The organism is Aquabacterium sp. A08 (assembly GCF_011742065.1).
This window is the reverse complement of sequence record NZ_JAAQQT010000594.1, coordinates 1-56782: the sequence shown is the minus strand read 5'-3', so window position 1 is coordinate 56782 and position 56782 is coordinate 1. Positions and strand designations below refer to the sequence as shown.

General features: G+C 63.8%; 56 protein-coding genes (1 of these 56 cut by a window edge). 16 read left to right on the top strand and 40 right to left on the bottom strand.

All coding sequences use genetic code 11. From position 1 onward, the window contains the following. The 10 genes in view from glnT to folD are tightly spaced (at most 44 nt apart) and all read left to right on the top strand, a layout consistent with a single transcriptional unit that may run on beyond the window. Positions 1-431, top strand: the 3' portion of a protein-coding gene (glnT, locus tag HA630_RS08360) for a type III glutamate--ammonia ligase (protein WP_166834080.1). 916 nt of this gene lie to the left of the window's left edge; only the last 431 of its 1347 coding nucleotides appear in the window; the start codon falls outside the window, past its left edge; its stop codon occupies positions 429-431. An 11-nt stretch (positions 432-442) separates the two neighbouring features. Next, complete coding sequence (locus HA630_RS08355; protein WP_166834059.1) at positions 443-1351, top strand: class II glutamine amidotransferase; 909 nt, start codon at positions 443-445, stop codon at positions 1349-1351. Continuing rightward, entirely contained in the window at positions 1339-2028 is a 690-nt protein-coding gene (locus HA630_RS08350; protein ID WP_166834057.1) for a protein glxC, read from the top strand. The genes HA630_RS08355 and HA630_RS08350 overlap by 13 nt, the downstream gene beginning before the upstream one ends. A gap of 9 nt (positions 2029-2037) precedes the next feature. Beyond that, positions 2038-3402, top strand: coding sequence for an FMN-binding glutamate synthase family protein (locus tag HA630_RS08345; RefSeq protein WP_166834056.1), 1365 nt, complete (start codon positions 2038-2040; stop codon positions 3400-3402). Between the two features lie 13 nt (positions 3403-3415). Beyond that, on the top strand, positions 3416-3994 hold the full coding sequence (locus HA630_RS08340; RefSeq protein WP_166834054.1) for a dimethylamine monooxygenase subunit DmmA family protein: 579 nt from the start codon (positions 3416-3418) through the stop codon (positions 3992-3994). Continuing rightward, entirely contained in the window at positions 3991-4941 is a 951-nt protein-coding gene (locus tag HA630_RS08335) for a PDR/VanB family oxidoreductase (RefSeq protein ID WP_208300033.1), read from the top strand. The genes HA630_RS08340 and HA630_RS08335 overlap by 4 nt, the downstream gene beginning before the upstream one ends. A 25-nt stretch (positions 4942-4966) precedes the next feature. After that, the gene (locus HA630_RS08330) at positions 4967-6046 is read left to right on the top strand and encodes a DUF3445 domain-containing protein (RefSeq protein ID WP_166834052.1); all 1080 of its coding nucleotides are present in this window, start codon (positions 4967-4969) and stop codon (positions 6044-6046) included. A gap of 44 nt (positions 6047-6090) precedes the next feature. Next, entirely contained in the window at positions 6091-7221 is a 1131-nt protein-coding gene (locus HA630_RS08325) for an aminomethyltransferase family protein (RefSeq protein ID WP_166834050.1), read from the top strand. Between the two features lie 13 nt (positions 7222-7234). Further along, a complete protein-coding gene (gene purU / locus HA630_RS08320; RefSeq protein ID WP_166834048.1) occupies positions 7235-8098 on the top strand; it encodes a formyltetrahydrofolate deformylase in 864 nt (287 codons plus the stop codon). Positions 8099-8107: 9 nt separating this feature from the next. Further along, on the top strand, positions 8108-9013 hold the full coding sequence (folD, locus tag HA630_RS08315; RefSeq protein WP_166834046.1) for a bifunctional methylenetetrahydrofolate dehydrogenase/methenyltetrahydrofolate cyclohydrolase FolD: 906 nt from the start codon (positions 8108-8110) through the stop codon (positions 9011-9013). Positions 9014-9052: 39 nt separating this feature from the next. On the opposite strand, the gene pgi is transcribed toward folD, so the two are convergent. The 3 genes from pgi to HA630_RS08300 all read right to left on the bottom strand — a co-directional run bounded on the left by pgi (position 9053) and on the right by HA630_RS08300 (position 12473). After that, positions 9053-10630 carry a glucose-6-phosphate isomerase gene (gene pgi, locus HA630_RS08310; RefSeq protein ID WP_166834044.1) on the bottom strand — a complete coding sequence of 526 codons (1578 nt, stop codon included), beginning with the start codon at positions 10628-10630 and terminating at the stop codon, positions 9053-9055. Between the two features lie 41 nt (positions 10631-10671). Continuing rightward, positions 10672-11775, bottom strand: coding sequence for a sugar phosphate nucleotidyltransferase (locus tag HA630_RS08305; protein ID WP_166834042.1), 1104 nt, complete (start codon positions 11773-11775; stop codon positions 10672-10674). A gap of 137 nt (positions 11776-11912) precedes the next feature. Then, positions 11913-12473 carry a Crp/Fnr family transcriptional regulator gene (locus HA630_RS08300; protein WP_166834040.1) on the bottom strand — a complete coding sequence of 187 codons (561 nt, stop codon included), beginning with the start codon at positions 12471-12473 and terminating at the stop codon, positions 11913-11915. A gap of 157 nt (positions 12474-12630) precedes the next feature. Here HA630_RS08300 and epsA point away from each other — a divergent pair, with 157 nt between their 5' ends. After that, positions 12631-13422, top strand: a complete 792-nt coding sequence (epsA, locus tag HA630_RS08295) for an XrtB/PEP-CTERM-associated transcriptional regulator EpsA (protein ID WP_208300032.1) — start codon at positions 12631-12633, stop codon at positions 13420-13422. Between the two features lie 3 nt (positions 13423-13425). Here epsA and HA630_RS08290 read toward each other — a convergent pair whose 3' ends face one another. The 6 genes from HA630_RS08290 to xrtD all read right to left on the bottom strand — a co-directional run bounded on the left by HA630_RS08290 (position 13426) and on the right by xrtD (position 21122). Further along, a complete protein-coding gene (locus HA630_RS08290; RefSeq protein WP_166834038.1) occupies positions 13426-14850 on the bottom strand; it encodes a mannose-1-phosphate guanylyltransferase/mannose-6-phosphate isomerase in 1425 nt (474 codons plus the stop codon). A 91-nt stretch (positions 14851-14941) separates the two neighbouring features. Further along, on the bottom strand, positions 14942-15136 hold the full coding sequence (locus HA630_RS08285) for a hypothetical protein (protein ID WP_166834036.1): 195 nt from the start codon (positions 15134-15136) through the stop codon (positions 14942-14944). 111 nt (positions 15137-15247) lie between these two features. Beyond that, a complete protein-coding gene (galE, locus tag HA630_RS08280; protein WP_166834034.1) occupies positions 15248-16294 on the bottom strand; it encodes a UDP-glucose 4-epimerase GalE in 1047 nt (348 codons plus the stop codon). Then, the gene (locus tag HA630_RS08275; RefSeq protein WP_166834032.1) at positions 16294-17133 is read right to left on the bottom strand and encodes an ExeA family protein; all 840 of its coding nucleotides are present in this window, start codon (positions 17131-17133) and stop codon (positions 16294-16296) included. Before HA630_RS08275 ends, galE begins: the two co-directional genes overlap by 1 nt. A gap of 6 nt (positions 17134-17139) precedes the next feature. After that, complete coding sequence (locus HA630_RS08270) at positions 17140-19557, bottom strand: tetratricopeptide repeat protein (RefSeq protein WP_166834030.1); 2418 nt, start codon at positions 19555-19557, stop codon at positions 17140-17142. A gap of 14 nt (positions 19558-19571) precedes the next feature. Then, positions 19572-21122 (bottom strand): VPLPA-CTERM-specific exosortase XrtD, encoded by a 1551-nt coding sequence (xrtD, locus tag HA630_RS08265; RefSeq protein ID WP_166834028.1) that lies wholly within the window; start codon positions 21120-21122, stop codon positions 19572-19574. Positions 21123-21335: 213 nt separating this feature from the next. On the opposite strand from xrtD, the gene HA630_RS08260 reads away from it, so the two are divergent. Together HA630_RS08260 and HA630_RS08255 are read left to right on the top strand one after the other, a co-directional pair. After that, on the top strand, positions 21336-21923 hold the full coding sequence (locus tag HA630_RS08260) for a hypothetical protein (protein WP_166834026.1): 588 nt from the start codon (positions 21336-21338) through the stop codon (positions 21921-21923). Positions 21924-22080: 157 nt separating this feature from the next. After that, positions 22081-22653: a hypothetical protein gene (locus HA630_RS08255; RefSeq protein ID WP_166834024.1), complete on the top strand. Its 573-nt coding sequence runs from the start codon at positions 22081-22083 to the stop codon at positions 22651-22653. 91 nt (positions 22654-22744) lie between these two features. Here HA630_RS08255 and HA630_RS08250 read toward each other — a convergent pair whose 3' ends face one another. The 16 genes from HA630_RS08250 to HA630_RS08175 form a co-directional block, all read right to left on the bottom strand. After that, positions 22745-23503 carry a WecB/TagA/CpsF family glycosyltransferase gene (locus tag HA630_RS08250; protein WP_166834022.1) on the bottom strand — a complete coding sequence of 253 codons (759 nt, stop codon included), beginning with the start codon at positions 23501-23503 and terminating at the stop codon, positions 22745-22747. A 156-nt stretch (positions 23504-23659) separates the two neighbouring features. Next, the gene (locus tag HA630_RS08245; RefSeq protein ID WP_166834021.1) at positions 23660-24706 is read right to left on the bottom strand and encodes an acyltransferase; all 1047 of its coding nucleotides are present in this window, start codon (positions 24704-24706) and stop codon (positions 23660-23662) included. Between the two features lie 59 nt (positions 24707-24765). After that, complete coding sequence (locus HA630_RS08240; RefSeq protein WP_208300031.1) at positions 24766-25347, bottom strand: hypothetical protein; 582 nt, start codon at positions 25345-25347, stop codon at positions 24766-24768. Next, the gene (locus tag HA630_RS08235; protein ID WP_166834017.1) at positions 25344-26534 is read right to left on the bottom strand and encodes a glycosyltransferase family 2 protein; all 1191 of its coding nucleotides are present in this window, start codon (positions 26532-26534) and stop codon (positions 25344-25346) included. Before HA630_RS08235 ends, HA630_RS08240 begins: the two co-directional genes overlap by 4 nt. Then, the gene (locus tag HA630_RS08230) at positions 26528-27751 is read right to left on the bottom strand and encodes a glycosyltransferase (protein ID WP_166834015.1); all 1224 of its coding nucleotides are present in this window, start codon (positions 27749-27751) and stop codon (positions 26528-26530) included. The genes HA630_RS08235 and HA630_RS08230 overlap by 7 nt, the downstream gene beginning before the upstream one ends. A gap of 205 nt (positions 27752-27956) precedes the next feature. Further along, the gene (locus HA630_RS08225) at positions 27957-29186 is read right to left on the bottom strand and encodes a glycosyltransferase (RefSeq protein WP_166834013.1); all 1230 of its coding nucleotides are present in this window, start codon (positions 29184-29186) and stop codon (positions 27957-27959) included. Positions 29187-29223: 37 nt separating this feature from the next. After that, entirely contained in the window at positions 29224-29820 is a 597-nt protein-coding gene (locus tag HA630_RS08220) for a hypothetical protein (protein WP_166833962.1), read from the bottom strand. Beyond that, positions 29817-30545, bottom strand: coding sequence for a glycosyltransferase family 25 protein (locus HA630_RS08215; protein WP_166834011.1), 729 nt, complete (start codon positions 30543-30545; stop codon positions 29817-29819). The genes HA630_RS08220 and HA630_RS08215 overlap by 4 nt, the downstream gene beginning before the upstream one ends. A gap of 8 nt (positions 30546-30553) precedes the next feature. Next, complete coding sequence (locus HA630_RS08210; RefSeq protein ID WP_166834009.1) at positions 30554-31528, bottom strand: glycosyltransferase family 2 protein; 975 nt, start codon at positions 31526-31528, stop codon at positions 30554-30556. Next, positions 31525-31713, bottom strand: a complete 189-nt coding sequence (locus HA630_RS23560) for a hypothetical protein (protein ID WP_243855414.1) — start codon at positions 31711-31713, stop codon at positions 31525-31527. Before HA630_RS23560 ends, HA630_RS08210 begins: the two co-directional genes overlap by 4 nt. A gap of 317 nt (positions 31714-32030) precedes the next feature. Continuing rightward, positions 32031-32540, bottom strand: coding sequence for a serine O-acetyltransferase (locus tag HA630_RS08200; protein ID WP_166834005.1), 510 nt, complete (start codon positions 32538-32540; stop codon positions 32031-32033). Between the two features lies 1 nt (position 32541). Continuing rightward, complete coding sequence (locus HA630_RS08195) at positions 32542-33489, bottom strand: glycosyltransferase family 2 protein (protein WP_256368623.1); 948 nt, start codon at positions 33487-33489, stop codon at positions 32542-32544. Beyond that, complete coding sequence (locus HA630_RS08190; RefSeq protein WP_166834001.1) at positions 33489-34619, bottom strand: glycosyltransferase family 4 protein; 1131 nt, start codon at positions 34617-34619, stop codon at positions 33489-33491. The genes HA630_RS08195 and HA630_RS08190 overlap by 1 nt, the downstream gene beginning before the upstream one ends. Next, positions 34616-35566 (bottom strand): glycosyltransferase, encoded by a 951-nt coding sequence (locus HA630_RS08185; protein WP_256368622.1) that lies wholly within the window; start codon positions 35564-35566, stop codon positions 34616-34618. Before HA630_RS08185 ends, HA630_RS08190 begins: the two co-directional genes overlap by 4 nt. Before the next feature lie 21 nt (positions 35567-35587). Beyond that, positions 35588-36538, bottom strand: a complete 951-nt coding sequence (locus tag HA630_RS08180) for a glycosyltransferase (protein ID WP_166833997.1) — start codon at positions 36536-36538, stop codon at positions 35588-35590. Further along, on the bottom strand, positions 36535-37863 hold the full coding sequence (locus HA630_RS08175) for an oligosaccharide flippase family protein (RefSeq protein WP_166833996.1): 1329 nt from the start codon (positions 37861-37863) through the stop codon (positions 36535-36537). Before HA630_RS08175 ends, HA630_RS08180 begins: the two co-directional genes overlap by 4 nt. A gap of 93 nt (positions 37864-37956) precedes the next feature. Here HA630_RS08175 and HA630_RS08170 point away from each other — a divergent pair, with 93 nt between their 5' ends. The 3 genes from HA630_RS08170 (at position 37957) to HA630_RS08160 (ending at position 43313) form a co-directional block, all read left to right on the top strand. After that, complete coding sequence (locus HA630_RS08170; protein WP_208300028.1) at positions 37957-39006, top strand: polysaccharide pyruvyl transferase family protein; 1050 nt, start codon at positions 37957-37959, stop codon at positions 39004-39006. Positions 39007-39364: 358 nt separating this feature from the next. Continuing rightward, complete coding sequence (locus tag HA630_RS08165) at positions 39365-40729, top strand: O-antigen ligase family protein (RefSeq protein WP_371809229.1); 1365 nt, start codon at positions 39365-39367, stop codon at positions 40727-40729. Continuing rightward, complete coding sequence (locus tag HA630_RS08160) at positions 40713-43313, top strand: cellulase family glycosylhydrolase (RefSeq protein WP_166833989.1); 2601 nt, start codon at positions 40713-40715, stop codon at positions 43311-43313. Before HA630_RS08165 ends, HA630_RS08160 begins: the two co-directional genes overlap by 17 nt. A gap of 4 nt (positions 43314-43317) precedes the next feature. Here HA630_RS08160 and HA630_RS08155 read toward each other — a convergent pair whose 3' ends face one another. The 15 genes from HA630_RS08155 to HA630_RS22495 form a co-directional block, all read right to left on the bottom strand. Then, positions 43318-44145: a CpsD/CapB family tyrosine-protein kinase gene (locus tag HA630_RS08155; RefSeq protein ID WP_166833987.1), complete on the bottom strand. Its 828-nt coding sequence runs from the start codon at positions 44143-44145 to the stop codon at positions 43318-43320. Positions 44146-44160: 15 nt separating this feature from the next. Further along, positions 44161-45774 (bottom strand): Wzz/FepE/Etk N-terminal domain-containing protein, encoded by a 1614-nt coding sequence (locus HA630_RS08150; protein ID WP_208300026.1) that lies wholly within the window; start codon positions 45772-45774, stop codon positions 44161-44163. Next, the gene (locus tag HA630_RS08145; RefSeq protein ID WP_166833985.1) at positions 45771-46907 is read right to left on the bottom strand and encodes a hypothetical protein; all 1137 of its coding nucleotides are present in this window, start codon (positions 46905-46907) and stop codon (positions 45771-45773) included. Before HA630_RS08145 ends, HA630_RS08150 begins: the two co-directional genes overlap by 4 nt. A gap of 3 nt (positions 46908-46910) precedes the next feature. Beyond that, positions 46911-47480, bottom strand: coding sequence for a polysaccharide biosynthesis/export family protein (locus HA630_RS08140; RefSeq protein ID WP_166833983.1), 570 nt, complete (start codon positions 47478-47480; stop codon positions 46911-46913). 107 nt (positions 47481-47587) lie between these two features. Further along, the gene (locus HA630_RS08135; RefSeq protein ID WP_166833981.1) at positions 47588-48079 is read right to left on the bottom strand and encodes a hypothetical protein; all 492 of its coding nucleotides are present in this window, start codon (positions 48077-48079) and stop codon (positions 47588-47590) included. Between the two features lie 97 nt (positions 48080-48176). Beyond that, positions 48177-49583 carry an undecaprenyl-phosphate glucose phosphotransferase gene (locus HA630_RS08130; protein WP_166833979.1) on the bottom strand — a complete coding sequence of 469 codons (1407 nt, stop codon included), beginning with the start codon at positions 49581-49583 and terminating at the stop codon, positions 48177-48179. Positions 49584-50495: 912 nt separating this feature from the next. Next, the gene (locus HA630_RS08125) at positions 50496-51554 is read right to left on the bottom strand and encodes a type II toxin-antitoxin system HipA family toxin (protein ID WP_166833977.1); all 1059 of its coding nucleotides are present in this window, start codon (positions 51552-51554) and stop codon (positions 50496-50498) included. A 284-nt stretch (positions 51555-51838) separates the two neighbouring features. After that, entirely contained in the window at positions 51839-52162 is a 324-nt protein-coding gene (locus tag HA630_RS08120; protein WP_166833975.1) for a helix-turn-helix domain-containing protein, read from the bottom strand. 415 nt (positions 52163-52577) lie between these two features. Then, positions 52578-52919 carry a DNA-binding transcriptional regulator gene (locus HA630_RS08115; RefSeq protein WP_166833973.1) on the bottom strand — a complete coding sequence of 114 codons (342 nt, stop codon included), beginning with the start codon at positions 52917-52919 and terminating at the stop codon, positions 52578-52580. Then, positions 52909-53286, bottom strand: a complete 378-nt coding sequence (locus tag HA630_RS08110) for a type II toxin-antitoxin system RelE/ParE family toxin (protein ID WP_166833971.1) — start codon at positions 53284-53286, stop codon at positions 52909-52911. Before HA630_RS08110 ends, HA630_RS08115 begins: the two co-directional genes overlap by 11 nt. A 187-nt stretch (positions 53287-53473) precedes the next feature. After that, positions 53474-54139, bottom strand: a complete 666-nt coding sequence (locus tag HA630_RS08105) for a nucleotidyl transferase AbiEii/AbiGii toxin family protein (protein WP_166833969.1) — start codon at positions 54137-54139, stop codon at positions 53474-53476. Further along, entirely contained in the window at positions 54136-54618 is a 483-nt protein-coding gene (locus tag HA630_RS08100; protein WP_166833967.1) for a helix-turn-helix transcriptional regulator, read from the bottom strand. Before HA630_RS08100 ends, HA630_RS08105 begins: the two co-directional genes overlap by 4 nt. A gap of 160 nt (positions 54619-54778) precedes the next feature. Next, positions 54779-56098: a type II toxin-antitoxin system HipA family toxin gene (locus tag HA630_RS08095; protein WP_166833965.1), complete on the bottom strand. Its 1320-nt coding sequence runs from the start codon at positions 56096-56098 to the stop codon at positions 54779-54781. Beyond that, positions 56095-56436, bottom strand: coding sequence for a helix-turn-helix domain-containing protein (locus HA630_RS08090; protein ID WP_166833964.1), 342 nt, complete (start codon positions 56434-56436; stop codon positions 56095-56097). The genes HA630_RS08095 and HA630_RS08090 overlap by 4 nt, the downstream gene beginning before the upstream one ends. Before the next feature lie 93 nt (positions 56437-56529). Continuing rightward, on the bottom strand, positions 56530-56782 hold a 253-nt coding region (locus HA630_RS22495; protein ID WP_208300025.1), incomplete at its 5' end, for a hypothetical protein.

The following is a 56782-nucleotide window of genomic DNA, read 5'->3' as shown; positions in this document are numbered from 1 at the left end:
GCCGTTCGCTGACCGGCGCCACCTGGGCCCCGGCCTACATCAGCTACGGCGACAACAACCGCTCGACCATGGTGCGCATCCCCAAGGGCCGGCTGGAACTGCGCCTGCCCGACGGCGCCTGCAACCCCTACCTGGCCACGGCCGCCGTCATCGCCGCGGGCATGGACGGCATCGCCAAGGGCATGGACCCGGGCGTGCCGCGCAACGTCAACCTGTACGAGTGGAGCGAGGCGCAACTGGCCGAAGCCGGCATCGGCCTGCTGCCGCAGAACCTGAACGCCGCGCTCGACGCGCTGGAGGCCGACACCGTCATCCGCGAGGCGCTTGGGCCGGTCACGGGCGAGTTCCTCAAACACAAGCGCATGGAGTGGATCGAGTACATGCGCCACGTCTCCGAGTGGGAAGTCAAGCAATACCTGGAATTTTTCTGAAGGAAGCAACCATGTGTGGAATTGTGGGTTTGTTGTTGAAAAAGCCGGCGCTGTACAGCCGCCTGGGCGAATTGATGGTGCCGATGCTGATCGGCATGACCGAGCGCGGCCCGGACTCGGCCGGCATGGCCGTGTTCGGCCAGCCCTTGCCGGAAGGCCAGCGCAAGATCAGCGTCTATTCGGGCCTGACCGAAGCCGGCGCCGCCTACGACTGGATAGGCCTGGCCGATGCCCTGAACGCGGCCCTGGGCGTGCACGCCCACGTCGTGGCCAAGGGCAACCACGCCGTGTTCACTTTTGACGGCCCGGCCGAACCGGTCCAGGCCTTTGTGCAAGCGCAGGACGCCAAGCTGCACCTGCTGTCCACCGGCCGCGGCATCGAGCTGTACAAGGACATCGGCACCCCGGCCGAGGTGGCGCAGCGCTACGACTTCGGCGCGCTCACCGGCAGCCACCTGGTGGGCCACACCCGCATGGCCACCGAATCGGCCGTCACGCCCGACCGCGCCCACCCCTTCACCGCCGGCGAGGACTTCTGCCTGGTGCACAACGGCTCGCTGTCCAACCCCAACGGCATCCGCCGCATGCTGGAGCCGCGCGGCATCCGCTTCGAGACCGACAACGACACCGAGGCCGCCTGCCGCTTCCTGGAGTGGCGCCTGCGCGAGGGCGACACCCTGCACGCGGCGCTGCAAAAGGGCTTCGAGGCGCTGGACGGCTTCTTCACCTTCCTCATGGGCACGCCGACCGAGCTGGCCCTGATCCGCGACCCCTTCGCCTGCAAGCCGGCGGTGGTGGCCGAAACCGACGACTACGTCGCCATCGCCTCCGAATTCCGCTCGCTCGCGCACCTGCCGGACGTCAAGCACGCCACGGTTTTTGAACCCGCACCCGAGGAGATGTACGTATGGAAAATCTGACCTTTGACCTGAGCGCGCGCACCGTCCGCGAGCTCAACCAGCACCTGCACGGCACGCCCGAATCGCTGGCCGGCCAGCACATCACCGTGCTCAACCCGGACGGCGCGCACAACATCGCGGTCGGCATCAACGCCCCGGTGCAGGTCACCGTGGTGGGCCATGCCGGCTACTACGCCGCGGGCATGAACAAGTTCGCCGACGTCACCATCGAAGGCAGCGCCGGCACCGGCGTGGCCGAGAACATGATGAGCGGCAAAGTCCACGTCAAGGGCTTCGCCTCCAACGGCGCCGGCGCCTCGGCGCACGGCGGCCTGCTGGTGATCGACGGCGACGCCGGCCTGCGCTGCGGCATTTCGCTCAAGGGCGCCGACATCGTGGTCGGCGGTTCCGTGGGCAGCTTCTCGGGCTTCATGGCCCAGGCCGGGCGCATGGTGGTCTGCGGCAACGCCGGCGACGCGCTCGGCGACTCGCTCTACGAGGCGGTGATCTACGTCAAGGGCGAGATCAAGAGCCTGGGCGCCGACGCCCAGCTCGAGCCCCTGGGCGAGGCCGACATCGCCGCGCTGACCGAACTGCTGGCCGCCGCCGGCCTGCACCACGCCCCCCAGGATTTCAAGCGTGTGGCCTCGGCCCGCAGCCTGTACCACTGGAACGCCGACGCCGATCAGACCTATTGAGGAGCCCCCATGAGCACCGAACACCCCATCGCCTTCAAACGCCTGCAGCGCGAAGAGTCCGCCAGTTTCGACCGCAGCACGCTGGACTACATCCACCGCGCCGCCGGCACCGGCCTGTACGAAATCCGCGGCCTGGGCGCCAAGCGCAAGCTGCCGCACTTCGACGACCTGGTCTTCCTCACCGCCTCGCTCTCGCGCTACCCGCTGGAGGGCTACCGCGAAAAGTGCTCCACCAAGACCGTGCTGGGCACCCGCTTCGCCAAAAAGCCCATCGTGCTGGACACCCCGATCACCGTGGCCGGCATGAGCTTCGGCGCGCTGTCGGCCAACGTCAAGGAAGCGCTGGGCAAGGCCGCCACCGCCATGGGCACCAGCACCACCACCGGTGACGGCGGCATGACGTCCGAGGAACGCCAGTCGTCCAAGACGCTGGTGTACCAGTGCCTGCCCTCGCGCTACGGCTTCAACCCCGACGACGTGCGCCGCGCCGACGCCATCGAGGTGGTGCTGGGCCAGGGCGCCAAGCCGGGCGGCGGCGGCATGCTGCTGGGCCAGAAGGTGAACCCGCGCGTGGCCAAGATGCGCACCCTGCCCCAGGGCGTGGACCAGCGCTCGGCCAGCCGCCACCCGGACTGGACCGGCCCGGACGACCTGACCATCAAGATCCAGGAACTGCGCGAACTGACCGACTGGGAAAAGCCCATCTACGTCAAGGTGGGCGCCACCCGCGTTTACAACGACGTCAAGCTGGCGGTCCACGCCGGCGCCGACGTGGTGGTGGTGGACGGCATGCAAGGCGGCACCGCGGCCACCCAGACCTGCTTCATCGAACACGCTGGCATCCCCACGCTGGCGGCGGTGCGCCAGGCCGTGGCCGCGCTGCGCGACCTGGACATGATCGACACGGTGCAGCTCATCGTCTCGGGCGGCATCCGCACCGGGGCCGACGTGGCCAAGGCGCTGGCGCTGGGCGCCGACGCGGTGGCCATCGGCCAGGGCGTGCTGATGGCCCTGGGCTGCAACCGCGACACCTACCAGCAGGGCGGCCAGAACCACAGCGCCGAGGCCGACTACGCCGCGCTGGGCACCCAGGCCGGCTACTGCCACCACTGCCACACCGGCAAGTGCCCGGTGGGCGTGACCACGCAGGACCCGATCCTGGAGCAGCGCCTGGAGCCCGACAACGGCGCCAAGCACGTCAAGAACTACCTCAAGACGCTGACCATGGAGCTGACCACCCTGGCCCGCGCCTGCGGCAAGCAGGACGTGCACCACCTGGAGCCCGAAGACCTGGTGGCGCTGACGGTGGAGGCCGCCGCCATGGCCCAGGTGCCGCTGGCCGGCACCAACTGGATTCCGGGCCAGAACGGCTGACGCGGAGGCCGCCATGACCAACGCCGCTTCCGACATCAAGAGCCGCCCTGTCTACCAGCCCCTGCGGCCGGACGCCACGGCCGTGCGCCACTGGCTGGTGCTGGAGGCGGCGGCCCAGAACGCCGAGGGCTGCCAGGCCCTGGCCGAAGCCTTCGCGCCGGTGGCCGGTGCCTTGCAGGTTTGGTCGGTCGGTGCGCTCGCCCTGGGCCGTCTGCCGGTGTCCGTGCTGGCCGACACGCCCGCCCTGGCGGACGCGCTGGCCCAGACCGGACCGTTCCGCGTCCACGACCGCCTCTATGTGCAGGGCACCGAGCCCTTCATCTGGTCGGTCGCCGCGCTGGCCCGGGCCGCCGGCCTGGCGCCCGAACAGCTGCGCCTGGCCCACGCCGGCAGCCTGCGCCGGCGCGTCTGGTGCACCCACTGCCACGGCGTCACCGAAGGCGTGACCACCCACACCGTGCCCTGCGCCGGCTGCGGCCGGCACCTGCTGGTGCGCGACCACTTTTCCCGCCGTCACGGCGCCTTCATGGGCGTGATGGTCGATGCCGAAGCCCCGGGCCAGCGCCCGGCGGTGCAGGAGGTGTTTCCATGATCGTGTCTGCCCTGAAACTGCGGGTCGCCGCCATCGACGACATCGCGCCCAGCCTGCGCCACCTGCGCCTGGAAGCGGCCGACGGCTCGGCCCTGCCCCCCACCGGCGCCGGCGCGCACGTGCTGCTGAGCCTGCCGGGCGCGGCACGCACCCACCGCAACGCCTACTCGCTGGTCAACCCGCCAGGCACGCGCAGCGGCTACGACGTCATCGTGCGCCGGGTGCCCACCTCGCGCGGCGGCTCGGCCACGGTGCACGAGCGCCTGCGGGTCGGCGACCGGCTAGACGCCCAGCCCCCCGGCAACCTGTTCGCCCCGGTGCGCCCCGCGCGCCACCACCTGATGATCGCCGGCGGCATCGGCATCACGCCCTTCCTGTCCTACCTGCAGGACGCCGGCGTGCGCCAGACCGGCGCCAGCCTGCACGTCTGCTGCCGCGAGTCGGAGAAAGACGTCTTCCAACCCTGGTTGCCCGACGGGGCCGACGTGCGCTTCCACTGGGACGCCGACGGCCACCGGCTCGACACCGCCGCGCTGCTGGCCGACCAGCCGGCCGGCACCCACCTCTACGTCTGCGGCCCCAGCGACCTGAACGACGCGGTGGTGCGAGCCGCCGCGGCCGCCGGCTGGCCAGCCAGCCAGGTCCACACCGAACACTTCGGCGGCGCCAGCGCCGGCGGCAACGCCTTCGAGGCGGTGCTGCACAAATCTGGCCTGCGCCTGCGGGTGGCCGAGGACGAAAGCCTGCTCGAAGCGCTGGAACGCGCCGGCGTGGCCGCACCCTGCCTGTGCCGCGGTGGGGCCTGCGGCGTCTGCATCACCCCGGTGCTCGACGGCGAGCCCGAGCACCGCGACCACTGCCTCAGCCCCGCCGAACGCGCCAGCGGCCGGCTGATCATGCCCTGCGTCTCCCGCGCGCGCAGCCCGCAGCTGGTGCTGGACCTCTGAGTCCACACCCCCACAGGAGCCACCCATGAGCCTCGCCTTCAAGCCCGACGAAACCTTCCGCGGCGACTACACCTACCGCAACAGCGACACCGCCATCCTGCGCTTCCCGTTCCCGTTCCCGGAAGACCGCTACATGTACAGCGTCAACATGGAGCCGCACAACGGCAGCGGGCCGAGCGACGCCTTCGTGCACGCCTTCGACGTGGACGAGCACTACATCGCCGAGTGCCGCGACCGGGCCATCACGCTCGAACGCGACCCCGGCCGCTGCCAAGCGCTGCCGCACATGATGACGGCCCAGTGGGACACGCTGGAGCTGCTGATGGAGAGCCTGTCCCGCGACTACCCGGAACACTTCGCGCTGCAGAAATCCGGCGACGGTTTCGGCGCCAGCTGGACCTGGACCAACCGCCCGCTGGGCCTGGTGCAGACCTTCACCTTCGGCGACGCCGCCACGCTGCCCTGCGAGCCCTTCGAGTACATCACCCGCCAGGTGCAGGGCGACTTCGCCATCTGCGACCAGCGCGACAACAACCTGTTCCTGGACGCCGGCATGGTGACCTCGCAGGCCGACTGGTCGCTGGACTTCAACGTCGGCATGGGCTTCATGGAATGGCACGGCCCGGTGCCGCTGGCGCACCAGGCCGGGGTGTTCGAACGTGCGCTCAAGTACCTGCTGATGGTGCGCCTGGGCCAGCCGGTGCGGCGCCTGAACTGGACCATGACGGTCAACCCGCGGCTCGACACCTCACCCGAAAGCTACCCCGAGTGGGGCCCCGACCGCGCCTCGCTCACGCCCGAGAACATCGGCCGCAAGCTGCACCTGCGGGTGGAACTGCAGACCCTGTGGCGCCTGCCGCGCAGCAACGCCTTGCTGTTCCCAATCCGCGGCTACCTGGCCTCGCTCGACGACCTGGCGCGCGTGCCCAAGTGGGGCAAGCGCCTGCACCGCGTGCTGTCCACCCTGCACCCGGCCCTGGCCGAATACAAGGGCCTGACCCGCTACCTGCCGCTGGCCGTGGCCCACCTGGCCGCCCACGACGACGGCGCGCCGCTGCCCGTGGGCACCCACGCCGACACCGACACCCTGGCCGAAACGGCCTGAGCCCTCCCATTCATTTCCTTCTTTCATCTGCACTGGAGAGACACATGACTTCTTGGCGCATCTCTGCCCTGGCCGACCGCCACCGCGCACTCGGCTCGTCCCTGGCCGACTGGAACGGCATGGGCACGGCCTGGACCTACCGCACCGACCTGGCCGACGAACACGAGGCCATCCGCACCAAGGCCGGCCTGATGGACGTGTCCGGCCTGAAGAAGGTGCACGTCATCGGCCCGCACGCCGAGATGCTCATCAACCACGCCACCACCCGCAACGTCAGCAAGCTCTACCCGGGCAAATCGGTCTACGCCTGCATGCTCAACGAGGACGGCAAGTTCATCGACGACTGCGTCATCTACCGCAACGGCCCCAACGCCTTCATGGTGGTGCACGGCGCCGGCCAGGGCCACGAGATCCTGACCCGCGGCGCGGTCGGCCGCAACGTCTCGGTGCTGTTCGACGACGACCTACACGACCTGTCGCTGCAAGGCCCGCTGGCGGTGGAGTACCTGTCCCAACACGTGCCGGGCATCCGCCAGCTGCCCTACTTTCACCACACCCACACCACGCTGTTCGGCCGCCCGGTCACCATCTCGCGCACCGGTTACACCGGCGAACGCGGCTACGAGATCTTCTGCAAGGCCGCCGACGCGCCCACCATCTGGGACACCATCGTCGAAGAGGGCCAGGCCATGGGCATCGTGCCCTGCGCCTTCACCGCGCTGGACTGGCTGCGCGTGGAAAGCTGCCTGCTGTTCTACCCCTACGACAACTCCGACATGTACCCCATGGAGGGTGAGCCCATTGGCGACACCCTGTGGGAGCTGGGGCTGGACTTCACCGTCTCGCCCGGCAAGACCGAGTTCCGCGGCGCCGCCGAACACTACCGCCTCCAAGGCAAGGAGCGCTTCAAGATCTTCGGCGTCGAACTGGCCAGCAAAGAAGCGGCCCAGGCCGGCGACGCGCTGTACGACGGCGAGCGCAAGGTCGGCTTCGTCACCTGCGGCATGTACTCGCGCCTGACCGGCCGCTCCATGGCCATCGCCCGCCTCGACCCGGCGTACGCGGTGCATGGGAAGGCGATGACCCTGCGCGGTGCCGCGCTGCAGTGCGCCGCCACCGCCCACACCCTGCCCTTCGACGACCCGCAAAAAACCAAGCGCACCGCCAAAGACTGAACAAGGCCCCACCATGAGCACCCCGCCCCGCCGCTACACCCTGTCCCTGTCCTGCCCCGACCGCGTCGGCATCGTCGCCGCCGTCAGCAACTTCCTGGCCCAGCACAACGGCTGGATCACCGAAGCCAGCCACCACGCCGACGCCGAGTCCGCCATGTTCTTCATGCGCCAGGAGATCCTGGCCGACTCGCTGCAACTCGACATCGACGCATTTCGCGCCGCTTTCGCCCAGCTGGCCGAACCCTTTGGCATGCAATGGCGCATCGCCGACAGCGCGCGCAAAAAGCGCGTCGTCATCCTGGTCTCCAAGCAGGAGCATTGCCTGTACGACCTGCTGGGCCGCTGGCAGTCCGGCGAACTGGACATCGACATTCCCTGCGTCATCTCCAACCACGAAACCTTCCGCGGCCTGGTGGAGTGGCACGGCATCCCCTTCCACCACGTGCCGGTCACGCCCGACACCAAGGTCCAGGCCTACGCCGAGGTCGAGCGCCTCTACCGCGAGGCCGACGCCGACGCCATGGTGCTGGCGCGCTACATGCAGATCCTCTCGCCCGACCTGTGCGACAAGTTCCCGGGCCAGATCATCAACATCCACCACAGCTTCCTGCCCAGCTTCATCGGCGCCAAGCCCTACCACCAGGCCTTCCAGCGCGGCGTCAAGCTGATCGGCGCGACCTGCCACTACGTCACCTCCGAACTCGACCAGGGCCCGATCATCGAGCAGGACGTGATCCGCATCGACCACTCCGACGTGCCCGAAGAACTGGTGCGCAGCGGCAAGGACGTGGAGAAGGCGGTGCTGGCGCGCGGCCTGCGCTACCACCTGGAAGACCGCGTGCTGATCCACGGCAACAAGACCGTGGTGTTCCGCTGAGCCCGAGCCATGACCGCCCAGATCATTGACGGCAAGGCGCTGTCGCGGCAGCTGCGTGCAGGTTTCCGCGAACGGGTGGGGCACCTCCAGGCCCAGGGCGTGCAGCCCGGCTTGGCGGTGATCCTGGTGGGCGAGAACCCGGCCTCGCAGGTCTACGTCGGCAACAAGATCAAGGCCTGCGAAGAGTGTGGCGTGCGCTCCCTGCACGTGGGCCTGCCCGCCGACGTGAGCGAGGCCGAGGTGCTGGCCACCATCGAACGCCTGAACGCCGACGAGCAGGTGCACGGCATCCTGGTGCAGCTGCCGCTGCCGCCACACATCCCGGTGGCGCGCGTGCTGGAGGCGATCGCGGTGGACAAGGACGTGGACGGCTTCCACCTCTACAACGTCGGCGCGCTGGTCACCGGCCACAGCATCTTCCCGCCCTGCACCCCCTACGGCGTGCAACTGCTGCTGGACGCCACCGGCACCGATGTGGCCGGCCAGAACGTGGTGGTGGTGGGCGCCAGCAACATCGTCGGCAAGCCCATGGGCCTGATGCTGCTGCAGCGCGAGGCCACGGTCACCATCTGCCACGCCAAAACGCGCGACCTGGCGCAGCACACCATCCTGGCCGACATCCTCATCGTCGCCGCCGGCAAGCCCGGGCTGATCGTGCCGCAGATGGTCAAGCGCGGCGCCATCGTCATCGACGTCGGCATCAACCGCCTGCCGGACGGCCGCATCGTCGGTGACGTGTGCTTCGAGGAGGTGAAGGAAAAAGCCTCGTGGATCACCCCGGTGCCCGGTGGCGTGGGCCCGATGACGGTGACCATGCTGATCGAGAACACGCTGCGTTCGGCCGAACGCAGCTTCCCGTTGGCCCGGGGGGACGACCGGCACGGCTGGGACGCCCCGCCCGCCGTCCTGGGCTGAGTCGGCCGGTGCCGCCTGCGGCCACCGTGTGCGGGGCCGTCAGGCGGGCACGCCGGGCGCCCCCACGGGGGTGCGGGCCTGGGCGGCCCATTGCATCAGGCCGGCGGTGGACGCGTCCAGACCCACCCAGTCCTGGCGACGCATGCGGGCCTGCAGGTCCAGGGCCAGGGTCTTGCCCAGTTCCACACCCCACTGGTCAAAGCAGTTGATGCCCCACACCACACTGGCCACGAACACCCGGTGCTCGTGCATGGCCAGCAGGGCGCCCAGGCTGCGCGGGGTCAGGGCGTCCAGCAGCAGCATGGTGCTGGGTCGGTTGCCAGGAAAGTCCTGGTGCCCGGGCAGTTGCGCGCCGCTGGCCATGCCGCCCTGCATCAAGGCCTGGGCCTGGCCAAAGGCGTTGGCCAGCAGGGCCTCGTGGTGCCCCGGCAAGGCGTGCCGGGGTTGGCGCACCACGGTGAATTCGGTCGGCACCCGCTGTGTGCCTTGGTGCAGCCACTGGAAAAAAGCGTGCTGCCCATTGCTGCCCGGTTCGCCCCACACGGCCGCCGTGGTGGTGTAGGGCAAAGGCCGGGCCTGCAGGCACACGCCCTTGCCGTTGCTTTCCATCTCCAGTTGCTGCAGGTAGGCCGGCAAGCGGCGCAGGCCGTGGTGGTAGGGCGCCACGCAGCGGCTGCTCATGCCCAAAAAGGTGCTGTTCCACACGTCCAGCAGCCCCAGGCAGACGGGCAGGTTGTGCCGCAGCGGGGCGGTCGCAAAGTGGCGGTCCATCTCCACCGCGCCGGCCAGCAGCTCGGCAAAACCGGCCGCGCCCAGAGCCACGGCCACCGGCAAACCCACCGCCGACCACAGCGAAAAACGCCCGCCCACGCCGTCGGGCATGTGCAACACGCGGCCCATGCCCATGGCCCGGGCTCGCTCGGCCTTGGCCGAAATCGCCACAAAATGCCGTTCCGGCTGCGGCACGCCGGCGGCCTGCATCCAGGCCTGCGCGGTCCGGGCGTTCTGCAGGGTCTCGGCGGTGGACCACGACTTGGACGCCACCACAAACAGCGTGCGCTGCGGCGGCAGGCCGCTCAACACCTCCTGCAGCTCGTGCCCGTCCACGTTGGCCACAAAATGCAGCCGCTGGCGGGCACCGTGGCCGGCGGCCAGGGCCTGCACCGCCAGCTCCGGGCCCAGCCCCGAACCCCCAATGCCCAGGTGCACCACGTGGTCGATCTCCGGGTCGGCCCGCACCGCCTCGGCCAGCGCCAGCATGTCGCGCAAACCGTCGGTCCAGGGGTCTGCCGGTCCGTCGGGCGCCTCGGCCCAGCGCCCGCGCACACAGGCGTGCAAGGCCGGTCGGCCTTCGGTCGGATTGACGACCTCGCCCGCCAACAAGGCCGCCCGCTTCTGCGGCAACTGCAGGGTGTCGGCCAGGGCGCACAAGGCGTCCAGCACCGGGCCGTCCCACAGGTTTTTCGACAGGTCCGCCACCACATGCGGCGCCTCCACCCGAAATGCTTCAAAGCGGCCGGGCTGTTTGGCAAACGCCCGGCGCAGGTCAAACGCCCCCTGGTAGTGCCAGCTCTGCTCGCGCAAAGCCTGCCAGGCCGGCAGTTGGTCGTGTCGCATGCGCTCCCTTTCTTGGCCTCGGTCGGTGGCGGTGTGTGGCCTCAGGCGCGGGCGTCGCCCCAGCGCAGCGGAAAGCGGTCGTCCCCCACGTAGGTGGCGTTGCCCAGCCGGTCCACGCAGTAGCTGGGCGACACGATCATGTCCTGGAACAGCATGCCCGCCCCAATGCGGGTGTACTCGAACAACACGCTGCGCTCCACCCGCGAGCCGGCCCGCACGTGGCTGCCGTGGCCGATCCAGGCCGGGCCGATGATGCTGCAGCCCGGCTCCAGCTTCACGCTGGAGCCCAGGTACACCGGGCCCTGCACGTGCACCGTGTTCCAGTCCACCCGGGTGTTCAGGCCCACCCACACGCCGGGCTGTACCTCGGTGCCGGGCATGCTCATTTCGGCAATTTCGCCACGCAGCACCCGCTGCAGCACCGACCAGTAGTCGCTCACCCGGCCAATGTCGATCCAGTTGAAAAAGCGGTCCTGGGCGTAGAACGGCAAGCCCTGCTCCACCAGCATGGGAAACAGTTCGCTGCCAATGTCAAACACCCGGTTCTGCGGCACCAGGTCCAACGCCGCCGGCTCGAAAATGTAAATGCCGGTGCTGGCCAGGGTGGACTTGGCGTCGGCTGGCTGGGGTTTTTCCTGGAAGGACTGCACCTTGCCGTCCTGGTCGGCCACCACAATGCCGTAGTTGCTCACCTGGTCGCGCGGCACGTCCAGCGTCACCACACTGGCCAGCGCGCCCTTGTGCTTGTGCTCGTGCAGCGCCGCGCCAATGTCCAGGTCGATCAGCGCATCGCCACACAGCACCAGGGTGGTTTCGTCAAAGAAACCGCTGTTGTCCTGGATGCGGCGCATCCCGCCGGCCGAACCCAGCGGCCGGGGAATGATGTCGCCGTGGTCGTACACGCCTTCGTAGGAATAACCAATTTCCACCCCCCAGCGGTGGCCGTCGCGGAAATACTCCTCGATCTTGCGGTGGTTGTAGGCCACGTTCACCATAATCTGCTTGATCCCGTGGCGCGCCAGGTGCTCAATCAGGTATTCCATCACCGGCTTGCCCAGAATGGGCACCATCGGTTTGGGCAAATCTTTGGTCAGCGGACGCACGCGAGTGCCTTGCCCCGCGGCCAGAATCACGCCTTTGGCCATTGTCAACTCCCTGCTTCAAGTCTTGTGCACACACACATTGCCAAGGATGATACCGGCCGCGGCCACCCGCACGGGCTCAAAGACCGGCCCCAGGCCCAGGGCCTAGTCCGTTGAGGCTAATTGAATGGCGCCTTGCCTTAAAGGGGGCCAGGAATGGTGGCGCTCCAGGGTGGCGCCGACTTGGGCCACTGGTGCATCAGGTCAAACTGGGCGCGGTGCAGGCGCTCGGCCAGCGAATGCATGACCGCCAGCATCAGTTTGTTGCCCAGCCGTGGCATCGTCAGCAAAATGTCCCGGAACGCCTCGCGGGTCAACACCACCACGTCCACCGGCTCTTGCGCCACACACGACACGCTGTGCGGCGTCTGGTCGATCATCGACATTTCACCAATGGTGCGGCCCGGCCCCAGGGAGGCCATGCTGTGGTCGGCGCCCGACTCGTCGGTCAACAACAGCTCGGCGCGCCCGGTCAGCAAAATCAGCATGAAGCCCGACGTGTCGCCTTGGTGCAGCAACATGCACCCGCGCGGCGCAGAAAAACAGGTCATGTGGTTGCACAGCAATTGGGTGTCGTTCAGGTCCAGCGACTCCAACAGCGGCGTCCGACTCAAGATCTGGTGGATGTCGTCGGCAAAGGACACGGCCGAGCCCAAGCACTCGCATTCGGGTGGCAGGGTGAATTGAAAGACTGCATCCATGGCATCAAATCTTATACAAGCTTGAACGGATTGGACAAGGGTCCTTATGACTCTGAGCCGCATGGCTCGCACGGACACCGGGGTATTGACGGGGGTTCTGTTAGCATCAAAGCGCTGTTACGCACGCTACAGGGGTCCAATGTCATATCCTAACGATTTGACGTTTTCAGAAATCGTCAAAACACTAAAAATCATCAAGGAATCGCTGTCCATACGCAGCCATTATCAACTATTCCACTGGCTTCATGCCGACGTACAACATTTCATCCCGCACGATTTGGTGATTGCGGCGTGGGGGGATTTTTCTCTGGGGCTGGTCTGCTACGACGTGGTCTCGCCCCTGCCGGGTCTGCGCACCGAATCTTTCGACGACCGGGCCCTGCAGCCTTTTTTCATGGGCCTGTTCCACCGCTGGCTCAAATGCGACCATGCCCCTTACAGCATGTCGGCCAACCACGGGTTCGAGCTCAACGCCTTGCGCAACTCGGCCGCGACCGATGCGATGCAGCAATTGCCTGCGGCACTGGTGCATGGCATCAAGGACAAGCGGGGACGGCACGACTGCCTCTATGTGTTCATGGGGCGCGAGGAACTGGCTCATGAGCGGGCCCGCGAAACCCTGCGCTACATGCTGCCCTACATCGACACGGCCTTCCGCCAGGTGGCCCACCTGCCCGACCAGTACCTCATTCCCGCACCCACCAAACCCACCCCCGCCGTGGCGGCCAACATGGGGCAATTGCTGGCGCAACCCGACACCGGGCTCAGCGCCCGCGAACTGGAAATCATGGAATGGGTGCGCATGGGCAAAACCAACCAGGAAATTGGCATGATCCTGGACATCAGCGCCTTCACCGTGAAAAACCACGTGCAGCGCATCTTCAAGAAGCTGGACGTGGTCAACCGCGCACAGGCGGTGGCCAAGGTGACCAGCCTGCGCAAGGGTTAAGCCTCAAGCGGGCGTGGAGCGGCCGTAGCGGTCTTCCAAGCGCACGATGTCGTCCTCGCCCAGGTAGCTGCCCGACTGCACTTCGATCAGCTCCAACGGGATGACCCCCGGGTTTTCCAGGGCGTGCACCTGCCCCACCGGAATGTAGGTGGACTGGTTTTCGGTGATCAGCAGGGTCTGGTCGCCGTTGGTGACCTTGGCGGTGCCACTCACCACAATCCAGTGCTCGGCGCGGTGGTGGTGCAACTGCACCGACAGCTTGGCCCCGGGCTTGACGGTGATGCGCTTGACCTGGTAGCGCAGGCCGTTGTCGATCGAGTCGTACACCCCCCAAGGCCGGTACACCTCGCGGTGGTTGATGTGTTCGGTGCGCCCCGCGGCTTTGAGGCGTTCCACCACCTGCTTCACCTCCTGGACCCGGTCTTTGTGGACGACCAGCACCGCATCCTTAGTTTCCACCACCACCAAGTCCTGCACCCCCACGGCCGCCACCAAGCGGCTCTCGGCCAGCACAAAGGTGCCACGGGCGTTCTGCAGCAAGGCGTCGCCGCGCACGGCGTTGCCGTTGGCATCCTGGGGGCTGACGTCCCACAAGGCAGACCACGACCCCACATCGCTCCAGCCCGCATCCAAGGCCACCATGGCGGCGTCGGCGGTTTTCTCCATCACCGCGTAATCCACCGAATCGCTGGGGCAGGCTTCAAACGCCGCACGGTCGATGCGCACAAAGTCCAGGTCGGGGCGGGCCGCGTCCAAGGCCGCTCGGCACGCCGCCACCATGGCGGGCTGAAAACGCTGCAATTCGTCCAGGTAACGGTCGGCGCGGAACAGGAACATGCCGCTGTTCCAGTAGAACCGGCCACTCTCCAGGTAACGCTGGGCGGTGGCCAGGTCGGGCTTCTCCACAAACCGGCTCACGGCAAAGCCGCCTGGCGGCAAAGCCGCGCCCTGCTCGAGGTAGCCATAACCGGTTTCGGCGCGGGTGGGCACCACCCCAAAGGTCACCAGTTTGCCCGCCTCGGCCAGCGGGCGGGCCGCCGCCACGGCGGCCTCAAAGGCGGTCACGTCCGGAATCCAGTGGTCGGCCGCCAGCACCAGCAACAGCGCATCGGGCGTTTGCGCCAGGGCGTGCAGCGCGGCCAGGGCGATGGCCGGCGCGGTGTTGCGGCCCACCGGCTCCAGCAGAATGTGCGCGCGCCCCTGGCCCAGCGCACGCAGCTGCTCGGCCGCCAAAAAACGGTGCGCCTCGTTGCATATCACCCGCAAGTCCCCCAGGGGGCCCAAGCCCTGCAGGCGTTGCACCGTGGTTTGCAGCATCGAGCCGTCGCCCTCGGTCAAAGGCAAAAACTGCTTGGGCTTGAGTTCGCGCGACAGCGGCCACAAACGGCTGCCGGTGCCGCCGGCCATGATCACTGGGGTCAAAGTCATGAAGGGTCTGTGGGTTGGTGTGGGGCGAAAGGCCCATTGGCGGTCCGCTGCAGCAACCGGGGCGCAGCTCCAGCGACAGGTCGCGCGGGCATCAATGCATGTGGCGGGGCAGCACCGATACGCTGCGCCGGTGCGCGTCGGTCATCGCGTCCCCCGCGGGTGCCGCGCGTTCGCGCGGGGTCTCGGTGGGGGGCCATTCGGCTGCGGGCCACAAGCGCCCGGGCAAATCGTCCACCTCTGGCCAACCGGTCACCACGGCGTCGGTCGGGTCGGTTTCTTGGTACATGCACACACTCCCTGCAGTATTGTTGTCCACGGGTTTACACCCATAGAAATGATAGGAGTGCGGGCCCGGTACCGCCATAGCCCGAACGCATCAAACCGGTGCATCGGAAAATCAGTGCCCCGCCACCCGGCTTTGCCAGCGCCACACGTCGGCGCACATTTGCGCCAGCGGGCGGGTGGCGCGCCAGCCCAGGAGCTGCTCGGCCAGGGTGGGGTCGGCCCAGTACTGGGCCACGTCGCCGGGGCGGCGCGGGCCCACCTGGTAGGGCACCGGGCGGCCGCTGGCTTGCTCAAACGCACGCACCATGTCCAGCACCGAGGCGCCCTGCCCCGTGCCCAGGTTCACCGTCAGCAAGCCAGGGTGTTGCTGCAGGTGGCGCAAAGCGGCCAGATGGCCTTCGGCCAGGTCCATCACGTGGATGTAGTCGCGCACCCCAGTGCCGTCGGGCGTGGGGTAGTCGTTGCCCCACACGTTCAGGTAAGGGCGCTGGCCGGTGGCCACCTGGGCCACGTAGGGCATCAGGTTGTTGGGCACGCCCTGCGGGTCTTCGCCCATCAGGCCGCTTTCGTGGGCGCCCACCGGGTTGAAGTAGCGCAAACGGGCCACACGCCAAAAATCGGGTTCGCTGGCCACCGCATCGGCCAGCACCTGCTCCGTCATCAGCTTGCTCCAGCCGTAGGGGTTGGTGGCCGACAGCGGAAAGTCCTCCCGGTAAGGCACCACTGGCTGGTTGCCGTACACCGTGGCCGACGACGAAAACACCAGCGTGCCCACCCCCGCCGCGCGCATGGCCTGCAACAGCGCCAAGGTGCCGGCCACGTTGTTCTGGTAGTAGCGCAGCGGCTGCGCCACCGATTCGCCCACCGCCTTGAAGGCCGCGAAATGGATCACGGCCGTCACGCCGTACTGTTCCAGCACCCGGGTCACGGTGGGCAGGTCGGCCACGTTGGCCTCCACACAGCGCGGCCGCTCGCCGGTGATGCGCGCCATGCGCTCCAGCACGTCGGGCCGGGCGTTGCTGAAGTCGTCCAGCAACACGTACGGCACACCGGCCTGGGCCAGGGCCACCGCCGTGTGCGAACCAATAAAGCCCGCCCCGCCGGTCACCAAAATGCAAAGGGGGCGGGCCGTCGCCCCCACCGTCTCAGCGCCCGCCATCAGTCGGTGCCTTTGGGCGGCGCCTCGCCGAACACGCCGTATGCCTGGCGGTCTGTCAGCACCTCACGCACCAGGGCCTCGTCCACCACGGCGGCCTCGGCCGAAAAGGCGTACACCAGGGCCATGTCGCACAGGGTGTTGATCCGCCTGGGCACACCCCGGGTCGCCTGGGCCACCAAGGCCAGCGCTTCGGGGGTGAACAGCGGCTCGGTGCGCCCCGCCACCGCCAGGCGGTGCGTCACGTAGCGGCCCACCTCCGCCTCCGCCAGCGGCGGAATGAAATAGTCCACCGCCACGCGCTGGGCAAACTGCTGCAGCTCCGGGCGTTTCAGCACGTCCTGCAACTGGGGCTGCCCCACCAGAATCACCTGCAGCAGCTGGTCTTTGTCGGCGTTGATGTTCGACAGCATGCGCAGGGACTCCAGCGCCCCCACGCTCAGGTTCTGCGCCTCGTCCACGATCAGCACCACACGCTTGCCGGCCGCGTACTCGGCGATCAGGAAGCGCTGAAACGCGTCGTAGCGCGCCACCGGCGAGGTGGCCTCGTAGGGCTGGCCAAACGCCAGCATGATCCAGCCCAACAGGTCGGCGATGTTGCGGTGCGTGTTCGACACCAGGCCCACCGTCAGGTTGGTGCCCATGGCGTTGAGCAGGTGCCGGATCAGGGTCGTCTTGCCGCACCCGATCTCGCCACAAATCACGGTGAAGCCGGCGCGGTTTTCCAACCCGTACTGCAACATGCTGTAGGCCAGCGCGTGGCGCTTGCCCATGAACAGGAAATCCGGGTCTGGCTGGATGGAAAAAGGCTTTTCCTTCAACCCATAAAACGCTTCGTACATGGATGCTTACAAGCCTTCAAGTGTGGCGCGCGCCGAATCCAGCTGCGGGAAGGCCTGGCCCTTGGCCAGCTCCACCGACCGCTGCAACGACTCCTTCGCCAGCTGTTTGTTGTTCATCGCCAACTGGGTTTGCCCGTAGTGGTAGTGCACCACCGCCAGGTCCGGCAGCTGGTCGGCCGCCCGCTTGAGCAGCGACACCGCGTCCTCGTTCTTGCCCACCTTGTGGCTGGCCCAACCCAGGGTGTCCAAAAACTGCGGCACCTCCGAGTTTCGCAGACGCAAGGCCAACTGGTAAGCCCGCTCGTGGTCGGCTTTGCCGGTGCGGTGGTCGGCCAGCAGGCTGGCCAGGTTGTTGACGACCACCTCGGCGTTCGGCCGCTCCTTGAGCAGGGCCTCGTACAGGGCAATCGCGTCGTCAAAGCGGTTCATGCCTTCCAGCACACCCGCGCGCGACAAACGCATTTCAAAGCTGTTGGGCACGGCCTTCAGGCCGCGGTCCAGCACGGCTTCGGCTTCGGGCAAACGCCCTTGCTGCGCCTGCAGCGCCGCCAGGCCCAGGTAAGCCGCCACGGCCTGGCCGTCTTGCGCCATGGCCGCTTCAAACGCCTGTTGGGCGCGGGCCAGGTCCCCCACCTGCTGGTGCAGCTGGCCTTGCAGAATGCGGGCCGACACGTTGTCGGGCGACGCCTGGAGCACCGACTCCATGAAAGCCAGGGCGTCGCGCGGTTTGCCCGCGGCCATGTAGCCGCGCACCAGGGCCACCATGGGCTGCACCTCGGTGGGGGCCGCGTCAAAGGCTTTGCGGTAGGCGGCAATGCTGCCGTTGAAGTTCCTGCGCGCGGCGAACACCTCACCCTGGATCTGGTTGGCCGCCACCCCCTGGCCCTGCAGCCCCGCCACCTCGTCCGCCACCGCCTGGGCCGACGCCAAATTCCCCGTGGCCACGTGCGCCCGGGCCAGCATGCGCAAGGCGGGCACGTGCGCGGGGTGCAGGCGCAGCACCTCGCGCAACACGTCTTCCGCCTGGCGCGCACGGCCGGTGCGCATCAAAAACTCGGCGTAGGCCAGCCCAAAGTTGGGGGAGGCCTGCTTGCCCGCCTGGAAGCCGCGCGCGTACTGGTCTTGCGCCAGGTCGCGCGAGCCCTGCAGTTCGTGGGCCTTGCCCAGCAAGGCCATCGCGCGGGCGGAGTTGGGCACGTCACGCAACACGGTGCGCAAATCGCCCACCGCATCGTCCAGGCGGCCGTCGTCCATGTGCATGCGGGCGCGCAACAGCAAGGCCTGTTCGTTGCGCGCATCCTTGGCCAGGGTTTCGGCCAGCAGGGCCTGCGCCGCGGCCTTGTCTTCGCGTGCCAGCAGGTCGGCGGCCAAGGCGTTGCGGGCGCGCAGGCCCAACTCGCCGTCGCCCGCCCGGGCCATCACGTCGCGCAGCAGTTGCTCGGCCTGCTCGCGCTGCCCCATGCCTTGGCGCAGGGCGGCCAGGGCCAGGCGCAGGTCGTTGTTGCCGGCCTCGGCGGCCAGCAGGCGTTCCAGCTCCGCCGCCGCGGCCTGCGGGCCCTGGGTGGTGTTCAAAAACCGCACCACGTCCAGCTTGGCCTCGTTGTCGGCGGCAAACTGCTTGGCGGTTTCGCGGTACACCGCCTCGGCCTTGGCCGGCTGGTTGTGCAGCACGTAAAACTGGGCCAAGATGGCACGGAAGGCCCGGTTGTCGGGGTAGAGCGCCATCAGCTTCTTCAGCGCCTCTTCGGCGCTTTCCAGCTTGGCCATGCGTTCCAGCGCTTGCACGCGAATCAGCTGCAAGGTCACGTTGCGTTCGTCGCTGGCCAGGCCCTGGTCCAGGAAGGCCACGGCGCCGTCGCCGTCCTGGGCGGCCAGCCGCTCCGAGGCCATCACCACCAACGCATCCAGGTGCTTGGGCTCTTTGTCCAGCACCTGGCGGGCCAGGGCCACCGCGCCCTTGGCGTCGTCCAGGCGCAGCAGCACGGCCGCACGCAAAGCCAGGGCGTTCAAGTCGTCGGGGGCCAGGCCCAAGGCGGCGTCGCTGGCGGCCAAGGCCTTGTCCAGCTGGTTGCCGGCCAACAGCAGCTTGCCCAGCCGCAACTGCGCCTCCAGCAGCTTCGGGTCCAGCTCCACCACCTTGGTCAACAGCCCGTACATCCCCTGCCAGTCCAAACCGCGCTCGGCAATCGTCGCCAGGCCCATCAGGGCCTGCGTCAGGTTGGGGTTGATTTGCAACGCGTTCTGGAATTCGATGCGGGCCTTCACCGCGTCACCGGCCTGCAGGTGCTGCGCGCCTTTCTGGTAGAAACGCTGCGCCTTCTCTTCAGGCGAACCGCAACCGGCCGTCAGCAGCACGGCACTGGTCAACGCGGCCAGCGCCCACCCGCGCGGCCCGAAAAAACGCCCAGGGGTCGAATTGGTCATGCTCATCGTGTCCATCAGTACGGTACAAAAGTCCCCAGCGTCGGCACCGCCAGGCGGATAAAGTCTTGGATGCGCCGGTCGGCCGCCGCCGTGTCCTCGCCCGGCTGCACCGGCGACACCGCCCGCACCAGGGCGCCATCGGTCCGGTTGCGCGTCAGCGCGTCCTGGAACAGGTACCACTTCATCCAGTATTCATTGGCAATGCGCCGGCCGCGCTGCTCAAACCAGTAGTACACCAACTGCCGGCTGCTGCCTTTGTCAATCACCACGCGCACCACCTCCATCGGCGTGCCGTCGTTCAAGGCAAAACGCGTGCTGTCCAGCTGGGAAATCACCCAGCCCCCACCGGGTATGCACACCTGGGGCGAATGCGGCGACACGCCCTTGCGCTGCGAGGCGTAGTACGCCACGTAAAAGTTCACCGTGTCGCCGTCCGCCCGGCGGTAATCGGCCAGCACGTAGTCCTCAAAGCCCAGGGCCTGCTCCACCTCAATGTCCAGCGACGACTCCTGCGCCTGCCAGTCGCCCAAGTTCAGCGGGAAGGTGCGCAGCGTGGTGCGGGCCGGCTGTTCTTCCACACGCCCCCCCACCATCCACGCGCCGGCCAGCGCCACGCCCAGCACCGCCAGCGCCAGCGCCATGCGCCAGTCCGCCCCGCGCACCGGCACCCCGCTGGGCAGCACCGGCGCCACCACGGGGAACTGCTGCACGTCCAGCACGTGACGGCGCAGGGTGTAGCGCTCGATCAGCATGATCTCGCCCATCAGAATCAGCTGGCAGACCAGGAAAATCACCCAGCCTTCAAAGTAGTGCAAAAAGCCGTCGGCCACGCCGCTGCCAAACTGCCCCACCAGCACCCCGGTCAGCGCAATCCGCAGGCTGTTGGTCAGCACCGTGATCGGCACCACACTCACAAACAACAACACCCGCCAGCGCAGGGCGGCGGGGTACATGTAGGCCATCAGAAAGCCAATGCTCAACAGCGGGTACAGGTAGCGCAGGCCGCTGCAGGCCTCGATCACCTGCAGCTTGTAGCTGCCAAAGTCGATGATGTTGCCTTCCAGGAACACCGCATAGCCCATGGCGCGCAGCACGTCCACGCCCAGGTTGGAGGACAGCAGTTGCAGGCGCCAGGAAATTTGCGAATCCACGAAATACGGCAGCGGAATCGCGAACAGCAAAAAGGCAATGGGCAGCAGCGTCACGCGCAACAGCGAACGCCCGCCATAGCACAGCACCAGCCCGGCCAGCGCCACCAAAAACCCCACCTGGATGGCGAGGTAGATCGCGGTGACCTCGCCCAGCACCAGCATCGCGCCGCTCAGCAGCAGCAAGGCCACGCCCCAGGCCGACGGCGCGCCCATGCTCGTGCGCAAGGCCGCCCGGCGCTGCCACAGCATCCACAGCGAAATCAGGGGCAGGAAAAAGCCGTGGCCGTACTCTTCCTGCTTGTACCAGCGGCCCACCAGCTCCACCAGGCCGCCCCAATGCGCCATCAACAACACCGCCAGCGCCAGCAGGAACAACCAGTGGTTGGGGAAACCGGGTTTTGTGTGCAATTTCAAAAACAACCTCGGGGTCGAAAAAACCTTTCAATTTTATCGGTCCCACCCCGCCCAGGCCCCGACCCCGCCCCCGGGCCACCCCGCCCCGTTCGGACTATGCACCGCGCCCCAGCCGCCGCCACACGGCGCGCCGCCCCCTGCCATATAGACCATTGCCGCATCCAGCCGCGCTCCCTAAAGTGGAGCCCACTTTCAATTCGTGTTTCATTTGCCATGAAAAAACTGCTGCTCGCACTCGGCTTGCTCAGCGCGGCCACCGCACAGGCTGTTTCCCTGTCAGGGGCCAACCTCAGCTACAGTTTGTCGTACCAAAATATTAGCTTTAACCCCATCCTCACCACCACTCCCCGGCCGGTGACGGTGGGTTCCGGGGTTGAGTTCTCCACCGTGCTGGGCTACGGCACACAAATCGACATCGACGACACGGGCTTCACCATCAGCTTCGCCGGCCCGGACCTGACCCAATCCCTGGGCGGCTTCAAAGGCATTCAGCTGTTCGACACGAACAACGCGCTCAACGACTTCACCCGTGCTTCGGTTGTTGGCAACACCACCTTCGGCGGCGTCACCACAAGCGTCCAACCCGACTCCGTGCTGGTGACGTGGGCCACCTCCGGTCTCTTGTCCCCGTACCTGCGCATCGGCATCGATCTGGCGGCCGCACCCCACACGCCGCCGGTGTCGGCCGTGCCCCTGCCCGGCGCCGCCACGGTGATGCTCGGCGGCCTCGGCATGCTGGCCGGTCTGCGCCGCCGTTCCAAAAAGCCATCGGCACACACCGGCACCCACGCGGCCGCCTGAAGCCGCCACACCCGTCCATCCCCCTTGGGGCAAGCCACGGCTTGCCCTTTTTTTTGGCCGCTGCGGCGGGCGCCCGGGCGTTATCCGGAAGGGCTATTGCCGAATCCACCCCGCGTTTCTACAGTGGCAACGTGTCCAACCCTCCAACGCTCCTCCCATGAAATCCCTCCTGCTCACCCTCGGCCTGCTGGCCGCTGCCCCCAGTTTTGCGGCCACCTTGTCGGGCCTCGAATTGGGCTACACCACCGACCAAAACAACTTGCTTGGCGTCCGCTCGACCAGTGCCGTTCAAAACCTGACGGTGGGCCCCGGCGTCGAAGTCACGCGCCTGCTGGGCGTGGGCGGCAACATCAACGTGGACGACACCGGTTTCAGCATTTATACCGGTATCAACCTGAGTGGCCTGAAAGGCTTCCAGCTGTTCGACTTGAACAACGTCCTCAACGACATCACCGGCCTCACGCTGACCGTGGGTTCGGGCATTTCGGGTTTCACCAGCAGCTTCACCGCCAACTCCATCACCTTGGACTGGCTGAGCAACTCCACGTTGGGCGACACGATCCGCGTTGACATCACCGTGGCCAGCAACCCCGTGACGCCGCCGCCCGTCTCGGCCGTGCCCCTGCCCGGTGCGGCCACGCTGATGCTGGGCGGCCTCGGCATGCTGGCCGGCCTGCGCCGCCGTGGCCAAAAAGGGGCCCAGCCGGCACAGCCGGCGCTGGCCGCCTGACACCCACCCCAGGCCACCCCACCACGTAAAAGGCAAGCCCACGGGCTTGCCTTTTTCATGTCTGGTACGGCATGGGGGCGTGGCGCCCGTCTCAGCCTTGCGCCCGCCACAGGCGCAGCAGGCCCAAGCCGTCGCGCCAGTAGCGGCCCAGCAGCGCCGGCTCCTCTTTGATGCGCCACAGCCACTCCAGCCCCCAGCGCTGCCAGCGCAACGGCGCGCGCCGCACCGTGCCGGCCACAAAGTTCACCACCGCCCCCAGGTGGCTCACCACCGGCACCTGCAGGTGCGGCAGGTTGTGCACAATCCAGGCCTGCCCTTTCTTGGCCCCCAGGGCCACCACCAGAAAGTCGGCCCCGCTGGCGTTGATGGCTTGCAGCACCTCGGGGGTGGACATGTCCTGCACGCTGCCAAAGCCGGGCGACAGGGCGCCCACGCCCAGCATCGGCCCGCCCCGGGCGTGCTCGGCGTTCAGCACGTCGCAGGCTTGCTGCGCCACGCCCGGCGGCCCACCAAAAAAGAACACCTTCACTGCGCGGCCCAGCACGTCCTGGCCCGCCCCGTGGCGCAGGGCATCGAACACATCGGAGCCCGCCACCCGCTCGGGCAAGGGCGTGCCCTGCTTGCGCGCCAGCCACAGAATGGGCATGCCATCGGCCACGCTCAAATCGCTGGCCAGCACCGATTGCCTGAACGCCTCGTCGGTCTGCGCGGCCACCAGAAAGTTCAGGTTGGGGGTGGACAGGAACAGGCGCTGGCGGTCGCGCATGGCCAGGGCCAGGCGCCGCACGGCCTCCCCGGTGTTCACCCGGTGAAAAGGCAAACCCGCAACCGTGATGGTGGGTGGGTTCATGTGTGGTGCTCCCTGCTCGGTTTCATCGCCCCAATGGGCAGGACAACGGCAGACCTCATGTTGAAGGCAAACCACTGGCGACCCGAGGCCAAAGGGACAGCGTGACCGGGGCTGATGTGGCCGATGTGAACAACAGAGATTTCCATATTCGCCACATCAAACAAACAAGGGCTGAATGTACTTGAACATCACATAACCGGACACAACCCCAAATGAAACGAGTGCATAAGCGGTGTATGCCAGCGCAACCCCACGCGACTTGGTAAACAATGAATCCCTGTATTTCAACACCTTCTGATCCACAAGCACATAAAGTGGCACCACAAACAACACCGCAAACACCCACGAAAACACCGGATGATTGATAAAACCCAGAAAGTCGATTCGTTTGGCAAGCGCATTCACAAAGAACTCACCTATCCAATGGTTCAAATACAACGGGTACGAAATACCCCCCAACAGCTTGGCCCACATCCACGGCCGACCCTGCACTGAAAGCAACAAAACCAAGCTGGTGGCGAACAAGGATGAAATTACAAAATTGCCCCCTGGAATGAAGTTCCCCCAAAGCAAGGCGGCACATGCAACCAGTACGATTGCCCAAAAAACAAACCGGATTTTGATTTTTTCAAGATCGAATTTCTGGTAAATAATCGCAAAAAATACACCCATCGCAATGCTCGCAAAGTGCGATGAAAAATATTGCAGCAAGACAGTGACAGCCAACCAGAAACGCCAATCCTTGCCAAACCGGAAGCCAAAAATCAGAATGGGGGCCAATAAGTAAAACTGCTCTTCTACAGCAATGCTCCAGAACTGGCTTCCAGATCCACCCATGGGCATCTCACTCGATGCCGCAGGGAAAAAAGTAAACAGTTGATGCGTGAAGGTGACATCCATCAACAAATACTTGACCCAGTGAAACCCCACCCCCTCCTTCACCCACGCAACACTGTACAGCAAAAATATGGCCACGAAATACGGGGCCCATATCCGCAATGCGCGGTTATAGAAAAACCTGGGCAGATCAGACACCTCACCCCGAATCAATATTGATCCAATGAGCCAACCACTGAGCACAAAAAAAACTTTAACAGCGAGGCCGCCCGAGATAAATGCAGGCATGACCATGCCCGCATGCTCCAAAACAACCACGGAAGCCAAAACAAATCTCAACAAATCAAAGTAAGGATAATATTTCATTTCTCAAAAAATCTTGAGATGGTGAAAAGGCCAACCCGCAACCGCGATGGTGGGTGGATTCATGTCTGGTACTCCCTGCGCAGCTTCATCCGCCAGGCGGTGCAGCCGGCCAGCGTCCACAAACAACCCAGTTCCAGCCAGTGGTTCCAGGCCACGCCCAGCGCGCGGTCGCCGATGAAGCGGTCCATGTGGTGAAAAGACGCGGCCCGCAGCACCACAAACACCCCCAAGCCCATCCACGCCAGCCACACGCAACGGGTGGGCAGCGGCAGGCGCCACGCGTACAGGGCCACCACGGCGCCCCCGGTCAGGCCCAGAATGGCCATCATCGCCATGAACGCCAGCTGCACCCGCTGGCGGTCTTCGTACCAGCCTTGCTGGTGGGCCCACACACGGCCCAGCTCCGTCAGGGCGGTTTGCAAGTCCAGTTGCTTGTTCAGGCCCAGCAGCAGCAAGCTCGCAGCCAAGAAGGCATAGCCCATGGCTTCGCGCCGCTGGGGGTGTCCGTGCGCGCCCATGCCGCGCCACACCGCCGCACACAGCAGCCCGGCCAGCAAGTAAGACGCCACGGCCAACCACCCGCCCAGTGTCGGGTCACCTATGCCTGGAGACCAGGCACCGATCCAGCCCCCGGCACTCATTTGCGCTCCGTCCGCACCCACGCCCGCTGCCGGCGGAAGACAAAACCCACGTACAGCGGCACTTTGCCCAGCAGCAGCCAGGGCAGTTTCATCGCCTCGGTGGCCGACACCAGGTCACGGCCCCAGCCCCACCACGCCCGGCACAGTGCGAGCATGAACAAGACGATCAGGCAGTTCGCCAACGCCCACGGCCCCAGGTATGCGCCACCGGCCCACAGCGCCAAGGTCAGGGTGCCACACCACAGCAGCGCCAGCAGCAGGCCCAGCAAGGCCACCGGTGGCACCAACAGGTCCAGCGCCATGGCAACGGTGGGCATGTGGCCGCGCCGGATGCCCTGCCACAGCACGCGCGGCCCCAGGCTGAACAGCATGCTCAGGTGCCCGTGCTCCCAGCGCTTGCGCTGGCTCTGCTGCGCGGCGGTGGCGGTGGGGAATTCGCTGGTCACCAAAGCCTGCGGGCAAAACAGCGGGGGCGTGCCCGCCAAGGCCAGGTCGGCCCCCAGCTTCATGTCTTCCACCAGGTGGCCGTTGGCCAAGGCCATGCGTTCGGCCATGGCCCAGGGGAAGGCCATGCCCGTGCCCATCAGCTGGCAGGGCCAGCCCATGCGGTGCCAACCCAAGGGCCGAACCCAGTTTTTCACGCGCCACGCCCAAGCCGCCACCCGCTGCTTCAGCGGTGCCCCTTCGGGGGCGTTCATCAGGTACAACGCTTGCACCGGGCGGCCGTGTGTGCCGGCCAGGTGCGACAGCGTGTGCAGGCTGCCGGGTTGCACCCAGCAGTCGGCGTCCACAATCAGCAGCACCTCGGGCGGGTTCTGCGCCAGGTGGCGCACGCCAAAGTCCAGGGCATAGCCCTTGCCCCGCTCGGTGGCGTGGCTGCGTTCCACCACCTCGGCGCCTGCCGCGCGGGCCAGTGCGGCGGTGTCGTCGGTGCAGTTGTCGGCCACCACCAGCAATCGGTCGCCGGGCCGCAACTGCGGCAGCAAGCCCGCCAAGGTGGTTGCAATCACGGCCGCCTCGTTGTGCGCGGGCACCAGCACCGCCACCCGCCAGGCCCGCCCGGTGGGAGGGCCGCCGTCCAGTGGGTGTCGCCTGGGTGCCCACAACACCTGCGCACCAAACGTCAGGCTCCAAACACCCACCACCGCCAGGCTGGCATACATCAGCCACAGGAATGCGGTCAGCATGGGCTTGCGCTTTTCGTGTCGTCTTGCCCGAACAACGCCACCAACTTGGCGGCTTCGGTGTGGGCGTCGTGCCGTTGCAGCACACGCTGGTGTGCCGCCCGGCCCATGGCCTGCAAGGCCTCGGGCGGGGTGTCCAAGCAGGTTTGCATGGCCTGGGCCAGCGCCTGCACATCGCCCGCCGGGAACAACCAGCCGTGCACCCCGGGCTGCACCAGTTCTGGAATGCCCGCCACGTAGGTGGACAGCACCGGCCGGTGCAGGGCCATGGCCTCCATGATGACCACGGGCAGGCCCTCGGCAAAGCTGGGCAGCACCAAGGCACGGGCGGCCAGCAGTTCGGTGCGCACCTGCTCGGCGCCGATCCAGCCGGTGATGCGCACGTGTGGCTGCAAACCGTAACGGGCCACCAAGCGTTCGATCTCGGGGCGCATTTCGCCGTCGCCGGCCAACACCAGTTCCAACGGCTGGCCGGCGTCGCGCAGCAAGCGGGCAGCCTCCACCAACAAGAGTTGTCCCTTTTGTTCGCACAAACGGCCCACGCACACCAGGCGCGGCGCTGGCGGCACCGGCACCACCGGCACGTTGTGGAAGGCGGCATCCAGCCCGCAGTGCACCAGCTGCACTTTGGGCCACTGGGCATGGGGCAGCCAGCGCCACAGCTGGCTGCGCCCGTAGCTGCTGATGGCCACCACAAAGCGGCTGTGGGCCATTTTGCGGGCCAGGTGCAGCGCCTGGGGTTTGTCGAATTCCTCGGGTCCGTGCACGGTGAAGCTGTAACCCGGCCCACCCAAGGCGTGGGCCAGCATCACCACCTCGGCCGAGTTGGTGCCAAAGTGCGCGTGCACATGGCTCACCGGGTTCTGGCGCAGCCAGCGCAGCAGCTGGCAAGCCTCGGCCAGGTACACCAAGTGCAGGGGCCAGGGCCGGTCGGCCCCCCGACTGACCTGGAGGGCCAGTTTCAAGGCCGCACAGAACCGCCCAGGGGCCACTAAAGCGCAGGCCAGCACGGCGGGCAACAAACCCCACAAGCCCTGCCGCAACAGGTACTGCGTGCGGCCTTGCTCGGCCACATCGGCCGGGTCCACCACCGCATCGGCCCAGCCACGCACCGCGTAGCGGCTGACTTGCGCGCCCTGGGCTTCCAGCGCCAGGATTTCGCGGCGGATGAAGCTGTGGCTGACTTTGGGGTATTGGTTGATGAAATATGCAATTTTCACGATTTCACCGAATTTTTACAGCACACTCGCTCAAATCAAAACAAACATACTCATCGTCAGCAAAAAAGTACATCACCAACCTCCCTAGCGATTTAAACAGCAGAAATTTAAGTACAAGTACACGATATGAATTAAATGCAGACAAAAAAGACTCACCCAAAATTGCAAACACTCACATTCAAAATCAAGTCCACACATTCAATATTTACTCATCCAAAGAGAGATATTCTTTGACAAGATCAGATCTGTGAGCAAAAACATTGTGGTCGTTGTAATTTTTTCCACACGCGTAAGCAGCCCCAATCATATTCGCCAACAAGACGCGGTTTTTGCTCAGAAATGCCACCTTCTCCGCCAACTCATCCACATCATTCATTTTCGTCAGCACGCCAGCATCAGACCCCTCAATTAAATCAGCAGGGTATGCACTGTGGTAACCAACAATTGGCGTCGCACTGACCAGTGATTCAATCAAGTTTCTTGGAGACTCTGGCGTCTTGTGGCAAAAGACCATGATATGAGAAGTTCGCAGCAAACCCAGCAGTTCCACCCTGTTTCGAACAAATCCCACCATTCGTACCTTTTCACTCAATCCATAAGATACGATACGATTATTCATTTCTTCTATACAGGCACCATCACCCACCCAATCAGCAGTAAACTCGATGCCTTTATTATGTAGAATTCGCATGACCTCCAGCCAATCAAAAGGGCCTTTCATGGGATCCGCCCTTCCAACGTAGACGATACGCAAAACATCGCTTTTGATGGAAGAAATTTTATCTTCAAGCATCAGAAGTGGAATTCTATCCTCTTGCTTAAGGTGTATGTCATGAACAATATGAGGATTGACCGAATATTGAGAATAGTGGGAATACGTTTCAGCCCCATGAAACAAGCCAAGAGCCGATTTTTCAATGACGTTCTTTTCCAACATCTGCATTGGAATATAAGTCAACCTCGACTTTAACCGCCTCCTCCAATTCAAACCCGACTTCGATTCCGACTTTACAACTTCAGACTCCACCCTATCAGTCCATACGGCATATTTTCTTTTTTTTCTGTGCGCCAACAATGCACCAACACTCCCCCAATCACCAATCAAGCCTCCGATTGAAAAAACAAGGAACTCACTTTGATCGATATGGCGATCCATCAACCTCAATACACGGGATTGATTGGCAATGAATTTCCCCATGGCATAAGCCATAGGCACCGTCTCTATTTTTATTTTCTTAAAATCGAGACCTGCAGTATCTATCGGCACCCAAGAGGGCGGCGGACATGAATAAACAATGGGATGCATCACTGTCATCCTCTCGAAATTCGATGACCACAAACGCAAGCCGTTGCATGCCTGGTCTTCTAAGTACAAAACATCTTCCCATTTGTACAGCGGTACGGGAACGTATAAAAAAAGAGAATTTTTATTCATAGGAAAAAGCGGACTCAAGGACGAAGCGCAACAAGGTTTAATGAGGCGTGAAACACATCGTTGTGGTTCTTGAATTCCAGCCTATTTCGTGGTCAGTGATTGAAATGCCCAGAGCCTGATTGCTCGCTAGATGGTGGGGAAACGCTTGGCCGTTGTTAACCGTCAACATCTTGCTCCGTGTGCGCAGGTGCTTGAGCTTGGACTCAATGGTTTGGGTCAGCAAGTCTGCCGTCTTGCAACTCAATTTGGCCAGCACTGCAAAAGCTCTCTGGCGCTCGATCAGCGTCACGCTGGGCTTTTGGTGTGCCGCGCCATTGACGATATCGTCCACCCGGTGGCCCACCTGCTTGTGCTGCCCAATGTGGGCTGACCGCTCGCCAATGGGGTTTCGATTGAGGATCGTCCCAAGTTTGTCGTGTCCACTCGAATGGAATTTACGCTGGGCGTTGCAGCTGTGATAGGCGCACTCATGCGCCTTGCGGCAAGCCTGCCCGTACCGGTAGTCGAGCTGGCCACGGCTGCGCAACTTGTTGCTGCTGAGTTGCACGACCTGGACTTCCAGCGCCAGGATTTCACGACGGATGAAGCTATGGCTGACTTTGGGGTATTGGTTGATGAAATACGCAACCTTCACGCAAACTCCTTGGTTCGCCACCAGTTCCTGCAGCGGCGTGCCAAGGTGCTGGCATGGCGCAGCACAGGCCAACGGTCAAACCAGCGTTTGTCGTGGATGTCGGTGGCGGAACTGCGTTGAAATGCCAATTCCGGCTCGGCCATCAACGTGGTCAGCTCGGGGTGGTCTTTTCTGAACCAGGAATAAGCGCCGTCCACGTGCATGGGCCCGCCCTCTTCCGAACCCGGGGGGCGTTGGAGCATGGCGTCGAAATACGCCGCCACCACCGGAACCACCTTGGCACGCAATGCAATGCAATGCGACCCCATCAGCCCAGACGACGCCTGCACCGACTGCAAACCGGGCACGGCGGTCTGTGCCTCAAAACGGTTCAGCGCACCGCCGTAAAACAAGGCCCAATCCAAGCTTTGCAAGGCAGACGACAGGCGGGGCAGCAATTCATCAACCTCTTTGCTGAAGTCGCAATCGTCCTCCAGGATCAGAATGTTGCCCATGCCTCGGGCTTGCGCCATGCGCATTGCGCCCAGATGACTCATGAAGCAACCGCGCGCCCCAATCGATGGAAAGCCGCCCGGTGCGTCGGGTCGCACCGCCGGAAACAACACCACCCGTTCGTGTGTCAGTGACAAGCCCACACGCCGCAATTGCTGGTCGATCTCCCGCCGGCGGTCTGCGCGGGCAGGCAAATTGATCACAAAAATGCCGTCAAACAGTTCAAACCACACGCCTCACCTCACTTGTATTCGATCAAACGGCTGCGTTTGCGCCACAGACGCCCCCAGGCAAACTGCAACACACCCCAGGCCTCGGGGAACTTGCCCAGCACCAAAAAAAACCCACGCAGCCCTCCACCGGGCATGCGGGCCAAACGCAGCACTTGCAAGGGGTACACGGCAGCCAGCCCCCACCACCCGGGCGACAGGCACACCGCCGCCCCCACCACCAGCAGTGGCAGCACCAGCCCCCACACAGCGGCACGCCGGGTCTCTTTCACCCAATGTCTTTCTGGGGCCGCGCCGTGCAGCCAAGCGCCTTCGGCAAAGGCATGACCGCCCCGCACGGTGCGCCGCCACCACTGGCCAAACCGCGTCATGGCGGCGTCGTGCAGCGTCATGTCCGCGCCCAGCCGGTGTATGCGCCAACCGGCCTGGCGCAGTCGCACACACAACTCCGGTTCCTCGCCGGCAATCAGGTCGTCGCGGTAACCCCCCACCTGCTTCAGGGCGCTGACGCGCATCAGCACATCGCCACCGCACGCCAGGGCATCGCCCACGGGCGTGTCCCACTCCCAATCGCACAGGCGGTTGTAAATGGAACGCTCGGGAAATTTCTCGCGCCGGCGCCCGCACACCGCCGCGTGTTCGGGGTGCGTGTTCATAAACGTCTGGGCCTGGTCCAGCCAGCCGGGGGCCACCGCGCAGTCACCGTCCACAAACTGTATGAATTGCAAGTCGGGGGCCAGGGCCAACAATGCACGCCAGCCTTCGTTGCGCGCACGCGCGGCGGTGAAAGGCACGGTCATGTCCAGGTTCACCACATGCACCCCCATGGCCTGGGCCATGGCCACCGAACCGTCGGTGGAACCCGAGTCCACGTACACCACGCAAGGCACGGTGTCCCGCACGGATGCAAGGCACGCCCTCAAGCGCTCGCCCTCGTTGCGCCCAATGGCGACCAAACCCAGCTTGCTCGATTTGGCGTGGATCATGTGCCGCTCCCCAGCACCACAGCGGGTACGCCCACGGCCACGCCGTGCGCGGGCACGTCGGTCAACACCACCGCGTTGGCGCCTATGGTGGCGTGTTCGCCCACCGACACCGCGCCCAGCAGCTTGGCGCCCGCACCAATGTCCACATGGCCCTTCAGCACCGGCACCCCTCCGTCGCCACGCATGCCCAAAGTCACTTGCTGAAAAATCAGGCAATTGGGGCCAATTTGCGCGGCGGGGTGTATCACCACCCCGTTGGGGTGGGGCAAGAGCAAGCCACCCCCAATCTGACAGTTCAAGGGAATGTCGGCCCCGCTCACGGCGCTCCAGAACCGGTGGCGCAACACGGCCCAACGTTTCAGTACAGGTGACCAAGGGCGGCGGCTGCTGCGGTGGCGCTGGTAGTCCCGAATGCAGGCCAACAGACTTTTGCCCGGGTTCCATTCACCTGGGCGTTTGTGTTCACGGCTCCAATCGGGCACCACGCTGCTCACTGGGGGGCTCATGCCTTGGCCTTTCGGAGCTTGATAACTGCAGGCACGCCATAGGCCACATGGTTGTCGGGCACGTCGCACAACACCACCGCGTTGGCGCCTATCGCCACGTTGTTGCCAATGCGTATGTTGCCCAGCAACTTGGCGCCGGCGCCTATGTCCACGTTGTCGCCTATGTGTGGGGCACAGGGTTCGTCCACCCGGCGCAGGCCCACCACCACGCCGTTGCGTATGCGGCAGTTGTCGCCAAAACGGGCATAGCCGCTGATGACAATGCCGCCAAAATGGTCGATGACAAAGTTTTTGCCCAGCTTCACCTCACAGGGCAGTTCGATGCCTGTGACGATTTGCACCAGCTTGAACAACACCTTGTACAGCAGTGAACACAGCTTGCGCAGCAGCGCCGGACGCACGCCGTAGCGCCATTGGCCAAAGCGGTACACCAGCAGGGCCCAAAAACCCTGGGCGCCCCAGTGGCCACCGTGTGCGGCCAAATCGGCCCGAATGTTCTGGAACATGTCAGCGGGTGGGCTGGGTGGCCCAACGGGTGTGCCGGCACAGGCGCCAGGTCTGGCGCCAATGCTGGCCATGAAAGGCGGCGGCACGCCAGCCGCGGCCTTTGAGCAGGTCTTTCACCCCCAGGTAGAGGTCACCCACGGCGGTCAGGCACAGATGCCCCAGCAAACCCGCCCGGCCCAAGTGCTTGCGGAAGTACAGCAACTCGCTTTCAATTTGCAATACCGAAATTTGCCGGCCGCTGTCTGACAAGGCGCCGGCGGTTTTGGCGCTTTCGCCACCGATGTGCACCACCGTGGTGTCGGGGCAATACACCACCTGCCAGCCCGCCGCTTTGACGCGCTTGCAGTGGTCCACCTCTTCGTAATACAGAAAATAGCGGGGGTCGAACAGGCCCACCTGGTCCAACACCTCGCGGCGCACCAGGTAATAGCAGCCGGGCACCCAGTCGCATTCGCGCACACGGGCATGGTCCCAGTCCATGTCGTCCACCATGCGGGTTTTGGGCAACCAACGTGCCAGCCCGGTTCGCGCCAAAAACACATTCCACGGCGTGGGAAAGTACCGGCAACTGGGCTGCAGCACGCCGTCACGCCCCACCAGCTTCACGCCCAGCACGCCACAGCGCGGGTGGGCCTGCATGTAAGCCAGGGTGCGCTGCAAGGTGTCGGGCGCCACAAAGGCATCGGTGTTCAGCAGCAACACGTAGTCGCCCTGCACGTGCTTGAGCAATTGGTTGTTGGCGCGGCCAAAACCCACGTTTTCGGCATTGACCTCCAGCCCCGCGTGAGGGAACTGTGCACGCAACACCGCCACCGAATCGTCACGCGAGGCGTTGTCCACCACCCAGTACCGCAGTTGCAAGCCATGCGCAGCCTGGTCACAGGCGGCAAACATGGGCTGCAACAAATTTGCAGTGTTGTAATTCACAACAAAAATATCGAGCTGCATCAGCATACAACCGCTTGGCTGGGCTTGCCTTGAATTTCTCCCTTGCGTGACCTCTCACAAGCGTGATAAAGCGCCTTTTCAAATTTCTGACACGAAACCTCCCAAGTGGAATGGGCAACGGTAGCAAAAGCGTTGGCAGACATGAATCGCCATGATTGATCATCCAAGTTCAGCACTCTTGCAACAGCCTCAACAGCTGCGTCCACGTCATCTATGTTCACGAGATACCCGTTAACACCATCTTCTATACCCTCTATCGGCCAACCTGTACGGGTAGAAACCACAGGCGTCCGGCAAGCCATGGCCTCCATGGCCATTAGATTGAATCCTTCGGTACGACTGGTCGTTAACCAGACATCGCAGGTTGCATACAACTGCCGTAAGTTTTCTTGTGGCGGGGCCATATGAAAATCCGCAAAATCTGGCAAGGAGTGGATACCACCGGGTGGTTTACTTCCAAAGACTACCACTTTCAATTCTGGATAACGCACCCCGAGAAGCCTAACAACAGACAACGCAATATCCGTACCTTTGAACGATGCTTCGTGATAAAGGAAACCCACTGTAGGTTGCCTTTGCTTGCCACGGACAGCTGCGTGAAAAAGGCTGTGATCTACGGCATTAGATACCAGATCAACACCGGCATCACCGTATTGATTCGCCATGACATCTGCAAGCCATTGCGCAATGACAATTTTATGGAAAGGCAGTCTGTAGGTAGCTTCGCACCGCAAGCGCGGCAAATAATCAAAAACTTCATGCCCTTGTACGAAGTACGCTCTAGCCCCCCGATCATCTGGCAAATGGTACGCCCACTCCGCAGTTTCCCACCATGTGCTGATCAAGACATCCCCAGGTGGCACATCTGCAGGCCCAGGTATTCGGCCAGCTGGCACCACCTTGTGCTCCAAACCCAACCCATCCAAGTAGGATGTGGGCACGGGTTGGTGCTTGATCCAGCCCTTACCTTTAAGAATATTTTTTAACTGTTGCCGCCATGTAGGCGCCTTGGCGGCCTGCGATACCAGCGTCACATGGTGACCGCGATCAGCCAGCCAGCGTGCGTATATGGCCGCCACACGAATACCGCCCGACCAACCGACGACGGGCAAAAGGAAGGTGATCCTCATGGCATGGGACTCCGCACTAATGATCGAATCAGACATTTGACACTCAGGCGAAAGAGGGAACTCCATGCCCGGAATTCCAAGGGATACCGTCGAACTGCAGCCAGACCGTCAACAAAAGCGTTCCAATATCGGCCTTGTGCGAAATGCTGCCAAGCGCTGCCTTGCAGCAAACCCAAAATGTGTTGACTGGCGTTGTGTGGCGCAGCCTCTTTGGCCTGGGGTGGCGCTGGGGGATTACCGCGTTGCAAATCGTCCCCGCCTGTTTCTGCGCGTTGTTTTGCAAAGCGCTGGGCCACTTGGTCGAAAAAAACGCGTCTAGGAGAAGGTTGGGTGTGCGTGATGGACGCACCATGGATGCGATACAAAAGGAAATTCTGTGACACAAATGCGATGGGCCCCAACTCGGCCAGACGGAACGCAAAATCCAGGTCTTCGGCCGTCTGGAAGTAAGAACGAAAACCCTTGACCGCCAGGCATGCGTGTCGGCGCATGGCAAACGTACAGAGATGCGTTCGCATGGTTCCTGCGCACAACTCATCTGTAATCAGCACATGCGAGGTTGACACAGCGTCGTCAAAGGGCTGCGCCAACACGCGGTCCGTTGTATCGATCATTTGAAAAGCACCGCACACCGCGATCCAATCCGGATGGTCCGCCAGCAGTTCAACCTGCCGGGCAATGCGCCCGGCAGGGTAAAGATCGTCTGCATCGCAACGCATGATCACATCCCCACGGGCGGCATCCAGACCTGCATTCATGCAGGCAGCAATGCCCTGCTGGGGCCCAGGCACCACGCGCAAACGTGAGTCCCCCAGGCTGTGAAGAATTTCAACACCGTTGTCGGTGGAACCGTCGTCCACCACCACCAACTCCAAGGGCACCGAACGCTCTTGCAACACCGAAGCCGCCGCAGCCCTCACATAAAGGGCGGCATTGCGCATGGGCATGATCACTGTCACCAACACGGGTCAGGCCTTACTCAGCATTCTTTGCCATATTGACTTGAGCAGGAGTACCGTGGCCGGGCGGGAAAACGGCGCAACACGCCAAGCCCGCCATCCGTAGGCGATGGCCGTGGAATACTCATGGCTGGCCATGGCCCACCAGCCGAACTTGAGGTCGTTTTCCCACTGTGCTTGTTGTGTGCCGTCGGGGCGCCAGGCTTCGCTGGCTTCAAAGGTCTTGTCCGCCAAACCCCGGCGCTCACACGCTTCGTCACAGCATTTCCGGGCCGCCTCGCGTTGGCGGCCATCTTTGGCAGCTTGGCCACTGATGGAACCGCTGTGCATCCGATACCGCAGCAACACTTTTGGCAAATTTGCAAGCTGACCCAATTCACCCAGCCGGAGCCAAAGGTCCAAATCTTCTGTGGGGTACATGCTGGCCCGGTAACCACCGCTGGCAACAAGCGCGTCCTTGCGCATCGTGGCTGCAGGATGACAGATGGTCGTGTGACCTTTCAGGGCTTCGCGCTGAATCGTTTCGTTGTCGGGATATTGTGGCCAAACAACCAACTTTCGTCCCAATTCATCCATCAATTCAACCGCACTGCCCACGCAAACGCATTGTGGGTTCGAGTCGAGGTAGGCCACCTGCAAACCCAATCGGTCGGGCAGTGCGATGTCGTCGGCGTCCATTCGGGCGATGTAACGCCCCTGGGCCAAACCAATGGCCTCGTTGAGCGTGGCCACCAAACCTTGGTTAGCACGGCTCACCACACGCACGCGCGGATCTTGTGCGGCATAGGCTTGCAGCACTGCCAGACTCTGGTCGGTGGAACCATCGTCGATGACCAACAGCTCGAAATCGGTGTAGCGCTGCGCCAGTATGCTGTCCAAAGCCAACGGCAAATACAACCCCCCGTTGTACACCGGGAGGACCACACTCACCGTTGGTGTCGACGGTCGAAAATCGATCACGGAATGCTCCAAGTCATGTACACGTACGCCGCCAAAGCGCCAGCCAGCAGAAATCCCAGGACATCCGACCAAAGATCAAACAAACCGCGTTTGGCGTGAACCCAGGCCGCGACAGGATAAAAACAAACACTCACCAAGGGGCCGCTGATCACCACGCCCCAGGGGCCCCAATAAAAACCGCCCACCGCAATGCCAACCGCACGCAAGAGTCCTTGCCCCAACTGCAAATAGGTGGCCAAGCGGGGTTGACCCAGGGCCTCCAGCAAACCGCTGTAAGTGGCCGACAACATGGACACCACCAAGCCAGTGGCGGTGATCTGCACGATTTGTGCGGCCACAGCGTAGCGGTCGTCGTACAACCAACCCACCAACCACTCACCCAGCACGACCAGCACCACACTGCTGCTCCACCCCAGCACCAGCTGGATGCGACGGCTTTTGCGTACCCGATGCGGCAGCAACTCGGGTTGCAACCGCAAGGTTTCGGTGTAGGCTGGGAAAAGCACCTGAGCCGACAGTTTTTGGATGGCATTCCACGCCATCAGCGTGAGCGCGGAAGCTATGCTCAACTGACCCAAAAAAGGCAAATCGAGCCATTTGGCCCGCAACAGGTTCAAGCCCTCGCCCGATAGATAGGTCACCCCGGAACTCAGCATCACCCAAACGCTGAAACCACGAATCTCGCGCAAGGTGCCAGGGTCCCATGCCAGTCGGTTGGTCGGCCCCTTGAGTAAAAGGTGGCTGAACACAGCGTAGAAGACCGCGTAACCCATATTGCCCAGCAACAGGGCCCAAGGTGACTGCAAGTAGAGTGCCAACGCCACAGCGATGACAAACTGCAAGACCTGCGACAGCATCTCAATACCCACCAACCGCCCGGCCTGCATGTGGCGCATGGCGTGGTCGACTTTGGTCGATTTGAAAGAACCCAGGAAGGCGATCAAGCCGATGGTGGCCAACATGGGCACCATGTCTTCGTTGGCATACCAACCCGCCACGGGCAGTGCCAGCGCGAGCGCAACCACGGCGACCACTGCGCCCTTGATGATTTGCAAGGTCCAGATGGTGTTCAAAAAGGCCGTCTCGTCACCGCGGTGGCTGCGCATCACGCTCATGCTCAAGCCCACATCGGTCAACATCACAACCCCGACAAGCACGGCCTGCAGGATCGCCATGGTGCCGAACGCTTCCGGGAAAAGCAGACGCGCCAACACCAAGTTAGACAGCAAACGCAGCAACTGCCCACCTGCGTAACCGGCCAGGGTGACGCTGCCTGCGGACTTCACCCGCTCGCTTAGCGATTTCGGCTCACGCAGCGTCGCCATGTTTCAAAAATCATCCCTGTATCATCGTTTTAGGGAGCACCGCTACAAAAAATTCGTGCTCAGTCGCTCTCAAAACAATCATTTTAGTGACCCATGCACCGCGATTCCCCCCTGCAGAGCCGTTTGACCCAACACCTGCAAGCGCTGAAACAACAAGCCACGGCAACCCTCAACCGGATCATCCCCCAAGGCCTTCCCTGCGCACTACTGGACTTTCCGCATTACAGCAATGTGGGAGATAGCGCCATTTGGTTAGGTGAAATGGACTATTGCCGCAGCACAGGGAAACGCTTGCGTTACGTGGCCAGCATGACCAGCTACGCCGAGCCAGTGCTGCGGCGGGCCATGCCCCACGGGGTGGTGCTGCTGCAAGGCGGGGGTAACTTTGGCAGTTTGTGGAAAGCGCACCAAGACCATCGTCTGGAGGTGCTGCACCGTTTGCGCGACTACAAAGTGGTGCAGTTGCCGCAAAGCCTGTTCTTTGGGGACGACACGGCCTGTTTTGCCCAGGCAGCACAGGCCATCCAGCAGCACCCGGACTTTACCTTGGTGGTACGCGACCAAGCCAGCTTGGAACTGGGCAATCAACTGGGTGCCCGCACCGTGCTGTGCCCCGACTCCGCGGTATTTTTGGCGGGGCGGCTGCAGCCCCAGGCGCCGCAGTTCGACTGTTTTGCCCTCACCCGCACCGACAAGGAAAGCACCGGACGTGATTGGCCGCAGCCACCCACCGACCTCACCACCGCACACGGCGACTGGCTGGACGAGCCGGATCATTGGATAGCGCCTTGGCTGAAGCGATTGCAGCAACGCGCACATGGACGTTTTGGGCATTTGTACGCCTTTCAACAAGCATTGCTGGCCGCATTCAATACCGTGGCCAACGCGCGCTTGCAAAGGGGCGTTGAGCAACTGTCGCAGGGGCGCGTGGTGGTAACCGATCGCCTGCATGCGCACCTTCTGTCCACCTTGCTGCACATTCCCAATGTGGTGCTGGACAACCACTACGGCAAGATCCACGGTTACATGGAAAGTTGGGACGACGGCATCAACAGAACGTGTCACAACGTCGAGGAAGTTTGGTCACACGCTATCGCCATCTTGCAATCGAAAGCTCCAGGCAAGTCCGGTACCTACAAATAATACACATTACTCCAAATCCCCAAGACATTTTCAATGTTAAACATTCATCCAAAATTTAGATGAATGAAACCTTAGGCCTTCAGGAAAACTCCGCATCAAAGATTATAAAAGCCAACCCCAACATGATCAGATTGCAGTTCACGCGGGGGGCGATCTGATTAATGAAATTAGTACGCTGTAATACATAAAATCATCTCCAAATACATTATGAGTGAACATGCCTGAACACCTCCGTGCTCTCATACCAGTGCTGGTCCTATCAGGGCTGAGTTTTTGGCTGATGCGGCCTGCGGTTAACAGATTGGTGGGGGCAGTCACATTCCGGCTGTGGCGGAACCTGTGGCTGGGCTTGACGCTGGTGGCTTTTGTGTCGCACAGCTTCTGGGTGTTTGCGCTGGTGGTGGCGCTGGTGCTGGCCCTCAAACGCCCGCCTTTGGGGCAGGTGGTGGGTGTGTGGTTTCTTCTGATGTTTGTGGTGCCTGCGGCCAGTGTGAACATTCCGGGTTTTGGGTTGATCAATTACCTGTTCGCACTGAACCATTTGCGGCTGCTGTCGTTGGTGCTGCTGCTGCCGGCGGCCTGGGTGCTGCTGCAGCAACGCGGCAACATGCGCCTGGGCAGCACCTGGCCCGACAAATTATTGCTGGCCTACCTGTGCATGGCGGCCGTGCTGCAGCTGCGCGAGGCCAACATCACCAGCACACTGCGCGGTTGCTTGTATTTGTTCACCGACGTGTTTTTGCCCTACTACGTGGCCAGCCGCAGCCTGCGCAGTCTGGACGACTTTAGGCACGCATTGACAGGTTTTTTGGTGGCGGCGCTGCTGTTGGGCGTGTTGGCCATGTTTGAAACCTTGCGGCACTGGAATTTATACAGTGCTCTGGTCGGTGCCCTGGGCCTTCAATCTGGCTTTGGTGGCTACCTGGCAAGGGATGGCATGCAACGTGCCGCTGCCAGCGCGGGCCAACCCATACCACTGGGCATGGTGATGGCTGTGTCCATGGGCTTCTTTTTGTACCTGCGCCAACAAGTCACCCCACGGCAACGCCTGTTGGGTTGGCTGGTGCTGGCGGGTGGGCTGGCCGCCAGCCTGTCGCGCGGGCCCTGGGTGGGAGCCGTTTTCACCGTGGTGGTGTTTTTGGCTTTGGGGCCCAAGCCCGTCAAGCAACTGTTGGGCGTGGCCTTGCTGGGGGCCTTAGCGCTGCCGGCGCTGGCGCTGTTTCCTGCCGGCCAAAAGGTGCTGAACCTGCTGCCATTCATAGGCCAGGTGGATGAGTCAAACGTGACCTACCGGCAACGCCTGCTGGACAACGCCTGGCTGGTGATTGAGCGCCACCCCTGGTTTGGCTCGGTGGACTACCTGCAAACGCCCGAGATGCTGAGCATGGTGCAGGGCCAAGGAATTATTGACATTGTGAACACCTACATAGGCGTGGCGCTGGACCACGGCCTGGTGGGCCTGGGCCTCTTCGGCTGTTTTTTTTCTATGGCAGGGCTGAGCGTGTTCAAAAGCTTGCGCCAGGCGAAAGAACCGGAACCACGCTTGTTGGGCAGGGCACTGCTGGCCACGTTGGCTGGGTTACTGCTGACGATTTTTACCGTGAGCAGCATCACCATCATTCCCTGGATGTACTGGACGCTGGCCGGTGTGTGCGTGGCCTATGCCAACAGGCCCAAACCACCCTTAAAAACGCAGGAGGAAACGTATGCCCGGGAAGCATAAAACCAAGGTTGGGCTGTGGCTGGCCTGCCTGTTGGCAGCGGCAGCTGCCCACGCGCAGGCCCCCCAACAAGTGACGGTACACGAACAACTGGGCATGCCCACGGTGCAGGCGGCCGGCGCCACGGTGGTGGCCACGGAAATGGCCATGTGGGGCCCCCACTGGAAATGGGCGGGCATGCAAGCCCAAACGCTGCCGCAAGGCAACCACACCTACCACACGCTGGGCCAGGTGCGCGACCTGGGCCTGAACTGGGCCAGCGCGGTGGCGCCTGCGGGGCCCAACAGCCTGCGCATGCTCATCAACCTGCAGGCGCAGGCCGATGTGCCGGGCGCCGTGGGCGGCGGCATGGTGTTCAAGTTCGACCTGGCCAACTGGGGCGCCACCATGGGCAACCCGGTGTTGCTGCCTGGCAATGCCGGCTGGCAGTGGGGCAAGCCAGGGGGGCGCCAGTTCACCCTGCGGGCCGAGCCGGCCCTGGCCGCGGTGTACTTTGAACGCAACAACCCGGCCGAGGTGCGCGCCTTTTTTTACAAGGGCCACATTGCGGCGGGGGAACGGCGCCACACCCTGACGTTCAGCTGGACAGGGCCCGAGGTGACGCTGCAACCCACCCGGACCGAACGGCTGGGCGGCCCGCCGCTGGCCAGTTGGCCCAAACACGCCGTGGAGCCGGGCACCGCCCCCATAGACCTGGGGTTTTTGAACCAGGCCGACAAACCCGCCGGCCAGCGCGGGCCGGTGCGCGTGCACGGCGATGCGCTGGTGTGGGCCGATGGCACACCCGCCCGTTTTTGGGGCACCAACATCACAGCGTTTGCCCTGTTCAACACCCCCCGCGAATTGGTGCGGCAGCAAGCCCGCCGCCTGGCGGCCCTGGGTTACAACCTGGTGCGCCTGCACCACCACGACTCCCACTGGGTGAACCCCAACGTGTTTGGCCGCCGTGAAGGTGCCACCCACACCCAGACATTGAATGGTGAAGCATTAGACCGTTTGGACCACTGGGTGAAGGCGCTGAAGGACGAGGGCATTTACGTTTGGTTGGACCTGCACGTGCAGCGTGCGCTACTGGCCGGTGACAACATCTATGGGTTTGACGAAATACGCAAAGGCAAGGACCAGGCCGACCTGAAGGGCTACAACTATGTGAACCCGACCATGCAGCGGGCCATGCAGCGCTTTGCCGAACAGTACCTGGCCCGCGTGAACACACACACCGGCTTGCCTTACAACCGGGAAGCGGCTGTGTTGGGGCTGCAAATCACCAACGAAAACGACATCACCCACCACTTTGGCAACGCCCTGCTGCCCGACAAGGGGGTGCCGCTGCACTCGCGCATCTTCACCAACGAAGCGCACGCATTTGCACGCCAGCACAAGTTGCCGACAGACCGTGTGATGCGCACATGGGAACACGGCCTCAGCAAGTTGTTTTTGAACGACCTGGAGCAGCGCTTCAACACCCAGATGCTGGACCACCTGCGTGGCCTAGGGCTGAACCAGCCCGTGTCCACCACCAGCACTTGGGGGGCCAACCCCATCAGCAGCCTGCCAGCGCTGACCACCGGCGACCTGATAGACGTGCACAGCTACGGGGGCGCGGGTCAGTTGGAAAAAAACCCCCTGTTGGCCGCCAATGCGGTGCATTGGATGGGAGCGGGGCAGGTGGTGGGCAAGCCATTGACCGTGAGCGAATGGAACGCGGAGCCTTTCCCGCTGCCCGACCGGCACGCCCTGCCCCTGTACGTGGCGGCCAAGGCCAGCCACCAGGGCTGGGACGCCCTGATGCACTACGCCTACAGCCAGGAGCCCTTCAGGGGCACGGGCAGCCCCAGCAACTGGCACGGCTGGAACGACCCTTCGCTGCTGCCCATGCTGAGCGCTGCGGCCCTGCTGTACCGCGAACAGCACGTGAAGCCGGCCACCACCACCTACGTGTTTGACCCCGGTGCCGAGGTGTTTTTCAACCAGGCCATTTCGGCGGGCAACGCACCGGCCCTGCGCACCGCCATGGAAAAAGGCCGCCTGCTGGTGGCCATACCGGCCACGCCGCAGTTGCCCTGGCTGCAGCGGACCGAACCGCCCGCCGGTGCCACCGTGCTGCGTGACCCGGCCCAGAGTGTGCTGCCACCCAACGCCACCGGCGCCACGACCGACACGGGTGAACTGACCCGCGACTGGGCCCAGGGCACCTACACCATCAACACGCCCAAAACGCGTGCGGCACTGGGCTGGATCGGCGGCAAGGCGGTCAACCTGCCCGATGTGACCCTGAACCTGGTGACGAAAAACGCGTCGGTGGCGGTGCAAAGCCTGACCGACCAACCCGTGGGCCAAAGCCGCCACCTGCTGGTGAGCATAGGCACCCGCAGCCAGCCGCAACCGGGCAACAAGACACCGTTTGTGGTGGAGCCGCTGCAGGGCACGATCCAGATCAAGGCGCCGCCGGGCTTGACGGCCCACCGCAACGGCCCGATGAACCGCATCGTGCCTTGGGACGCCGGGGCCGTGCAATACGCCAACGGCGCCTACACCCTGCAACTCGACGGCAAGCAGTCGGTGCAGTGGGTGGAGCTGAAATGAAGAATCAGTAGTAGCCCTTGCGCACCGGGGTTTCGTCTTTGTTGAGCACCACGCCCAGCAAATTCGCCCCACCCAGGTGGCGCATGGCTTCTTCGATTGCCTTCTGGGTGGACATGCCGCTGCCCACGATCATCAGCACGCAGTCGATGCGCGGCAGCACGGCGATCACGTCGTCGGCCGCGAGGATGGGGGGCAGGTCAAAAATGACGATGCGGTCGGCGTAGCGGTCGCGCAAGTCGCCAATGATGTGGCCGACCTTGCGCGAGGACAGCACCTCGGACGACTTGGGCACGGGCCTGGCCGTGGGCAGCACCACCAGGCGGGGCAGCCCGGGGTTGACCAGGGCCTGCGACACGTCGGCGGCGCCCGACAGCACGTCGTTGAGCGAGGTGTCGCGCTTCAGGCCCAGGTAGTTGGCCACCTGGGGGCGGCGCAGGTCGAAGTCCACCAGCATGGCGGTGCGCTGCGACTGGTGGGCGATGCTGACGGCCAGGTTGATGGCCACCACCGACTTGCCGGACTCCATGCTGGGCGAGGTGATGGCCAGGGTGCGCCAGCCGTTTTCGTCCATTTTGCGCAGCACCTGGGTGCGCAGCAGGTCGAACGCCCAGTTGGCCGGGTGGTGCTTGTTGAAGGCCACCACGCGGTGGCGCTCCAGGTGGGCGGCGTCGAGCTGCACCACGTCGGTCTGGGTGTACTGGACCTCGATGTGTTCGTCGTTGGCCACGTGGGCCACGCTGGGGACCGTGGGCCAGGCCTTGATCGGGGCCACCGGGGCCGACCCCGGCCCTTGCGACTTGGCTTTTTCGATGGCGAGTTTGATGCGTTCCATGGCGTTGTGCGGGGATCAGCCCAGACGGTCAAAGATTTTGATGACGACGATGTCGAGCGGCATGTACAAGAAATGCACCACGGCCACGCCCACCAGCACCACCGCCCCAGCACCCGCCCCCAGCTGCAGCAGCAGGCGCCGGTTGTGCGCGGCTTCGGCCGAGTGGGTGATGTAGGGCACAGTGACCATCGGGCGCAACCCGGTGATGGCGGTGACGGCTTCGACCCCACGCACGCGGCCGTGCAGGGTTTCGAGCAAGGCGACCACGCCGCCGGCAGCGGCCAGGGCCAGGAAGAAGCCGAGGGCGATCATCTTGCGGCGGTCGGGCTTGATGGGGCGGTCCGGCGTCAGCGGCGGCTCCAGCAAGCTGAAGCGTTCGGCCTTCTGGTCGCCTTCCAGGTTTTCGGCAACCTGCGCCGTCATCTGCTTGGCGCGGATTTCGTCGTACTTCTTCTGGGCGGTTTGCTGGTCGCGCATCAGCGTGGCCAGGCCGCGCTCCACCTGGGGTGCGCGCAGCATTTGCCCTTCCAGTTGGGCGATGCGGCCGCGCAGAGAGGCCTGCTGGCTAGAGAGCAACGCGGCCTGCGAGCGCACCGATTGGATGCGCGATTCCAGCCGCGCCACCGCCAGGTCCGCCGGTGAGTTGATGGCGCCACTGCCCCCTGCCGACGGGGTGGACTGGGCGTCGGCGCGCACGGCCTGCTCCAGGCCCTGGATTTTGCGCTTGAGGGCGCGCACGTCGGGGTGGTTGTCGGTGTAGGTGGCGGCGATGCGGGCCAGCTCGGCCTGGGCGCGCTCCAGCTCCAGCTTGGGCGGGAGTGCCGCGCCGGGCACACCCGCCGACACGCCCACGCCAGCGCGGACGCTGGACAGCTCGATCTCCAGCGAGCGAAGCTCTTCCTGCGCCGCGCGCTGGTCGCGCTCGGCGTTGCGCAGCTCGGCCTCCAGCCGCTGGATGCCGGTCATGCTCAGGGCGAGGTTGTCGGGCAAGGCGCCGCCGTGTTCCAGCTTGTAGCTTGCGATCTGGCCTTCCAGCGTTTCCAATTCGGTGCGCAGCTTGTCGGCTTCCTGGGTCAGGAATTCGGTGGTCTGGGTGGCGCGCTCGGTGCGGACCTTGACGTTTTCGTCCAGAAACAGGGTGACCAGTTCGTTGGCGACGCGTTGGGCCACCTCCGGGCGGCGGTGCTCGTAGGACACGCGAAACGCGATGGTGGCGCGCTGCCGCGCCTGCACGTTGGCGTTGACCAGTTCCACCCGGATGCGGTCGCGCATGTCGTCCACCGCCTCGGACGGGGTGAAGGTGCTGCGCGCGTCTTCATACAGCCGGTACTTGTTGGCGATGCGCAGCAGGTTTTCGCGCGTCATCACCCGCTGCTTGATGATTTCGATGCGCTCGTCGGCAAAACTGGTGACGGTGGCCTGCACCAGGTCGTTGGGAATCTGCTGCGATTCCACCATGATGGTGCCGGTGGACTGGTACACCGGCGGGATGAGCAGGGCTACCGCGACCGCCACGGCAAAGACCCCGCCGAACGTGGCCACGATCAGCAGAGCCCGCCGCTTGAGGATGGCGAGGTAGTCGTGCAGGTTGAGTTGGTAGTCGGCCGACATGCTGGGGAGGGTGTTCAAAAATCGGGGTGGGTGTAGGTCAGCGTGGCGCTAACCACATGGCCATTGGCCTGTACAGCGGCGCGACGGGAGGTTTTGTGTTGCACGCTGACACCGGCGCGCCAGAAGGGGCTGAGCTCGGTGTCCACACCCAAGGCCACCGTGCTGCCCGAGGTGGCGGCCGCGCCGCTGGCCGCGCTGCGGGTGTGCGACACGCTGAAGGTGCCCCGGGTGCGGTCGCTGACGGCGTAGGTCCACTGCGCGCGCAGGCTGTTGCTGGGGGCAAAGCCCGTGAGCGCCGCGCTGGTGACCACGCTGCGGGACAGGTTGAGCGTGGTGTCGAGCCGCTGACCTTTGTGGGCCAGTTGCAGGCCGCCTTGCCAGGTGGAGTCGCGGTTGGCCCCGGCCACGCGGACCAGCCCGCCCTGCACCTGCCACTGCAGGTTGGGGGTGAGGTTGGCGGCATAACCCGCCATGAAGCCCCATTGCCTGGACGCCGCCGCACTGGGCAGCAGCGGGCTGTCGCCGGGGGTGTAGCGGCCGGCGTTCAGCGTCAGGCTGAGGGTTTCCTGCTCCGACAACGCCAGCGACCAGGCGGCGTTGCCCGAGAGAACGCGGTAAGGCAAGAGGGCCTGGGTGTCGTAGTCCACCCACTGGTGGTTGACGCTGGCGCTGAGCGACTGGCGCTCGGCCACCGCCTGCCGCCACGACAGCCCCAGACCCTGGGTGGTTTGGGTGCGGTCGGCGGTGACGAAGCCGAATTCTTCAAATTCGGTGGCCCGGGTGGAGGCCTGGACGTACGAGGCGTTCAACCCCAGGCTGCTGGTGGCGCTGGCCTGCTGCCAGGCGAAGCGCAGCGACGGGTCGTTGCGGTCGGCGCTGAGGGCGGCGTTGTCGCTGCGCTCGATTTGGCCGGCGGCCACCAGGGACCATTCGGTCGCCCCGGCTTGACTGGACAGCGTGTACTGCGGGTTGGCCCGCCAGCGCTGCACGCCAGCACCGCCCGCCACCAGGGCGGGATTGGAGTCGAATTCCAACCCGGTTGTCACGGAAAACGCGTGTTGCAAAGGGGCGGCGGCCTGCGCCAGCCCCGCAAAGGCACACAGCACCACCCCCCCGGCCAGCGACGGGCTCACAAGCAAAAGCGCGCGCATGGCTTAGGGCACCAAAACGGTGTCGCCGGCCCGCAGGACGACGTTGGTGGACAGCTGCGAGCCTTCGATGAGGTCGTTGTAGCGCACGGGCAGCAGTTCCGGCCCTTGGGGGGAGGCACGCAACACGCGCACCGCATTGCCTTGTGCAAAGCGGTCGAGCCCACCGGCCTGGCTGAGCACCTGCAGCACCGTGGTGTTGGGCGAGGTGAGCAGGACCGGGCCCGGCTTGGCCACTTTGCCCAGCACATAGACGCGGCTGCCTTCGATGCCGGTGACGACGACGCTGACCACCGGGTCCGGCAGGTAGGCCTTGAGTTGCGCGGCGATGCGCTGTTCGGCCTGGGACACGTCCAGGCCCTCGACCTCGACCCGCCCCGCCAGGGGGAAGGTGACGCTGCCGTCGGGGAGCACGCGCACCTCTTTTTGCAGCGCGTCTTCGCGCCAGACCGACACCTGCAGGGTGTCGCCGTGGCGCAGGGCATACGGTGCCGCCGGTGGCTGGGTTTGGGCCGCTGCGGCCCAAGCCGCCAGCGACAGCCCGCAGGCCCACGAAAGCCGCTTGAAAAGAGACATGTTTCCCCCTGAAAATTGGTGCGCCATTCTAGCCAGACTCAAACAACTGAAGGGGGCGTGAGCCCCCTTCGAATGCACCCCAAAGGGTGCAGACCGTGCAGGGTGGATCAGACCTTGCGGCGGTTGGAGAAGCCGAAGAAGCCCATCAGCGCGGAGCCGAACAGCAGGGCAGCGCCGGGCAGCGGCACGGCGGACACGCTGGTGGTGGCGCTGTTGGGCATCGGGGCGGAGCCGTCCAGGCTGGTGGAAACCATGGTCCAGATGCCGGCCGTCATGAACTGGCTGAACGAAGCACCCACGGAGGACAGCAGGAAGGAGAAGCTGGTCATACCGTTGTTGGTGGACAGCAGGTAAGACACGGCGGTGTCGATGCCCGGCGTACCGGCGGAATCGACCGATTTGAGGGTGAAGGTAGCCAGACCGTCTGCGGCGAGGTTGAGCACGTCCAGATCGCTGCGTTGGTTTGAAGTCCATTCGCTTTCCACGGCAACCGGTGCCTGGTTATTGACCACGTTGTAGGTGGCGGCGTTGGCGGCACCCAGTGCGCCGGCCAGACCGGCAGCCAGCACAGCAGCGCGGGCGAGTTTGGAGAATTTCATAAAGGCTCCCGTAGGAAATTGGTTGAGACAACTTGAATTTATCGATCGCGAGGGGTTTCCCCAATAAGCCGGAAGGACTAATTGAATTAAAGCCGGATCAATAGGCCTTGCTGCCCACGAAAGCGCCAATAGTACGAAACAAAATGATTAAATCCAGCCAAATAGACCAATTATTAATGTATTCAATATCAGACTCTACCCTTTGTATCATTTCATGGATCTCTCGGGTCTCGCCCCGGTAGCCCCGCACCTGGGCCAGACCGGTGATGCCGGGCTTGATGTTGAGGCGGGCGAAGTAGTCCGAAATGCGCTGCGAGTACTCGGCGTCGTGCTGTACAGCGTGCGGGCGCGGCCCGACCAGCGACATCTCGCCCCGGAGCACGTTGAACAGCTGGGGCAATTCGTCCAGGCTGGTGCGGCGCAAGAAGCGGCCGACCCGCGTGACCCGGGGATCGTTTTTCTGCGCCTGCTGGACCACGCCGTGCTCCACCGGGTGGACGTACATGCTGCGGAACTTCCAGATGCGGAACGTTCTACCGTTCCAGCCGTTGCGGGGCTGGCGGAAAAACACCGGGCCGGGACTGTCGAGCTTGACCGCGAGGGCGATGACGCCCAACACGGGCGCGATGAGCAAGAGAATGATGCTGGACAACACCGTGTCCTCCAGCAGTTTGATCAGGTGGCGGGTGCCGGTGAGCGGCGTTTCGGACAGGGTGAGGACGGGCAGCCCTGCGATCTCGCGCACGCTGTGGTTGACCAGCCGCAGGGAGAAGATGTCGGGGACCCAGTGCACCGCCACGTGCTTGTCGAGCAGGTTGAAGTACAGGTCTTCCAGCACGTCGGAGGCGTCCAGGGGTATGGCGAAATAGACGGTACGCACGCGGTGGCGCTCGATCAACTGCGGCAGTTGCTCCAAGCTGCCCAACAGCGGCGCGGGCGCATCGGACTCGATGGGCGCGTCGGCGGAGAGACCCACGCAACCCACCACTTCCTGGCCCAGCCACGGGTTTTGGCTGATTTTTTGGTGCAGGTAGTTGGCCAACTGCCCCGAGCCGACGATGATGACCTGCTCGGCCTGAGCGCTGCGCAGGAAACGTATTTGCACCTTGCGCACCAGAAAGTGCAAACACAGCTGGGCGGCGTACCCCGCCAGGTACAGCTGGCCCACAAAAAGGCGGGAAAACGCCTCGCTCTGCTGGGTGAGGAAGCCGATCAGCAGCAGGACGGCAAATGTCAGGGTCCAGGCCCGAAACAGGCTGAACGCCTTGCGGGTGAAATTGGCGTTGCTGCGGTAGATGCCGTGCTGGTCGTAGATGACCGCCATGGCCCCAATGAGCAGGAGCGCAAAAATGGTGTATTCCGCCGTGATGGCGCCGACGTGGGTGAGTGTGAGGGAGTAGGCGATGCCCAGAACCGTCGCCCCATCCAGCAGCGTCTGCAGGGAATGGCTGACGCTGTTGCGACGCTGAAGCAACGAGCGCTGTACCGGGGCGGAGGAGAACATGGGTCGAGGTGCAGGTGGGACAGAGCGTTGACAGGCACCCTGAGATCAACGGAACGCGGCGGCGAAGGGGCGGCCGGCGTCATGACACCCAAAAGCACCGCCCCGCCGACCCAGAAAACAGGCCCGCTGTCGGTGAAATCGTTCCTCCCCCACCACCCGACCCGAGGCTGGCATTGACCGCGCAGGGTTGGTTAGTGTGCCAATTTTAGCGTTTGTTTGGCGCAGCCGACCGCAGACTTGGGCCACCGCCCGTGGGGCACGCCAGACACCGGGGGAATGGACATAAAAAAACCCCCTGAAAGGGGGTTTAGGGTGGCGGTGGTGGTAGTCACTGGCAAACCACTCTCAGCCCTACTTTGAGGGAATTTTTGAGATTTTTTCACTTTTCCAGACTGTAAGAAGATTTCAAAAAACGCGCGCGTGTGCACCTGCGGGCGCGTATACACTATTTTTCGCTTTAAAGGTAGCCCCCTCTTACAGAAAGATGACATGCGCTGAGCGTGTGCGGCCCATCAACCTCAGCAATGACTGCAACGCATGCGGCAGCTTGAGCGTTATCCAAACGCAAGCGAACTTCGGCATTTGATCGAGCTGCTTGCAGTGCAGTGCAGTGCGTGGAGTCACTCGCCACCAACCCAGGGCTGCCCACTGGTCAAGCCAGCCACCGCCAGTGCGGGATGAGCCCACGCAGGTGCAGGATCGAGCATGCCCAGCCTCCGCACGAATGGCTTGCAAAAAGACTAAAGCTGAATGGACGATGCAGGCCTTGAGTGCTGAGGCCCGGATGACCGACATTGCCCAGAGAACGGCTTCCTGGCTTTAAGCGTTCAAATCCGATCCTCCTGGGCTCATGACCACCCGGATGTGAACACACAGGCTTGTTCATGCTGTCGGGCGGCTTGTGTCTGCTTCTCACGCCCGCAACATGTGGCGTGCCTGCTGGACATGCACGTTGTTCAGAACCGGCTCCAGCCTAGCGATGTCGGCTCGGCTCATGTTCACGGAGAAATCCCGAGCGCGGTTTTGCCACAGCTGGAGGCAGTTGAGCTGATGGCGCAGTGCAACCCGTGCCTCCTGGTGCCCCAGTTCGAAGGCACTCGCCGCTTGCATCAAGGCTTGCACAGAGCCGCCGGGAGAAGGGGTTGCGTTGTGGCCGATTGACTCGGGCGTGGGAGGGTCCAGGCTGGGCGTCAGACCGCCAGCCGGGGCCAGCCGCCAGCGGTTGTGTCCGACATGAAGGAATCCCACCTTGCGCAGATCGGCATCGGCGTGGTTGATCAGCAGGTCGAAAAGCAGGCGGCGCCAAAGCTCGCGGGCATCGTCGGGGTAGTCTGCACAGTGGATACGCATCGCATCCAGCAGATCGAAACAGCTCATGCCATCGCCCGGCGCGGCTTGCAGCAAGGTATAGGCCGACTGGTAGGGGATGCGTGCACCGTCTGGGCGGCGGTCAAACCGTTCGACCAGCACGATCGGCTCTGACACGGGATGCTTGAGCCTGTGGTCGGCCACCCGTATGCCTGCAGTCCTGGCCAACTGGGCGGTGAGCACTTCCAGCCGGGTAATGGGAAATGTATCCCGATGACTGGGGAACTTGGCGACAGCCAGCTGGCCGTTGTCTTGGAACCAGCTGCATTTGGGCCGTTCACCCCCTAGGGCGGTGGCACTGTAGAGCAACCACAACAACTGGCACAGGTCTTCTTCTTGTCGCTCGAAGGCCTGGATCGCGACGGCGATGCTTTTCAAGCCCAAGTCCCACGGCACCAAAAACCGCTCGCGCTCCAAATTGACACGAGGTGAACCTGCCGGACGAAGCCTCAGGGCTCCCAGCCGGACGCTGTCCAGCACGACCGACAGCGCATCCATGGGGCTGGGCTCGTGCCCGGCAGGAGCAAAAGCGTCCAGCAATCCGCGCGCCTGCGCCCTCCTGAAAACCTTCAAGCCAAAGCCCTGGGCTTGCGTATCCGCCATGGCCCCAAAAACATTGCGGCCATCGCCTCCGGCTGGCTGGGTCCACTGGGTCGACCGTGTCCACCGCAGGTCCGCAGACGCCGAGTAGCCACCGGGCCTCTGGAGCCAACTGTTCATGTACCGAAATGACGAGCAAGGCCCGCCGCGTGTGGTGTGCAGGCACAACTCGCCCAATGACCGGCCTTCGTGACCGATGGAGACGGCCAGACGATTGGCGATGCGGGGGCCACAGGGACCGGTGGGCAAAAACGGGCCCAAGTCTGCAGAGTGCTCGGTGGCGTGCATCACAACTCGCCCTCCTCTTGTCGGGACTGGCGCACGCGCTTGGGCAGGCGTTTGTCCTGGAGCATCAGGCCGATGCGGTCGGTCGGGGTGTCGAGGAGTCCATTGGCGCACTGGATTTCGCCCATGACAAAAAGGACGCTGATGAGGTGCTGCAGCGCGGTGCCGGGGTCACCTTTCTCCAGGCGGCGAACGGTGCTGACCGAAGCGCCTATCTGCTCGGCCAGGTCGGCTTGGCTCCAGTGACGTCGGCGGCGTGCCCGGCCTATGTTGGTGCCCAGTTGCTTGAGCGTGCGCTGGACGGGGGGGGCAAGGGGTGGGGGCATGGTGGTCTCCGTGTCAATCATTGACCAGATTGAAACGTCACGACTCCGCCCTCAGCGCCCCAACCCACCCCACAAGATCACAAAACCATGGCCCAAATTTGAATGACGAGACCGTGTGAACCATCAAATCTGAAGGGTCACATGCCCAGTGCGTTGTCGATGGCACACGCAGTCGGTGCAAGCAACCACTTGGTCAGAGCCTGTGGCGGCGAGTCGTCTGATCTGAGACCGGGCAGGTACCGGCAAGAGCCAATGTGTCCGATCCTCCAGGTCGGTTGAGCGGAACGCATCGGGAACAGACATTGACAGCCGCACCTGACGGTCAAGGCCTGCACGACACGCCGGTCATTGCCCTGCGGTGGCTTCGACAGATCCAATATCCCTGATGGTGTGCAACCGGCCACCGGCACTCGATTTACAGCACGGCCTCCAAGCCCTTGCGCTCTAGCAGGTTGAGCAGCTTGAGTGATGGTCCACTGGGGTGTTTGTCACCCAATTCCCACTTGCGCACCGTGGACGGACTGGTGTTGAGCACCGAAGCCAGCACGGTCTGGCTGAGCTTCAAGTGCTCACGCAAGTTGCGAATGCGTTGGCTGTCGTAATGCGGGATTGGCTCTAGGCACAGGGCTTCCAGTTTTTGCTGCTTTCGCTTGTCAATGAAACCCAGCCGATCCAAGTCGGATGCGGTCTCGTGCACGGCCTCTAGAATCCGACTTTTGACTGGAACCTTGACCTGGGTCTTGGCTTTAGTGTCCATGGCAAATCTCCTGCAAGCTGCCGTCTTCCACGGCGGTGTTCAATTGGATAGCGGTCAGTCCCAGCAAAGAACCCGCCAGGGTCTGCAGCGCTTCCAATTCGGTGGACGTGATGTTGGCGCGCTCGTTCTTCTCAAAGCCGTAGACAAAGAACCAACGGCTGCCTTTGCGGGTGGCCACCAACGTGCGGGCACCGCCACGCTTGCCCCGACCGGGCAACGCCACGCGCTTCTTGACCACGTCGCCGCCCAGTTCGGCGTCGATCAACCCAGCCACCATTTCGTTGACTGCAGCACACAGTGAAGCATCGGTCAGGTCTGACTTTCTCAACCATCGGCTGAAATGGCGAGTTTTGAAGACGCGTCGCATTCAATAATTGTGCCACTTGGTGGCATACATTTCAATCCTTGATCGATGCGAATATTGCTTTGCGGCGTCCACCGCCCTACGCTGAACAGAACTCATGGACCCAGTCGGGAACGAGATGGGTCTTGGTGCAGCTGGGTAGCCATCAACGCATCTACGGAAGTGCCGATCGCGAATATCTCTTTCCAGCTCAAAGCGACCTCAGAAACTCCCCCGCCATCCGCTGTGCCTGATCGTACGTCACCCGGAAGTCCAGGCGGTCGATCGCATCGAACTGCAGCTTCAACACTGCCTTGCGCTGCTCAAGCTGGCTGAGAAACGCCTCGCGGTGGCGGACCAGATATTTCCTGGCACTTTCCAGTGCATGGGGCTCACGTTCAATCACCAAAGCCAAGTCAAACAGGTCTCGCGCCGCTGCGCGATCCCCGCGGTGCCAGAGTTTCTTGGCCACGATTTCCGCAGAGGTCTCCACCCTCACCCGCCGCCCTAGCAACCGCCACAGCTCGAACGGCTCTGCGGTCAGGTTCGGCGAGGCCACAAAGTCAATCTCGCCCTCGGGCCGCAGCAGCTTGATGTACCCTGGTCCTTCGACATAGTCCTGCGTCACGGACTCGGCCACATCACTCAAGCGCGGAGAGACGAAACCCAGATACTGCGGATCGGGCACGAAAATGTCGATGTCCTTGCTGACCCGATGGCGGTGTCGAAGCATCAGCACAGTGCCACCACCAAACGTCCAGACAGGATCGCTGATGCCGTGCTGGGTGATTTCGTCGATCAGGGCATAGGCATGGCGCAGCAGGTCCTGCCAAATGCCTGGTGGCAAGTTGGAGGGCGTTTGCTCACCGGCACTCATGCCCACACCGCCCTTGGCGATTGCAAGTCATGGGCCCACTGCAGCAGATGTTTCCACAGCGTCTTTGCGGGGCAATGGGTGTGGCGTGCGATTTCTTCCACGGCACCCACGATGAGTGGCAACGGTGCTTCATCGAGCAGAGTGGCTACCTGGGGCGTGATGTTGGCCGGCAGTTGCCCCTCCACCAGCGCAGCGGCCAACGCCTCGGGTGTCAGCACGTCTTTGTAGCTCACGCTGGCCGTGCGGCTGGCCAGAGCCAAAGCGTTATCCCGCTTCGGACGTTCTGCGGCATCCATCGTCAGCCCCAGCAGGTCCAGCAGTGCGATGAGCTTGGCGGCACCCAGGTCAACGATCGTGCCGGTTTCCAGTTGGTTGATCGTCGCGCGCGACAAGCTGCTGAGCCGGGCAAGCCTGGCCTGTGACAGGCCCAGGAGCTGACGACGCTGTTTGACGAGTTGGCCTATAGACAGCAAGTTCATGGGCGAATTGGAGCACAGGCAAGATTTTAATGTCAAACATATTCGACATATTTTATAAGACCATGATCATTCAAAAGTGCCTCGGCCCTATCGCGCCCTGGGCAACTCGGCCTCGCGCACCCTTGCCGACTGCTGCAAAACGGTTGCCGGGCAGCGTGTTTTATCCGGCTCGATGGCTTTGGGCTATGGCAGACTTCCGCCTGCGTGAGGGGCTGGAAATCCCCTCGGCTTCCCGCAAGACCGACTCGCTGCTGTCAGAGAGTTGCTCGCTGAGCGCAAAGGCGCTGCGCACCCCCGAGATCGCCTCGGGCGTGACGCCTGCAGCCGCCAGATCACGCTCCCAGCGCTGGGCCACCCGGCCTGCGGCCTGGATCAGCCACTGGGCGGCCTCTGTGGCAGATGCATAGCCCATGCGCAAAGAGGCCTCCAGCAGTCGCTCGACGCTCACGGCCGTACCGCCGCGGATCTCGACCCCCATGCTGAGGGAGCCCCGGTAGCCGACCAGTGGTGTGATGTCGAAGGCTGGGGCCAGGCGCCAAGCCTCCTTGACTCGGTAGAAGGCATGGTTGCGCGGGTGGTCGTCACCGTTGCCGACCAGGGCGTTGAAGCACATGCGGCGCCATAGCTCTCGGATGTCGTTCTGCACATCGTCGCTGTGACGCGACCAGGTCCTGAGCTTGTCGGCCAGTGCCAGGTACGAGCGCGATGGGGCTCCAGCGACAGTGCCGGGCTGCAGTTGCAGCGCCGTGTGAGCGGAGGCATACAGGCGCTTGCAGGGCGCCTTGGGGTCGCCGTGTCGGTCAAAGCGCTGCACCAGGAGGACGGCCACATCGGCGACGGTCTCAAGACGAATGTCCGGGACGGTGATGTCGCACTCGCCCGCCAGGGTCATGCAGACGAATTCCTTCGCCGGCAAAAACGGCATGTCATTGCGGGCCTGCATCTTGGCGATCCAAAGGCGGCCATCGAACTCAACCGTGGCCTTGGGCCTGTCACCACCCGCGCTGGTGGCCATATCGCCCAGCATGTCCTTGATCGCCCTCGCTCTGGGCTGGCCAGCCTCCAGTTGTTCGATGTGGTACTTCAGAGCGTCGAGGCTGTGCGCCTGACTGCGAAGCTTTCTGTCTATGTCGGCGCAGGCCGCAACAGCCCCCGCTGCGTCCCCTGCGCCCAGTTCCAGAAGCTCGATCCGGGTCAGCGTCCTGTCTCGACCATGGAGGTTCTGCAAAAGGTCTTCGCCGTACCCGGCGGGGCAAGCGTCCATGACCACGCCTGGAATGCCCTCTGGAGCGTTCACAGGAACGCCATGGGCGCCCGCCATCCTCAGTGACACCGGATCCAGAGGCGTGGCCTTGGGATGCACCCTGAAGTCCGTGGAGTACAGGAAGCGCCCCCTATGGGACCCTTCGATTCGCAGCTCTCCAGCCAGGATGGGTTCGGTCTCTTCGGGCATCCACACCCAGACGGGGACCGAATTCATCGGGAACTCCCGCGCATCAGATCCCCACGGACAGTGGACGAGGCGGTGGTGGAGCCCATGAGCTTGGTGACCCCCGCCTCTGTGACCATTTCATCGCGGGCAGGGTCCAGCAGGGAATCCACCTGGCCGAGCAGCTGCAGGACATCCAGCAACCGGAAGACATTTCCGATGGACGCACCGGGGTGACCGCCCTCGATGCCCACCACAGTAGAGAGTCCAACGCCCGCGGCTGCAGCCAACTCCGGCTGGGTGTAGCCCCGTGCTTTGCGAGCGATGGCGATGCGGCGACCCAGGTCGAGCATGGCTTGCTCTACGGAAAGGGGGTAAGGCGTGCGCATGATTATGTTATTGGAACACATACCAACAGAAAATGCTCCAAAAACAACATTTATCAACCAACATCCTCTTCGACAGTCTTGCTGGCGGTGCACTCAGCGCGGTACCGCTCTGTGAAGAAGATAAAAGGGCACGTCAAAAGTCGTCGGCCGGAGCCCCCAGCTGCGCGGCCACGTCAGCTTGGCCCCATGGACGTCGGCGGCAAGCACTGCATGTGTGGATACCCAGTTGTCCGAGCGCGCGATGGACGGGCGGCGCATGGGATGAGGGCCTGGTGGACTCCGCACCGAAACGCTCACCAGATTGCATATTCGGAGCACCGCCTTCAGCACACCAACCAACACGATC

Excerpts from the sequence above, each read along its gene's own strand:
- HA630_RS08210 (WP_166834009.1), bottom strand. The coding sequence starts at position 31,528 with ATGATCCACGCCAAATCGAGCAAGCTGGGTTTGGTCGCCATTGGGCGC.
- HA630_RS08270 (WP_166834030.1), bottom strand. The coding sequence starts at position 19,557 with ATGACCAATTCGACCCCTGGGCGTTTTTTCGGGCCGCGCGGGTGGGCG.
- folD (WP_166834046.1), top strand. The coding sequence starts at position 8,108 with ATGACCGCCCAGATCATTGACGGCAAGGCGCTGTCGCGGCAGCTGCGT.
- HA630_RS08190 (WP_166834001.1), bottom strand. The coding sequence starts at position 34,619 with ATGAGGATCACCTTCCTTTTGCCCGTCGTCGGTTGGTCGGGCGGTATT.
- HA630_RS08120 (WP_166833975.1), bottom strand. The coding sequence starts at position 52,162 with ATGCCCCCACCCCTTGCCCCCCCCGTCCAGCGCACGCTCAAGCAACTG.
- HA630_RS08325 (WP_166834050.1), top strand. The coding sequence starts at position 6,091 with ATGACTTCTTGGCGCATCTCTGCCCTGGCCGACCGCCACCGCGCACTC.
- HA630_RS08140 (WP_166833983.1), bottom strand. The coding sequence starts at position 47,480 with ATGTCTCTTTTCAAGCGGCTTTCGTGGGCCTGCGGGCTGTCGCTGGCG.
- HA630_RS08260 (WP_166834026.1), top strand. The coding sequence starts at position 21,336 with ATGAAAAAACTGCTGCTCGCACTCGGCTTGCTCAGCGCGGCCACCGCA.
- pgi (WP_166834044.1), bottom strand. The coding sequence starts at position 10,630 with ATGCGACACGACCAACTGCCGGCCTGGCAGGCTTTGCGCGAGCAGAGC.
- HA630_RS08275 (WP_166834032.1), bottom strand. The coding sequence starts at position 17,133 with ATGTACGAAGCGTTTTATGGGTTGAAGGAAAAGCCTTTTTCCATCCAG.
- HA630_RS08160 (WP_166833989.1), top strand. The coding sequence starts at position 40,713 with ATGCCCGGGAAGCATAAAACCAAGGTTGGGCTGTGGCTGGCCTGCCTG.
- HA630_RS08235 (WP_166834017.1), bottom strand. The coding sequence starts at position 26,534 with ATGCTGACCGCATTCCTGTGGCTGATGTATGCCAGCCTGGCGGTGGTG.
- HA630_RS08340 (WP_166834054.1), top strand. The coding sequence starts at position 3,416 with ATGACCAACGCCGCTTCCGACATCAAGAGCCGCCCTGTCTACCAGCCC.
- HA630_RS08345 (WP_166834056.1), top strand. The coding sequence starts at position 2,038 with ATGAGCACCGAACACCCCATCGCCTTCAAACGCCTGCAGCGCGAAGAG.
- HA630_RS23560 (WP_243855414.1), bottom strand. The coding sequence starts at position 31,713 with ATGCGTGGCGACGGAGGGGTGCCGGTGCTGAAGGGCCATGTGGACATT.
- HA630_RS08290 (WP_166834038.1), bottom strand. The coding sequence starts at position 14,850 with ATGACTTTGACCCCAGTGATCATGGCCGGCGGCACCGGCAGCCGTTTG.
- HA630_RS08115 (WP_166833973.1), bottom strand. The coding sequence starts at position 52,919 with ATGGACACTAAAGCCAAGACCCAGGTCAAGGTTCCAGTCAAAAGTCGG.
- HA630_RS08305 (WP_166834042.1), bottom strand. The coding sequence starts at position 11,775 with ATGGCCAAAGGCGTGATTCTGGCCGCGGGGCAAGGCACTCGCGTGCGT.
- HA630_RS08155 (WP_166833987.1), bottom strand. The coding sequence starts at position 44,145 with ATGGAACGCATCAAACTCGCCATCGAAAAAGCCAAGTCGCAAGGGCCG.
- HA630_RS08225 (WP_166834013.1), bottom strand. The coding sequence starts at position 29,186 with ATGAATAAAAATTCTCTTTTTTTATACGTTCCCGTACCGCTGTACAAA.
- purU (WP_166834048.1), top strand. The coding sequence starts at position 7,235 with ATGAGCACCCCGCCCCGCCGCTACACCCTGTCCCTGTCCTGCCCCGAC.
- HA630_RS08090 (WP_166833964.1), bottom strand. The coding sequence starts at position 56,436 with ATGCGCACGCCTTACCCCCTTTCCGTAGAGCAAGCCATGCTCGACCTG.
- HA630_RS08095 (WP_166833965.1), bottom strand. The coding sequence starts at position 56,098 with ATGAATTCGGTCCCCGTCTGGGTGTGGATGCCCGAAGAGACCGAACCC.
- HA630_RS08175 (WP_166833996.1), bottom strand. The coding sequence starts at position 37,863 with ATGGCGACGCTGCGTGAGCCGAAATCGCTAAGCGAGCGGGTGAAGTCC.
- HA630_RS08125 (WP_166833977.1), bottom strand. The coding sequence starts at position 51,554 with ATGGCGGATACGCAAGCCCAGGGCTTTGGCTTGAAGGTTTTCAGGAGG.
- HA630_RS08145 (WP_166833985.1), bottom strand. The coding sequence starts at position 46,907 with ATGCGCGCGCTTTTGCTTGTGAGCCCGTCGCTGGCCGGGGGGGTGGTG.
- HA630_RS08200 (WP_166834005.1), bottom strand. The coding sequence starts at position 32,540 with ATGTTCCAGAACATTCGGGCCGATTTGGCCGCACACGGTGGCCACTGG.
- HA630_RS08100 (WP_166833967.1), bottom strand. The coding sequence starts at position 54,618 with ATGAACTTGCTGTCTATAGGCCAACTCGTCAAACAGCGTCGTCAGCTC.
- HA630_RS08105 (WP_166833969.1), bottom strand. The coding sequence starts at position 54,139 with ATGAGTGCCGGTGAGCAAACGCCCTCCAACTTGCCACCAGGCATTTGG.
- HA630_RS08240 (WP_208300031.1), bottom strand. The coding sequence starts at position 25,347 with ATGAGTGCCGGGGGCTGGATCGGTGCCTGGTCTCCAGGCATAGGTGAC.
- HA630_RS08285 (WP_166834036.1), bottom strand. The coding sequence starts at position 15,136 with ATGTACCAAGAAACCGACCCGACCGACGCCGTGGTGACCGGTTGGCCA.
- HA630_RS08300 (WP_166834040.1), bottom strand. The coding sequence starts at position 12,473 with ATGGATGCAGTCTTTCAATTCACCCTGCCACCCGAATGCGAGTGCTTG.
- HA630_RS08335 (WP_208300033.1), top strand. The coding sequence starts at position 3,991 with ATGATCGTGTCTGCCCTGAAACTGCGGGTCGCCGCCATCGACGACATC.
- HA630_RS08245 (WP_166834021.1), bottom strand. The coding sequence starts at position 24,706 with ATGAAATATTATCCTTACTTTGATTTGTTGAGATTTGTTTTGGCTTCC.
- HA630_RS08135 (WP_166833981.1), bottom strand. The coding sequence starts at position 48,079 with ATGAAATTCTCCAAACTCGCCCGCGCTGCTGTGCTGGCTGCCGGTCTG.
- HA630_RS08250 (WP_166834022.1), bottom strand. The coding sequence starts at position 23,503 with ATGAACCCACCCACCATCACGGTTGCGGGTTTGCCTTTTCACCGGGTG.
- HA630_RS08110 (WP_166833971.1), bottom strand. The coding sequence starts at position 53,286 with ATGCGACGCGTCTTCAAAACTCGCCATTTCAGCCGATGGTTGAGAAAG.
- galE (WP_166834034.1), bottom strand. The coding sequence starts at position 16,294 with ATGGCGGGCGCTGAGACGGTGGGGGCGACGGCCCGCCCCCTTTGCATT.
- HA630_RS08255 (WP_166834024.1), top strand. The coding sequence starts at position 22,081 with ATGAAATCCCTCCTGCTCACCCTCGGCCTGCTGGCCGCTGCCCCCAGT.
- HA630_RS08195 (WP_256368623.1), bottom strand. The coding sequence starts at position 33,489 with ATGCAGCTCGATATTTTTGTTGTGAATTACAACACTGCAAATTTGTTG.
- HA630_RS08330 (WP_166834052.1), top strand. The coding sequence starts at position 4,967 with ATGAGCCTCGCCTTCAAGCCCGACGAAACCTTCCGCGGCGACTACACC.
- HA630_RS08355 (WP_166834059.1), top strand. The coding sequence starts at position 443 with ATGTGTGGAATTGTGGGTTTGTTGTTGAAAAAGCCGGCGCTGTACAGC.
- HA630_RS08170 (WP_208300028.1), top strand. The coding sequence starts at position 37,957 with ATGCACCGCGATTCCCCCCTGCAGAGCCGTTTGACCCAACACCTGCAA.
- HA630_RS08185 (WP_256368622.1), bottom strand. The coding sequence starts at position 35,566 with ATGCCCATGCGCAATGCCGCCCTTTATGTGAGGGCTGCGGCGGCTTCG.
- HA630_RS08350 (WP_166834057.1), top strand. The coding sequence starts at position 1,339 with ATGGAAAATCTGACCTTTGACCTGAGCGCGCGCACCGTCCGCGAGCTC.
- HA630_RS08130 (WP_166833979.1), bottom strand. The coding sequence starts at position 49,583 with ATGTTCTCCTCCGCCCCGGTACAGCGCTCGTTGCTTCAGCGTCGCAAC.